This window comes from Streptomyces sp. HUAS 31 (genome assembly GCF_028198125.1).
Taxonomy (GTDB): Bacteria; Actinomycetota; Actinomycetes; order Streptomycetales; family Streptomycetaceae; genus Streptomyces; species Streptomyces chartreusis.
The window spans coordinates 5574999-5631267 of sequence record NZ_CP116353.1; the positions used below are offsets into that span (position 1 = coordinate 5574999).

General features: G+C 70.6%; 54 protein-coding genes, 3 tRNA genes and 1 riboswitch (2 of these 58 only partly in view). Of the genes, 38 read left to right on the forward strand and 19 right to left on the reverse strand.

Annotated elements, in window-relative coordinates:
- The 3 genes from PGH47_RS24955 to recQ form a co-directional block, all read left to right on the forward strand.
- Positions 1-1261: the 3' portion of an NADH-quinone oxidoreductase subunit M gene (locus PGH47_RS24955; protein ID WP_271665301.1), read on the forward strand. Its footprint begins 311 nt before the window's first position; only the last 1261 of its 1572 coding nucleotides appear in the window; its start codon lies off the left edge, out of view; the stop codon is at positions 1259-1261.
- Positions 1258-2907 carry an NADH-quinone oxidoreductase subunit NuoN gene (nuoN, locus tag PGH47_RS24960; RefSeq protein WP_271665302.1) on the forward strand — a complete coding sequence of 550 codons (1650 nt, stop codon included), beginning with the start codon at positions 1258-1260 and terminating at the stop codon, positions 2905-2907. The genes PGH47_RS24955 and nuoN overlap by 4 nt, the downstream gene beginning before the upstream one ends.
- Positions 2908-3073: 166 nt before the next feature.
- On the forward strand, positions 3074-5098 hold the full coding sequence (gene recQ, locus PGH47_RS24965) for a DNA helicase RecQ (protein ID WP_271668143.1): 2025 nt from the start codon (positions 3074-3076) through the stop codon (positions 5096-5098).
- Between the two features lie 34 nt (positions 5099-5132).
- On the opposite strand, the gene PGH47_RS24970 is transcribed toward recQ, so the two are convergent.
- Positions 5133-6071, reverse strand: a complete 939-nt coding sequence (locus PGH47_RS24970; RefSeq protein WP_271665303.1) for a M56 family metallopeptidase — start codon at positions 6069-6071, stop codon at positions 5133-5135.
- Between the two features lie 372 nt (positions 6072-6443).
- Entirely contained in the window at positions 6444-7664 is a 1221-nt protein-coding gene (gene fahA, locus PGH47_RS24975) for a fumarylacetoacetase (protein WP_271665304.1), read from the reverse strand.
- A gap of 308 nt (positions 7665-7972) precedes the next feature.
- Here fahA and PGH47_RS24980 point away from each other — a divergent pair, with 308 nt between their 5' ends.
- Positions 7973-8803: an HAD family hydrolase gene (locus tag PGH47_RS24980; protein ID WP_271665305.1), complete on the forward strand. Its 831-nt coding sequence runs from the start codon at positions 7973-7975 to the stop codon at positions 8801-8803.
- Between the two features lie 52 nt (positions 8804-8855).
- Here the strand turns inward: PGH47_RS24980 and PGH47_RS24985 are convergent, their stop codons facing one another.
- A complete protein-coding gene (locus PGH47_RS24985; protein ID WP_271665306.1) occupies positions 8856-9584 on the reverse strand; it encodes a LysM peptidoglycan-binding domain-containing protein in 729 nt (242 codons plus the stop codon).
- Between the two features lie 5 nt (positions 9585-9589).
- Positions 9590-9758, reverse strand: a riboswitch (cyclic di-AMP (ydaO/yuaA leader).
- 817 nt (positions 9759-10575) lie between these two features.
- On the opposite strand from PGH47_RS24985, the gene PGH47_RS24990 reads away from it, so the two are divergent.
- From PGH47_RS24990 to PGH47_RS25010, 5 genes are all read left to right on the forward strand, one after another.
- Entirely contained in the window at positions 10576-11586 is a 1011-nt protein-coding gene (locus PGH47_RS24990) for a polyprenyl synthetase family protein (RefSeq protein WP_271665307.1), read from the forward strand.
- Between the two features lie 140 nt (positions 11587-11726).
- Positions 11727-12743, forward strand: a complete 1017-nt coding sequence (locus tag PGH47_RS24995) for a CHRD domain-containing protein (RefSeq protein ID WP_271665308.1) — start codon at positions 11727-11729, stop codon at positions 12741-12743.
- A 307-nt stretch (positions 12744-13050) separates the two neighbouring features.
- A complete protein-coding gene (locus PGH47_RS25000; RefSeq protein WP_271665309.1) occupies positions 13051-14325 on the forward strand; it encodes a LolA family protein in 1275 nt (424 codons plus the stop codon).
- 52 nt (positions 14326-14377) lie between these two features.
- A complete protein-coding gene (locus tag PGH47_RS25005; RefSeq protein ID WP_271665310.1) occupies positions 14378-15460 on the forward strand; it encodes an ABC transporter ATP-binding protein in 1083 nt (360 codons plus the stop codon).
- Positions 15447-16349, forward strand: coding sequence for an ABC transporter permease (locus tag PGH47_RS25010; protein WP_030959134.1), 903 nt, complete (start codon positions 15447-15449; stop codon positions 16347-16349). Before PGH47_RS25005 ends, PGH47_RS25010 begins: the two co-directional genes overlap by 14 nt.
- A gap of 48 nt (positions 16350-16397) precedes the next feature.
- Here the strand turns inward: PGH47_RS25010 and PGH47_RS25015 are convergent, their stop codons facing one another.
- The 3 genes from PGH47_RS25015 to PGH47_RS25025 form a co-directional block, all read right to left on the reverse strand.
- Positions 16398-16982, reverse strand: coding sequence for a flavodoxin family protein (locus PGH47_RS25015; protein ID WP_214335292.1), 585 nt, complete (start codon positions 16980-16982; stop codon positions 16398-16400).
- 146 nt (positions 16983-17128) lie between these two features.
- Positions 17129-18400 carry an amidase gene (locus PGH47_RS25020; RefSeq protein ID WP_271665311.1) on the reverse strand — a complete coding sequence of 424 codons (1272 nt, stop codon included), beginning with the start codon at positions 18398-18400 and terminating at the stop codon, positions 17129-17131.
- Positions 18401-18552: 152 nt separating this feature from the next.
- Positions 18553-19074, reverse strand: a complete 522-nt coding sequence (locus PGH47_RS25025) for a DUF6668 family protein (RefSeq protein WP_271665312.1) — start codon at positions 19072-19074, stop codon at positions 18553-18555.
- Between the two features lie 270 nt (positions 19075-19344).
- On the opposite strand from PGH47_RS25025, the gene PGH47_RS25030 reads away from it, so the two are divergent.
- Positions 19345-20844, forward strand: coding sequence for a tetratricopeptide repeat protein (locus PGH47_RS25030; protein ID WP_271665313.1), 1500 nt, complete (start codon positions 19345-19347; stop codon positions 20842-20844).
- Positions 20845-20877: 33 nt separating this feature from the next.
- On the opposite strand, the gene PGH47_RS25035 is transcribed toward PGH47_RS25030, so the two are convergent.
- The 4 genes from PGH47_RS25035 to PGH47_RS25050 form a co-directional block, all read right to left on the reverse strand.
- Positions 20878-21825, reverse strand: coding sequence for a M28 family metallopeptidase (locus PGH47_RS25035; protein WP_107904197.1), 948 nt, complete (start codon positions 21823-21825; stop codon positions 20878-20880).
- 146 nt (positions 21826-21971) lie between these two features.
- Positions 21972-22448 carry a VOC family protein gene (locus PGH47_RS25040; RefSeq protein WP_271665314.1) on the reverse strand — a complete coding sequence of 159 codons (477 nt, stop codon included), beginning with the start codon at positions 22446-22448 and terminating at the stop codon, positions 21972-21974.
- A 158-nt stretch (positions 22449-22606) separates the two neighbouring features.
- Positions 22607-23560 (reverse strand): EamA family transporter RarD, encoded by a 954-nt coding sequence (gene rarD, locus PGH47_RS25045; protein ID WP_271665315.1) that lies wholly within the window; start codon positions 23558-23560, stop codon positions 22607-22609.
- Positions 23561-23740: 180 nt separating this feature from the next.
- Positions 23741-24595: an SDR family oxidoreductase gene (locus PGH47_RS25050; RefSeq protein WP_271665316.1), complete on the reverse strand. Its 855-nt coding sequence runs from the start codon at positions 24593-24595 to the stop codon at positions 23741-23743.
- 89 nt (positions 24596-24684) lie between these two features.
- Between PGH47_RS25050 and PGH47_RS25055 the strand changes: the two genes are divergently transcribed.
- From PGH47_RS25055 to PGH47_RS25065, 3 genes are all read left to right on the forward strand, one after another.
- Positions 24685-25092: a winged helix-turn-helix transcriptional regulator gene (locus PGH47_RS25055; protein WP_271665317.1), complete on the forward strand. Its 408-nt coding sequence runs from the start codon at positions 24685-24687 to the stop codon at positions 25090-25092.
- A gap of 229 nt (positions 25093-25321) precedes the next feature.
- Positions 25322-25888, forward strand: a complete 567-nt coding sequence (locus PGH47_RS25060) for a DUF6082 family protein (RefSeq protein ID WP_271665318.1) — start codon at positions 25322-25324, stop codon at positions 25886-25888.
- Between the two features lie 117 nt (positions 25889-26005).
- Complete coding sequence (locus PGH47_RS25065; RefSeq protein ID WP_271668144.1) at positions 26006-26206, forward strand: hypothetical protein; 201 nt, start codon at positions 26006-26008, stop codon at positions 26204-26206.
- Between the two features lie 53 nt (positions 26207-26259).
- Here the strand turns inward: PGH47_RS25065 and PGH47_RS25070 are convergent, their stop codons facing one another.
- The 5 genes from PGH47_RS25070 to PGH47_RS25090 form a co-directional block, all read right to left on the reverse strand.
- Positions 26260-27339, reverse strand: coding sequence for a 2-oxoacid:ferredoxin oxidoreductase subunit beta (locus PGH47_RS25070; RefSeq protein WP_271665319.1), 1080 nt, complete (start codon positions 27337-27339; stop codon positions 26260-26262).
- Positions 27332-29299: a 2-oxoacid:acceptor oxidoreductase subunit alpha gene (locus tag PGH47_RS25075; protein WP_271665320.1), complete on the reverse strand. Its 1968-nt coding sequence runs from the start codon at positions 29297-29299 to the stop codon at positions 27332-27334. Before PGH47_RS25075 ends, PGH47_RS25070 begins: the two co-directional genes overlap by 8 nt.
- A gap of 272 nt (positions 29300-29571) precedes the next feature.
- Positions 29572-30231, reverse strand: a complete 660-nt coding sequence (locus tag PGH47_RS25080; RefSeq protein WP_280116610.1) for a response regulator transcription factor — start codon at positions 30229-30231, stop codon at positions 29572-29574.
- Positions 30232-30667: 436 nt separating this feature from the next.
- Positions 30668-32032 carry a sensor histidine kinase gene (locus PGH47_RS25085; protein WP_271665321.1) on the reverse strand — a complete coding sequence of 455 codons (1365 nt, stop codon included), beginning with the start codon at positions 32030-32032 and terminating at the stop codon, positions 30668-30670.
- A gap of 121 nt (positions 32033-32153) precedes the next feature.
- Complete coding sequence (locus tag PGH47_RS25090) at positions 32154-33362, reverse strand: sensor histidine kinase (protein WP_271665322.1); 1209 nt, start codon at positions 33360-33362, stop codon at positions 32154-32156.
- Positions 33363-33664: 302 nt separating this feature from the next.
- On the opposite strand from PGH47_RS25090, the gene PGH47_RS25095 reads away from it, so the two are divergent.
- The 13 genes from PGH47_RS25095 to PGH47_RS25155 all read left to right on the forward strand — a co-directional run bounded on the left by PGH47_RS25095 (position 33665) and on the right by PGH47_RS25155 (position 46048).
- Positions 33665-34087: an NADH-quinone oxidoreductase subunit A gene (locus tag PGH47_RS25095; RefSeq protein WP_107904177.1), complete on the forward strand. Its 423-nt coding sequence runs from the start codon at positions 33665-33667 to the stop codon at positions 34085-34087.
- A complete protein-coding gene (locus PGH47_RS25100; protein WP_271665323.1) occupies positions 34078-34776 on the forward strand; it encodes an NADH-quinone oxidoreductase subunit B in 699 nt (232 codons plus the stop codon). The genes PGH47_RS25095 and PGH47_RS25100 overlap by 10 nt, the downstream gene beginning before the upstream one ends.
- A complete protein-coding gene (locus PGH47_RS25105; RefSeq protein WP_271665324.1) occupies positions 34773-36170 on the forward strand; it encodes an NADH-quinone oxidoreductase subunit C in 1398 nt (465 codons plus the stop codon). Before PGH47_RS25100 ends, PGH47_RS25105 begins: the two co-directional genes overlap by 4 nt.
- Positions 36167-37135: a complex I subunit 1/NuoH family protein gene (locus PGH47_RS25110; RefSeq protein ID WP_125529980.1), complete on the forward strand. Its 969-nt coding sequence runs from the start codon at positions 36167-36169 to the stop codon at positions 37133-37135. Before PGH47_RS25105 ends, PGH47_RS25110 begins: the two co-directional genes overlap by 4 nt.
- 2 nt (positions 37136-37137) lie before the next feature.
- Positions 37138-37689, forward strand: a complete 552-nt coding sequence (locus PGH47_RS25115) for a NuoI/complex I 23 kDa subunit family protein (protein WP_271665325.1) — start codon at positions 37138-37140, stop codon at positions 37687-37689.
- On the forward strand, positions 37686-38306 hold the full coding sequence (locus tag PGH47_RS25120) for an NADH-quinone oxidoreductase subunit J family protein (protein WP_107904171.1): 621 nt from the start codon (positions 37686-37688) through the stop codon (positions 38304-38306). The genes PGH47_RS25115 and PGH47_RS25120 overlap by 4 nt, the downstream gene beginning before the upstream one ends.
- Positions 38306-38695 (forward strand): NADH-quinone oxidoreductase subunit NuoK, encoded by a 390-nt coding sequence (gene nuoK, locus PGH47_RS25125; protein WP_030947598.1) that lies wholly within the window; start codon positions 38306-38308, stop codon positions 38693-38695. The genes PGH47_RS25120 and nuoK overlap by 1 nt, the downstream gene beginning before the upstream one ends.
- A complete protein-coding gene (locus PGH47_RS25130) occupies positions 38692-40686 on the forward strand; it encodes an NADH-quinone oxidoreductase subunit 5 family protein (protein WP_271665326.1) in 1995 nt (664 codons plus the stop codon). Before nuoK ends, PGH47_RS25130 begins: the two co-directional genes overlap by 4 nt.
- A gap of 6 nt (positions 40687-40692) precedes the next feature.
- Positions 40693-42267: a complex I subunit 4 family protein gene (locus PGH47_RS25135; protein ID WP_271665327.1), complete on the forward strand. Its 1575-nt coding sequence runs from the start codon at positions 40693-40695 to the stop codon at positions 42265-42267.
- On the forward strand, positions 42264-43787 hold the full coding sequence (locus PGH47_RS25140) for an NADH-quinone oxidoreductase subunit N (RefSeq protein WP_271665328.1): 1524 nt from the start codon (positions 42264-42266) through the stop codon (positions 43785-43787). Before PGH47_RS25135 ends, PGH47_RS25140 begins: the two co-directional genes overlap by 4 nt.
- 241 nt (positions 43788-44028) lie before the next feature.
- On the forward strand, positions 44029-44889 hold the full coding sequence (gene htpX / locus PGH47_RS25145; RefSeq protein ID WP_030947608.1) for a zinc metalloprotease HtpX: 861 nt from the start codon (positions 44029-44031) through the stop codon (positions 44887-44889).
- Positions 44886-45281 carry a YccF domain-containing protein gene (locus PGH47_RS25150; RefSeq protein ID WP_271665329.1) on the forward strand — a complete coding sequence of 132 codons (396 nt, stop codon included), beginning with the start codon at positions 44886-44888 and terminating at the stop codon, positions 45279-45281. Before htpX ends, PGH47_RS25150 begins: the two co-directional genes overlap by 4 nt.
- 200 nt (positions 45282-45481) lie before the next feature.
- Positions 45482-46048: an SMI1/KNR4 family protein gene (locus PGH47_RS25155; RefSeq protein WP_271665330.1), complete on the forward strand. Its 567-nt coding sequence runs from the start codon at positions 45482-45484 to the stop codon at positions 46046-46048.
- Positions 46049-46236: 188 nt separating this feature from the next.
- Here the strand turns inward: PGH47_RS25155 and PGH47_RS25160 are convergent, their stop codons facing one another.
- Entirely contained in the window at positions 46237-47508 is a 1272-nt protein-coding gene (locus PGH47_RS25160; RefSeq protein ID WP_271665331.1) for an APC family permease, read from the reverse strand.
- 136 nt (positions 47509-47644) lie between these two features.
- Between PGH47_RS25160 and PGH47_RS25165 the strand changes: the two genes are divergently transcribed.
- Positions 47645-47911 (forward strand): GlsB/YeaQ/YmgE family stress response membrane protein, encoded by a 267-nt coding sequence (locus PGH47_RS25165; RefSeq protein WP_030947618.1) that lies wholly within the window; start codon positions 47645-47647, stop codon positions 47909-47911.
- 105 nt (positions 47912-48016) lie between these two features.
- On the opposite strand, the gene PGH47_RS25170 is transcribed toward PGH47_RS25165, so the two are convergent.
- The gene (locus tag PGH47_RS25170; protein WP_030947621.1) at positions 48017-48505 is read right to left on the reverse strand and encodes a YajQ family cyclic di-GMP-binding protein; all 489 of its coding nucleotides are present in this window, start codon (positions 48503-48505) and stop codon (positions 48017-48019) included.
- Between the two features lie 227 nt (positions 48506-48732).
- Here PGH47_RS25170 and PGH47_RS25175 point away from each other — a divergent pair.
- Together PGH47_RS25175 and PGH47_RS25180 are read left to right on the forward strand one after the other, a co-directional pair.
- Positions 48733-48814: transfer RNA gene (locus tag PGH47_RS25175), tRNA-Tyr, on the forward strand.
- An 85-nt stretch (positions 48815-48899) separates the two neighbouring features.
- Positions 48900-49112, forward strand: coding sequence for a hypothetical protein (locus tag PGH47_RS25180; RefSeq protein WP_093748890.1), 213 nt, complete (start codon positions 48900-48902; stop codon positions 49110-49112).
- Between the two features lie 166 nt (positions 49113-49278).
- On the opposite strand, the gene PGH47_RS25185 is transcribed toward PGH47_RS25180, so the two are convergent.
- Together PGH47_RS25185 and PGH47_RS25190 are read right to left on the reverse strand one after the other, a co-directional pair.
- Positions 49279-49935, reverse strand: a complete 657-nt coding sequence (locus PGH47_RS25185) for an SDR family oxidoreductase (RefSeq protein ID WP_271665332.1) — start codon at positions 49933-49935, stop codon at positions 49279-49281.
- A gap of 269 nt (positions 49936-50204) precedes the next feature.
- On the reverse strand, positions 50205-51467 hold the full coding sequence (locus tag PGH47_RS25190; RefSeq protein ID WP_271665333.1) for an amidohydrolase family protein: 1263 nt from the start codon (positions 51465-51467) through the stop codon (positions 50205-50207).
- A 230-nt stretch (positions 51468-51697) separates the two neighbouring features.
- Between PGH47_RS25190 and PGH47_RS25195 the strand changes: the two genes are divergently transcribed.
- The 9 genes from PGH47_RS25195 to PGH47_RS25235 form a co-directional block, all read left to right on the forward strand.
- Positions 51698-51770 (forward strand) — tRNA-Thr (locus tag PGH47_RS25195).
- A gap of 46 nt (positions 51771-51816) precedes the next feature.
- Positions 51817-51889 (forward strand) — tRNA-Met (locus PGH47_RS25200).
- Between the two features lie 90 nt (positions 51890-51979).
- Complete coding sequence (gene rpmG, locus PGH47_RS25205; RefSeq protein ID WP_003948671.1) at positions 51980-52144, forward strand: 50S ribosomal protein L33; 165 nt, start codon at positions 51980-51982, stop codon at positions 52142-52144.
- A 175-nt stretch (positions 52145-52319) separates the two neighbouring features.
- Positions 52320-52784, forward strand: coding sequence for a MaoC family dehydratase N-terminal domain-containing protein (locus PGH47_RS25210; protein ID WP_030953168.1), 465 nt, complete (start codon positions 52320-52322; stop codon positions 52782-52784).
- Positions 52785-52789: 5 nt separating this feature from the next.
- Positions 52790-53218, forward strand: coding sequence for a MaoC family dehydratase (locus PGH47_RS25215; RefSeq protein WP_271665334.1), 429 nt, complete (start codon positions 52790-52792; stop codon positions 53216-53218).
- 113 nt (positions 53219-53331) lie between these two features.
- Positions 53332-53895, forward strand: a complete 564-nt coding sequence (locus PGH47_RS25220) for a TetR/AcrR family transcriptional regulator (protein ID WP_271665335.1) — start codon at positions 53332-53334, stop codon at positions 53893-53895.
- A 98-nt stretch (positions 53896-53993) separates the two neighbouring features.
- Entirely contained in the window at positions 53994-55454 is a 1461-nt protein-coding gene (locus PGH47_RS25225) for an MFS transporter (RefSeq protein WP_271665336.1), read from the forward strand.
- Positions 55455-55530: 76 nt separating this feature from the next.
- Entirely contained in the window at positions 55531-55911 is a 381-nt protein-coding gene (locus tag PGH47_RS25230) for a DUF3291 domain-containing protein (protein WP_271665337.1), read from the forward strand.
- Between the two features lie 86 nt (positions 55912-55997).
- Positions 55998-56269, forward strand: the start of a protein-coding gene (locus PGH47_RS25235; RefSeq protein ID WP_271665338.1) for a UDP-N-acetylmuramate dehydrogenase. The gene runs 784 nt beyond the window's last position; 272 of the gene's 1056 nt are visible here — the first part of the coding sequence; the start codon lies at positions 55998-56000; its stop codon lies off the right edge, out of view.

A 56269-nucleotide genomic window follows, 5' to 3' on the forward strand; every position in this document is an offset into this window, starting at 1 on the left:
CGACGCCGACCCGCTGGAGACCGGCAGCAAGCGGTGGCGGCCGACCCAGGGCTTCTTCGCCCTGATCCTGGCCGTCGAGGCGATGGTGATCATCTCCTTCGAGGCCACCGACGTCTTCCTCTTCTACATCTTCTTCGAAGCCATGCTGATCCCGATGTACTTCCTCATCGGCGGCTTCGGGGACCGTGCCCACGAGCACGGCGAGAAGGTGGCCTCCACCCAACGGTCGTACGCGGCCGTGAAGTTCCTGCTCTACAACCTGGTCGGCGGTCTGATCATGCTGGCCGCGGTGATCGGCCTGTACGTGGTCGCCGGGAACTTCAGCCTCCAGCAGATCGCCGAGGCCCGTGCCAACGGCACGCTCGACATGGCGACCAACACCGAACGCTGGCTGTTCCTCGGCTTCTTCTTCGCCTTCGCGGTGAAGGCGCCGCTGTGGCCGCTGCACACCTGGCTGCCGAACGCGATGGGGGAGGCCACCGCACCGGTAGCCGTCCTCATCACCGCGGTCGTCGACAAGGTCGGCACCTTCGCGATGCTCCGCTTCTGCCTCCAACTGTTCCCCGAGGCCAGCAAGTGGGCGACGCCCGCGATCCTCGTCCTGGCGCTGATCAGCATCGTCTACGGGGCGCTGCTCGCGGTCGGCCAGCGGGACATGAAGCGCCTGATCGCGTACGCGTCGATCTCGCACTTCGGCTTCATCATCATGGGCATCTTCGCGATGACCAGCCAGGGCCAGTCCGGCGCGACGCTCTACATGGTCAACCACGGGATCTCGACGGCCGCGCTGATGCTGGTGGCCGGCTTCCTGATCTCCCGGCGCGGCTCGCGGCTCATCGCCGACTACGGCGGTGTGCAGAAGGTCGCCCCGGTGCTCGCCGGCACGTTCCTGATCGGCGGCCTGGCGACACTGTCGCTGCCGGGCCTGGCACCGTTCGTGAGTGAGTTCCTGGTCCTGGTCGGCACGTTCACGCGCTACCCGGTGATCGGCATCATCGCCACCTTCGGCATCGTGCTCGCCGCGCTCTACGTCCTCGTCCTCTACCAGCGGACGATGACGGGCCCGGTGAAGCCGGAGGTCTCCGCGATGCCCGACCTCAGGGTCCGTGAACTCGTGGTCGTCGCCCCGCTGGTCGCCCTGCTGCTCTTCCTGGGCGTCTACCCGAAGCCCCTGACGGACATCGTCAACCCGGCGGTCCAGCAGACCATGTCCGACGTACACAAGAAGGATCCTCAGCCCGAGGTGGAGGCGGCCAAGTGAGCACATCTGCCGTCCACAGCCTGTGGACAACCGCGGCCGAACCGATCTCGAAGATCGACACGCCGAAGATCGAGTACGGGCAGCTGTCGCCCGTCCTGATCATTGTCGGCGCGGCGGTCGTCGGCGTGCTGATCGAGGCGGCCGTACCGCGCAAGACGCGTTACTACGCCCAGGTGTTCGTCGCCGTCGTGGCGCTCGTCGCAGCCTTTGCCGCGGTCGTGGCGCTGGCGGCCGGCGGATACGCCACGACCAAGTCGGGCATCGCCGCGATGGGCGCGATCGCCGTCGACGGACCCGCCCTGTTCCTCCAGGGCACGATCCTGCTGGCGGGCCTGGTCGGCCTGTTCACCTTCGCCGAACGGCGGCTCGATCCGGAGGCGCACGGCAACCGGGTCGACTCCTTCGCCGCGCAGGCCGCGTCCGTGCCGGGCAGCGACAGCGAGAAGGCCGCGGTCAAGGCCGGGTTCACCACCACCGAGGTGTTCCCGCTGCTGATGTTCGCCGTCGCGGGCATGCTGGTCTTCCCGGCGGCCAACGACCTGCTGACGCTGTTCATCGCCCTGGAAGTGCTCTCGCTCCCGCTGTACCTGATGTGCGCGCTGGCCCGGCGCAAGCGGCTGATGTCGCAGGAGGCCGCGGTCAAGTACTTCCTGCTGGGAGCCTTCGCCTCCGCGTTCACGCTGTTCGGCATCGCCATGCTGTACGGGTACGCGGGCTCCGTGTCGTACGCGACGATCGCGCAGGTCGTCGACGGCACTGTGCCGGACGTCAACCCGGCGCTCGCGGACACCATGGGCAACGACGCACTGCTGCTCATCGGCTCCGCGATGATCGTGATGGGCCTGCTGTTCAAGGTGGGCGCGGTCCCGTTCCACATGTGGACGCCCGACGTCTACCAGGGTGCGCCCACGCCGGTGACCGGGTTCATGGCGGCGGCCACCAAGGTGGCGGCGTTCGGCGCGCTGCTGAGGCTCCTGTACGTCGTCCTGCCCGGCCTGCGCTGGGACTGGCGGCCGGTCATGTGGGCCGTGGCGATCGTCACGATGCTGGGCGGCGCGATCATCGCGATCACGCAGACCGACATCAAGCGACTGCTGGCGTACTCGTCGATCGCGCACGCGGGGTTCATCCTCGCGGGTGTCATCGCGACCACGCCGGACGGGGTGTCGTCCGTCCTCTTCTACCTGGCCGCGTACTCGTTCGTGACGATCGGCGCGTTCGCGGTGGTCACGCTGGTGCGCGACGCCGGCGGTGAGGCCACGCACCTGTCCAACTGGGCCGGTCTGGGCCGACGTTCACCGCTGGTCGCGGCCGTGTTCGCGGTGTTCCTGCTGGCCTTCGCCGGTATCCCGCTGACCTCCGGGTTCGCCGGGAAGTTCGCCGTGTTCAAGGCGGCGGCGGAAGGCGGGGCGGCTCCGCTGGTCGTGGTCGGTGTGATCTCGTCCGCGATCGCGGCGTTCTTCTACATCCGCGTGATCGTCCTGATGTTCTTCAGCGAGCCGCGGCCCGAGGGCCCGACGGTCGCCGTTCCGTCGCCGCTGACGATGACGGCGATCGGCGTCGGTGTCGCGGTCACGCTGGTCCTGGGTGTGGCGCCGCAGTACTTCCTGGACCTGGCGAACCAGGCGAGCGTGTTCGTGCGCTGACGCGACGGCCTCGTGCATCACGGCGGCGGCCCGGCATCCCTTGCGAGGGGTGCTGGGCCGCATTCGTGTCGAGGTGGGTGCGAGCCTGTGGATAACTCCGGCGCTGTCGGTCCTGGCCCCTATCGTGGAGGCAGTGGTCGAGGGACGACGTACGGGGGACATGGCGATGGGCGCGACGGGTGGGATCAGGGAGATGCCAGGGGTGACCGAGACGGCGCAGACCGGCGGCAGTGAGGCGCTGGCCACGCTGCACCGGGTCTTCGGATACGAAGCCTTCCGCGGCGAGCAGGAAGCCGTCATCGAACATGTGGTGGCGGGCGGCGACGCGGTCGTGCTCATGCCGACCGGTGGCGGAAAATCCCTCTGCTACCAGATCCCGTCCCTGGTCAGACCCGGTACGGGCGTGGTCGTCTCCCCGCTCATCGCACTCATGCAGGACCAGGTGGACGCGCTGCGGGCGCTGGGCGTGCGCGCCGGGTTCATCAACTCCACGCTGGACTTCGACGAGCGCCGGGTGGTCGAGGCGGAGTTCCTGGCGGGCGAGCTCGACCTGCTCTACCTCGCACCGGAGCGGCTGCGCCTCGACGCGACGCTGGAGCTGCTCTCCCGCGGCAAGATCTCGGTGTTCGCCATCGACGAGGCGCACTGCGTCTCCCAGTGGGGCCACGACTTCCGGCCCGACTATCTGTCCCTGTCGCTGCTCGGCGAGCGCTGGCCGGACGTCCCGAGGGTCGCGCTCACGGCGACGGCCACCCGGGCCACCCACCAGGAGATCACCCAGCGCCTGAACATGCCGACCGCCCGGCACTTCGTGGCGAGCTTCGACCGGCCGAACATCCAGTACCGGATCGTGCCGAAGGCCGACCCGAAGAAGCAGCTGCTGAGCTTCCTCAAGGACGAGCACGCGGGCGACGCGGGCATCGTGTACTGCCTGTCCCGCAAGTCGGTGGAGGCCACGGCCGAATTCCTGGCCCGCAACGGCATCGAGGCGGTGCCGTACCACGCGGGCCTCGACGGCGGCACGCGCGCGGCGCACCAGTCCCGGTTCCTACGGGAGGACGGCCTGGTCGTGGTCGCGACCATCGCCTTCGGAATGGGCATCGACAAGCCGGACGTCCGCTTCGTCGCCCACCTCGACCTGCCCAAGTCGGTCGAGGGCTACTACCAGGAGACCGGCCGCGCCGGCCGTGACGGCCTCCCCTCCACGGCCTGGATGGCCTACGGCCTCAACGACGTCATCCAGCAGCGCAAGCTGATCAACTCGGGTGAGGGCGACGAGGCCTTCCGGCGCCGGGCCGCCTCCCACCTCGACGCGATGCTGGCGCTGTGCGAGACGGCCCAGTGCAGGCGCGGCCAGCTGCTCGCCTACTTCGGCCAGGACGCCGAGCCGGTGGGCTGCGGCAACTGCGACACCTGTGTCACCCCGCCGGAGACCTGGGACGGCACGGTCGCGGCGCAGAAGGTGCTGTCGACGGTGGTGCGGCTGCAGCGCGAGCGCGGCCAGAAGTTCGGGGCGGTGCAGATCGTCGACATCCTGCTGGGACGGCGCACCGCCAAGGTGATCCAGTTCGATCACGACCAGCTGTCCGTGTTCGGCATCGGCGAGGACCTCGGCGAGGGCGAATGGCGCGGCGTCGTACGGCAGTTGCTGGCGCAGGGGCTGCTCGCCGTCGAGGGGGAGTACGGGACGCTCGTGCTGACCGAGGCCAGCGGGTCGGTGCTGCGGCGCGAGCGGGAGGTGCCGCTGCGGAAGGAACCGAAGAAGCCGGCGACCTCGCGGTCGGGGTCGGGTTCCGGCGCGCGCGGGGAGAAGAAGGCGAAGGCCGCGGCGGCCGAACTGCCTCAGGAGCTGGTGCCGGCCTTCGAGGCGCTGCGTGCCTGGCGTGCCGAGCAGGCCCGGGAGCAGGGGGTCCCGGCGTACGTCATCTTCCATGACGCCACACTGCGGGAGATCGTGACCGTGTGGCCCGCCTCCGTGCGGGAGCTGGGGAGCATCAGCGGGGTCGGCGAGAAGAAGCTGGCCACGTACGGCGAGGGCGTGCTCGAGGTGCTGGTCTCGGAGCGGGGTGAGCCCGGGGCCGGGGCTGGGGCCGGTTCAGGGGCGGCGTCCAGCGCGGCTCCTGCGGCGGGGCACGGGATGGACGACTGGCCCGAGATGGAGATGGAGCCGGAGCCGGAGGACTGGGCCTAGGGAGGGTCGGGGACTCGATGGTCCGGCACCCCGGTCACGTCAGTGCCGTCAGCCCGGGTGCGAACGTGATCAACAGTGGGAGCAGGGGGATCAGCGCCGCCAGCGTCGTCGTGAGCGCGCGGTCGCGGCGGCCCAGACGGGGCGGGGGCTGGAGGAGGCGGTCGACGCGTTCGCCCAGGAGGCGGTGGGTGGACGCGCAGGACAGGACGCCCCGGTGCTGGTTGAGCTCGATCAGGGCCAGGGCCGTCGTCAGGTGACCGCAGCGGCGGGACGCCGTGTCGTCGGCGGCCAGTTCGACCAGGCGGTGGGTCTGGTCGCAGAAGTGGGCGAACAACGGGATGCGGGGGAATCCGGTGGCGAGCGCGGTGGAGAGGTGCAGCAGCCAGTCGTGGCGGGCGCGGGCATGGCCCCGTTCGTGGGTGAGGACGGCGTCGAGCTGGTGGTCGGTCAGGCGGTGCAGGGCACCGGTGGTGACGATGAGCTGGGCCGGGCTGCCCGGCATCCACCAGGCGTCCGGGTACTCGTCCTCCAGCACCAGCAGCGGACCGCGCGCCGAGCCCAGGCCCGCGGGCAGGTCGGGGGCGCGTTCGCGCAGGTGGGCCCTGGCCACGCCACGCCTGCGGCGGGCCTCGACGGTCTCGCGGGCCAGCATCGCGGTCGTCCAGGCGGCACCGCAGGCCAGCAGCAGGGTCAGGGCGGCGGCCCAGGCGGGCGCGGCCGAGAGGTCGTACGCCTCCGTCACCGACGGCGGAGCCGGAGCGAAGAGCTGGGCGCGCACGGTGCCGAAGACGGCGGCCGTGCCCAGGGACAGCGCCGTCAGACAGCACAGCAGGACCGTGGCGACCAGGCACTGCCACACCCAGAGCGCGACCACGGGTTCCCGTTCGGGCCAGTTGGCCCGGGTCAGTGCTCGGGGGACGGGTACGGCGGCCGTCAGGGCGACGATGCTCAACAGGAGCATGCAGACGGTCATGCCTTGGTCTCCGGATCCTGGACAGGAAGATGAGCGGGCGGCCGTGCGTGGCGGTGGGCCGCGAACGCCGGACACGGCTCGCATCCCACCGCCAGTCAGTATGCCGGTGACGGTCGACGGAGTCAGGGGGAAGGACGCGCCGAATGCGCGGCCCGGACGACCGTCCGGCCGGGGCGCCGGTGCCGTCGCCGCGGACGCGAAACGCCTTGCGGAATCAGCGAGTTGGCCCCGACCTCGACAGGCGAGTGGACCCCGACGTCGGCTTCGGCCCCGACACCGGCCGCCGTCCCGGTGCCGGCCCCGCTCCCGGTCCGGGCTGCCCTTCCGGTGCCGGCCTCGCTCCCGGTCCGGGCCGCCCTCCCCGCCTCGCCGTCACCCCGCCGCGATGCGCCCCGTGACCTCGCCCAGTCCCACCCGGACCCCGCCGGGCCCCGGTGCCCAGGCGGACAGTGTCACCACGTCGCCGTCCTCCAGGAACGTCCGCTTGCCGTCGGGAAGTTCGAGCGGGTCGCGGCCGTTCCAGGTCAGCTCCAGCAGTGAGCCGCGCTCGCCTTCAGTCGGGCCGCTGACCGTGCCGGAGCCGTACAGGTCGCCGGTGCGCAGCGAGGCGCCGTTCACCGTCATATGGGCGAGCTGCTGGGCGGCGGTCCAGTACATGCTGGAGAAGGGCGGCTCGGAGATCACGTGGCCGTTGACGGCCACCGAGATACGCAGGTCGTAGCCGCCGGGTTCGGTCTCGGAGCCGGAGTCGTCCAGGTACGGCAGCAGGGGGTGGGTGCGCCGTGGCGGTGCCACCCGCGCGTCGTCCAGGGCGTCCAGCGGGGTGATCCACGCCGACACCGACGTGGTGAAGGACTTGCCGAGGAAGGGGCCGAGGGGGACGTATTCCCAGGCCTGGATGTCGCGTGCCGACCAGTCGTTGAGCAGGCACAGGCCGAAGACGTGCTCCCGGTAGTCGCCCAGCGCCACCGGCTCGCCCATCCGCGACGGCTTGCCGACCACGAAGCCGACCTCGGCCTCGATGTCGAGCCGGATCGACGGGCCGAAGACCGGCGCCGGATCGGTGGGGGCCTTGCGCTGGCCCGACGGGCGTACGACATCCGTGCCGGACACGACCACGGTGCCGGAGCGGCCGTGGTAACCGATCGGCAGGTGCTTCCAGTTGGGGGTGAGGGAGTCCTCGGCGTCGGGGCGGAAGATCTGGCCGACGTTCCGGGCGTGGTTCTCGGAGGCGTAGAAGTCGACGTAGTCGGCGACCTCGAAGGGGAGGTGCAGGGTCACCGAGGACAGAGGGTGGAAGAGGTCGCGGACGACCTCCTGGTGCGCGGGCACGGTCACCCATGCCGTCAGTGCGCGCCGTACGTCCGACCAGGTGGTGCGGCCGGCGGCGAGCAGCGGGTTCAGGGAGTCCTGGGCGAGCAGCGGGGCGTAGGGCGAGCCGAGGGCCTGGGCGGCCCTGCCCGCGTCGAGGACGTGATCGCCGAGCCGGACGCCGACCCGTCGTGCGGAGTCCGAGCCGGGGAGGGAGAAGACACCGTACGGAAGGTTGTGCGTGCCGAAGGGGTCGCCCTCGGGGAGATCGAAGGGGGGCATGGGGTGCTGCCTCACTCTCATACGCTCCGTATGCCATGTGGTCGGTCGGGCCACACGTTACGTGTGAGCCGCCTGCCTTGGGCAGTGCGAAAACCCGCGTCGCGGGGACCGGTGGCACGGCGGCTCGTCGCCCCCGGCGGCGCCCCGGGCCTACGGCGCGGCCACGTCGGAGTGAAATCACAGAGGCAGGAAGGCAGTTGTGCGCGCAATAGCACAAATGGAACCGGAACAGGTGTCAACACATGTGAACCCAGCAGCCGTCCGGTTCAGGTCGAGTCGATGGGGCTTCCTGTCCGTATTCTCTGATCATGGCCCCACCCATCGCATATTCACTCATCGCCACTGACCTGGACGGGACGCTGCTCCGCGGTGACGACACGCTGTCCGACCGGACCCTCGACGCGCTCGGGCGGGTGGTGGCGGCCGGTGCTCAACACCTCGTCGTCACGGGGCGGCCGGCGCCCAGAGTGCGGCCGCTGCTCGACATCCTGGGCAGTACGGGGCTCGCGGTGTGCGGGCAGGGCGCGCAGCTGTACGACGCCGGCGCGGATCGTCTGCTGTGGTCCGTGACGCTGGACCGGGAGCTGGCGGAGACCGCGCTCGGCAAGATCGAGGCCGAGGTGGGGCAGGTGTACGCGGCCGTCGACCAGGACGGCGTCGACGGGCTCACGCTCATCGAGCCGGGGTATCTGATGCCGCACCCCACGCTGCCCGCCGTACGCGTCAGGCGCCGCGAGGACCTGTGGTGCGAGCCGATCAGCAAGGTGCTGCTGCGCCACCCGACTCTGTCGGACGACGAGTTGGCGGCGACGGCGCGTGCGGTGGTCGGTTCGCTGGCGACGGTCACCATGTCGGGGCCCGGCACCGTCGAACTCCAGCCATGCGGCATCACCAAGGCGACCGGACTCGCGCTCGCCGCCGAGCATCTGGGCCTCGGTCCGCGCGAGACGATCGCCTTCGGGGACATGCCCAACGACATCCCCATGTTCGACTGGGCCGCCCGTGGGGTCGCGATGGCCAATGCGCACCCCGAACTCAAGGCGGTCGCCGACGAGATCACGGCCTCGAACGAGGACGACGGCATCGCCGTCGTCCTGGAGAGACTGTTCGCGGACACCCTGGCGCATATCGCCCGGTAAGGGGCGATATGCGCCGATGGGTGGCCAGCCGCTCCTAGTGGGGCCGCTGCTCCTAGTAGGGCCCGTTCACGTTGTCGATCGAGCCGTAGCGGTCGGCCGCGTAGTTGCACGCGGCCACGATGTTCGCGACCGGGTCGTAGGGGTCGTACACGGTCCCCGGCACGTGGTAGGCCGCGAAGGTCGGGTCGATGACCTGGAGGAGGCCCTTGGACGGGGTGCCGGCCACGGCGTTGGAGTCCCAGTTGTTGATGGCCAGCGGGTTGCCGGACGACTCACGCATGATGTTGCGGTGAATGCCCTCGTACGAACCGGGGATTCCGTTCTGTCCCATGATGTCCAGGGCGTTGCGGATCCAGCCGTCGAGGTTGTCCGGGAACGTCTTCACGGAGGACTGGGTGGCCTGGGCGACGGAGGACTTCTTGGCGGGCGCGGCGGCCTTGGAGGCCGTCCTGCTCGGCGTGCTGACCTTCTTGGTCGCCCGGACCTTCAGGTCGGTGCCGGGGTGGATCAGCCGGGGGTTGTCGCCGATGGCCTTGCGGTTGTCCTTGTAGAGCTGCTTCCAGCCGCCCTGGGCGTCGTAGCGGTCGGCGATGCCGTAGAGCGTGTCGCCCTTCTTGGTGGTGTACGCGACGGAGCCGACCTTCGCCGTGGCGGGCTCGGCGGCGGTTGCGGTGGTCGCGCCCAGGAGGGGGAGGGCGAGAGCGGCGGTGCCGGTTCCGGCGATGACGGCACGGCGGGTGAGCGGGGTGGTGCGGGGGCGGCGGTGCTTGCCTCGGGGCATGGCGCTGTTCCTCTCCGACGCCTGCGAGGTGAGCTGTCGGGTTCGGGCGGGAGATGCCCGGCCGGGCCACCGTGCGGCAGCGCGACTTCACCCCTAGCCGGGCCGGCGCGCCATGAAGGCGTCCGATCCGGCGGCTTACCTGGGTCCCCCGCTCCTGCCGTGCGTTTGTGAGTTGCGTGGGTGGATGACTCGGGCGGCGGCAGGATTAGGCGTCCGCCCGACGAGCGGGAACGTATGCGAGAGCACATGCCCGGAACAAGTGTCGTCGTCACCTGTAGTGCAGTTTGACCTTGGTCTGAGGTGAATGGGGCACTTGATCCTTTGCGGTTGTTAACCCTCAACTTGCTTTCGGTGCAAGGCGGGAAGAGGCGTCGCAGGAGGGGCGTGTCGACGGGCGTGAGTGACCCAACTCACTGGCAGGCGCAAGAGCGGCAAATCGGGCAATGGCTCCAACTCGCCTTTATCCGGCTGTCCGTGGAGTCCGTTTTTCCCGTGTCAGACGGAAAAGCACTCCTTCGCCCTGCGTGGGGACCGCCTCGCGATGATCTTTGTTCCGTCCAACGTGCTTGCGCACAAGGGGAGTTCTGTCGCGCCATGGCCAACGCTTCCGGGTGCGCATGTCGACCCTGAGGGTGGAACCTCGCGTGCGGTGCGAGTCGTTGTCATGGCAGTCCCCCGTCGGGCCGACGGGGGTGTGATCGGTGAGCCGGCCGTCGACGAGGGAGGTCAGGTGGGTGAGGGCGGCCGGGACGGCCGAGGCGGCGGCGGGGCCGGTTCGGGACACGGGTCGCTACTTCCGTATAAGTCGATCGATATCCGGCCTTATCAGGTGATCAAAAACATACCGGCCGTGATCCGATACCGCCCGTGGTGGACGGGTGGGCGGCAGCGGTGATCGAAACCTGACCGGATACGCTGACTTGAGTGATGGCAGCGACCTATCGACAAACCGTGTAACAGCCAGTGGACACCAGCAGACAGGAGACCCCTCGTGACCGTCGTCGGGCCGTTCGGGCTGAGCGTGCGGGACCAGGCTCTGGAAGCCGATGTCCAGGCCGGATTGGCGGCTGTCGAGGAGGGATTGCTCGAAGCCACCAAGAGTGAGGTCCCCTTCATCACCGAGGCCGCCCAGCATCTGGTGCGGGCGGGTGGGAAGCGGTTCCGGCCGCTGCTCGTGATGCTCGCGGCCCAGTTCGGGGACCCGTACGCGCCGGGGGTCGTCCCCTCGGCCGTCGTCGTCGAGCTCACCCATCTGGCGACGCTGTACCACGACGACGTGATGGACGAGGCGGCCGTGCGGCGCGGGGTCGACAGCGCGAACGCCCGCTGGGGGAACTCCGTCGCCGTACTGACCGGCGACTTCCTCTTCGCGCGGGCCTCGCACATCCTCGCCGACCTCGGGCCCGAGGCGGTCCGGGTGCAGGCCGAGGCGTTCGAGCGGCTGGTCACCGGGCAGATCCTGGAGACGGCGGGGCCGCAGGACGGGCGTGACCCCGTGGAGCACTATCTGGACGTGCTCAGCGGGAAGACCGGGTCGCTGGTGGCGGTCTCGTGCCGGTTCGGGGCGATGATGTCGGGCGCCGACGAGACGGTTGTCGACGTGCTGACCCAGTACGGGGAGCGGCTGGGCGTCGCCTTCCAGCTGGCGGACGACGTGCTGGACATCGCGAGCGACTCGCACGAGTCCGGCAAGACGCCGGGCACGGATCTGCGCGAGGGCATTGCGACCATGCCGGTGCTGCGGCTCCAGGAGCGCGCCGCGCGGCTGGGGCTGGCCGAGGACATCGCCCTGTGTGAGCTGCTGGAGTCCGACCTGAGCGACGACGCGCGGCTGGCGGAGGCGCTTGCCGGGCTCCGCGAGCACCCGGCGCTGGAGCAGGCGCGACGGGACACCGTCAGGTACGCGGAGGAGGCGCGGGCCGCGCTGGCGCCGCTGCCGGACATGGACGCGAAGGCCGCGCTGATGGAGCTGTGCGACGCGGTGGTGCACCGGGCGGGCTGAGGATCGGCCACCCCGACTCAGTGCGTGACGCACGTCACATGTCTGGACTGAGTCCAAACTAAGATCCGCTCCGTATGAATGCCCAGAAGCTGACGCAGGGGGCGTCAGCTGCATTACGGGGAGAAAACAGAATCATGGGCATGAAGACGACGTTCTCGAAGCGCCGTAACAGCCTGATCGTCACCGCCGTCGCGGTGGCCGCCGCCGGTGGTGTCGCCGCCGCGGTGATTCCCGCCTTCGCCGCCGGAGGTGACCGCGCCGACCACGCGGGCCACGCCGGAAGCGACACGCAGGGGATCGTGAACCAGAGCGGGACCGCCGGGGGCATCGGCGGCAGCGGGGGCACGGTCCTCGCGGCCTCCCTCCGCGGGGCCAACGAGGTGCCCGTCGAGGGCGGGCCCGCCGTCGGGGACAAGGACGGCGCCGCTCTGGAGTTCGTGAAGGTCAAGGGCGACAAGGTGTCCGTCGCCGTCACCTGGCGCGGCACCGGCCGGCCGACCGCCCTCCACATCCACCAGGGTGCCAGGGGCACCAACGGCGGCATCAAGGTCGACTTCGGCGGCCTGCTCGGCAAGAGCAAGGGGCACAGCGTCACCGGCACCGTCGAGGTGAAGGACCCCGCCCTGCTCAACGCCCTCAAGAACGACCCGAGTTCCTTCTACGCCAACCTCCACACGGCCGAGTTCCCGGGCGGCGCGGTACGGGGGCAGCTCCACAAGGTCACCGTCGCCGGGTTCGACTTCCGCGACGCGCTCGACAACTTCCAGGCGTCCGTCGTCAAGGGCAAGCAGATCTACGAGTGCAAGCCGGCCGAGGGCGGCGGGTACGCGTTCGCCCAGCGGGACGTCGGCGCCGTGCTCGGCGGCCGTATCGCGCACTCCTTCGTGGCACCCAACTCCGGTACGCCGCAGTGGATCGCACGGGACGGCAGCGCGGTGACGGGGGCCGTCATCTCCCGGACCCCGAACGGCGAGAAGAACATCCCCGAGCTCGACCTGAAGGCCACTCAGTCCGGCAGGCACCACGGCCTGCTGGCCGACACCGCCGAGATCCTGCGGCTGAACACCGTCGGCGGCGTGGCACCGGCCGGCTCCTGCACGCCCGGCACGATCGTCGGTGTGCCGTACAAGGCGGACTACGTGTTCATCAACGGCTGATCGGCGGCCGCGGCGGCCTGAACGACCGTCCGGCGCGGCGCGCACCCGGCGGCGTTCTCCCCGTCGACCCCTACGGGTCGGGGGAGGCGCCGCCTCCGTGTGTCATACCGCAGGTGTACACGGAGTTGGCTCCGGAGGCTGACGAATCTCCCTGGCCGATTTGGTCAGATGGAGACCACGGAAAACACCACTCCTCACCGATTCGGGTGAGAATGGCGGCTACGGGGTGGGCGAGTGCGGGGTCACAGGACTCGCGAGCGAGGGAACGAGACGGACAGCCGCCGCCGACGACGGAGGTAAGGCACACATGGCACCGTACGAATCCGAGGACAGCACGACCGCAGGGGAGGCCGACGACCTGCGCGCGGGGCGTCGCAAGGCCGCGCGGTACGTCGTTCCGGTCGCGGTCGTGGGAATCGCGGCGGCGACCATCGGGCTCGTCCCGGCGATCGCCGACTCCGGCGACCCCGATCTGCCGGACGTCACCGCGCAGCAACTCATCGAGAAGATCGCGAAGTCGGACGTGGAGCAGCTGTCCGGCACCTTCAAGATCACCACCGACCTGGGTCTGCCCGACCTCGGCGGACTGGGGGCCGGCTTCGCCTCCGGCGCCATGGCCTCCGGCTCGGGTGACGGATCGTCCGCCGACCCCTCGGCCAAGCTGACCGAGCTGGCGTCCGGCACGCACACCCTGCGCCTCGCCGTGGACGGCGACGACAAGCAGAAGCTCTCCCTGCTGGAGAACGCCTCCGAGTACAGCCTCATCCACAACGGCAAGGACATCTGGGGCTACGACAGCAAGTCCAACGAGGTCTTCCACGGCACCGCCGACGAGGCGCAGGCGGACAAGGGCAAGGGCAAGTCCGAAGAGGTCCCCGCCACGCCGAAGGAGTTCACCGAGGAGGCCCTGAAGGCGGTCGACGACACCACGTCCGTCACCGTCGACGGCACCGCGCAGGTCGCGGGCCGGGACGCCTACCGACTGGTCATCAAGCCGAAGCAGTCCGGGAGCACGGTCGGCGCGATCAGCGTGGCCGTGGACGCCGAGACCGGCATGCCGCTGAAGTTCACGCTGACCCCGTCGAGCGGCGGCGCGGCCGTGATCGACGCCGGCTTCACCCAGGTCAGCTTCGCCAAGCCCGCCGCCTCCACCTTCGACTTCACCCCGCCCAAGGGTGCGACGGTCACCGAGGAGGGCGAGCTGGACAAGGCGGCCCGCGAGCACGGCGGCGCCAAGTCCGAGGACGAGCTGGGCAAGGGCCTCGAGAAGGAGTTCGGCGGTCCGCTCACCGGAGGCGCGCTGGGCAAGGGCGCCGAGGGCGGCCCCGAGGTCATCGGCGAGGGCTGGAACTCCGTGGCCGTCTTCGACACCGGCGGCGAGGGCGTGCCGTCCGGCAGCGACATCGGCGGCGACATGGGTGGCTTCCTGGACTCCCTGGGCGACAAGGTCACCGGTAAGTTCGGCTCGGGCACCGTCTTCAAGACGCGCCTGATCAACGCCCTTGTCACGGACGACGGCAAGGTCTACGTCGGCGCCGTCACCAAGGACGCGCTCGTGAAGGCGGCCGACTCGGGCAAGTAGCCCACCGCCGACCGCCCCACCCGCACCACGAACCGAGGAGCCCGAGGCGCCGATGGAGGAACCGCCCGCCGGGAAGACGGCCGAGGCCGACCGGAGCCGGCAGGCCGCCGAGGCCGACCGGAGTCGGCAGGCCGACGAGGCCGCGCGCGCCGGTCGGCCCGCGGCGCCCGGTGACGGCGGTCGGTCCGAGGCGCCCGGCGATGGCAGTGCCGTGATTGCCACCCACGGCCTCACCAAGCGCTACCGCGGTGGACAGCTCGCCGTGGACGGTCTCGATCTATCCGTCCCGGCGGGCAGTGTCTTCGGCTTCCTCGGTCCGAACGGCTCGGGCAAGACCACCACCATCCGCATGCTGATGGGCCTGATCGAGCCCACCTCCGGTACCGCGCGCGTGCTCGGGCAGCCCATGCCCCGGGCCGCGCGCGCCGTGCTGCCGCACGTCGGCGCGCTCATCGAGGGACCCGCTCTGTACGGCTTCCTCTCCGGCCGCGACAACCTTCTGCGCTACGACGCCGCCGACCCCACCGCCGATCCCCGCACCCGGCGCGCCCGCGTCACGGCCGCGCTGGACCGGGTGGGCCTGACGGCCGCCGCCGGCAAGAAGGCCAAGGCGTACTCGCTCGGCATGAAGCAGCGGCTCGGGCTCGCGGCCGCGCTGCTCCAGCCGCGCAGGCTCCTCGTCCTCGACGAGCCGACCAACGGCCTCGACCCGCAGGGCATGCGCGAAATCCGTTCGCTGATCCGGGAGCTGGCCTCCGACGGCACGACCGTCTTCCTCTCCTCCCACCTCCTCGACGAGATCGAGCAGGTCTGCACCCACGCCGCCGTGATGGCCCAGGGAAGGCTGATCACCCAGGGCGCGGTGGCGGAGCTGGCGGCGGGGACACGCGGCCGGCTCGTCGTGACCACCCCCGACACCGGGGACGCGGCCCGGGTGCTCAAGGAGCAGGGTGCCGGCGATGTCGTCATCACCGACGACCGGGTGACCGCCGAGCCCCCGGACCGTGATCTCGCGGACGTCAACGCGGCGCTGGTGAGGGCCGGGGTCCGCGTCCGCGGCTTCGGCGTCGAACGGGCCTCCCTGGAGGACGCGTTCGTGGCACTGACGGGGGAGGGGTTCGATGTCGCGGGCTGACGTCGTCGAGCAGGGCGGCGCGATCGGAGCGGACCGGAAGCCCAGCCCCCTGTGGACCTTCGGTCTCTTCCGCAGCGAACTCGTCACGACCTTCCGGCGCTGGCGCACCCTCGCGCTGCTCGCCGTCCTGGCGGCCGTGCCGATCCTGGTCGGTATCGCCGTGAAGATCGAGACCGGCGACGGCTCGTCCGCGGGCGGTGGACCCGAGGGCGGTGGCGGTCCGGCGTTCATCTCCCAGATCACCAACAACGGCCTGTTCCTGGTCTTCACGGCACTCGCCGCGACGCTCCCCTTCTTCCTGCCGATGGCGATCGGCGTCATCGCGGGCGACGCGATCGCGGGCGAGGCGAACGCCGGCACCCTCCGCTATCTCCTCGTCGCCCCCGCCGGCCGCACCCGCCTGCTGCTCACCAAGTACGCGACCACGATGACGTTCTGCCTGGTGGCCACCCTGGTGGTCGCGGTCTCGGCGCTCACGGTCGGCGCGTTGCTTTTCCCGCTCGGCGATCTGACGACCATCTCCGGCACCCGGATCAGCTTCGGCGAGGGCCTGGCCAGAGCCCTGCTGATCGCCCTGGTCGTCGCCGCGTCACTGATCGGCGTGGCGGCGCTCGGTCTGTTCGTCTCGACGCTGACCAACAGCGGCATCGCGGCGATGGCGACGACGGTGGGCCTGCTGATCACCGTGCAGATCCTCGACCAGATCCCCCAGCTCCACGCGCTCCAGCCGTACTTCTTCTCGCACTACTGGCTGTCCTTCGCCGACCTCATGCGCGAGCCCGTCTACTGGGACGACCTGGTGAAGAACCTCGGTCTCCAGGGCCTCTACGCGGCGGTGTTCGGCTCGGCGGCGTGGGCGAGATTCACAGCGAAGGACATCACGGCGTAGGGCATTACGGCGTAGGAGATCATGGCGTAGGACATCACGGCGTAGCGCTCAGTCGGTCTCGTACGGGAACCGCGCGAGCGGCGCGTCCTGCGCGAAGAACGTCTTCGCGCGGGCCAGGGCCTCGGCGTCGCCGAGCACGTCACCGGGCTTGCTGCCGTTGCCGAGCAGCACTCCGCCGAAGCGCATCCTCAGGTACGCGGCGGAGTTGCTGAGCGTCCCGACCAGCGGGTCGGCGACCTCCTGCTCCTCGTGCGCGAGCGCCGTGACCCCCCACAGGGTGCGTCCGGCCATGGTCGCCTTGAAGTCCACGCCGGGGGTGCGCAGCCAGCCCGACCAGTAGTCGAGGTAGCGCTTGACGTGGGCGGACACCGAGTACCAGTACAGCGGCGAGACGATCACGACGTCCGTCGCCGCGAGCGTGGCGTCGAGCAGCAGCGCCACGTTGCCCCGGGTCGGGCGCACATGGTCGCTGTCGTGCCGCAGGTCCTCGAAGTCGGGCAACGGATGCGCGGCCAGGTCGATCCACTGCTGCTCGACACCCTCGGGCAGCTGCTCGGCGGCCCTGCGGGCCAGGAGCTCGGTGTTGCCGTCGGAACGGCTGCTGCCGAGGACGAACAGGAAGCGGCGGGTCATGGTTCCCCCAAACAGTCGGCCTTCACAGGGGGCCGGATGGTCGGCGTACGACAACTAATCGCATGTGCATTATATGCGTACGCATTTAGATGTCCAGGGGGATCCTGAGGGATCCAGGGGCATGGGGATCCAGGAGGGCGCTGTGCTCACCAGGGCCCGAGGTGGCCCTCGGCTACGCCGGCGACTTCGAGCAGCAGTTCCTCTTCGCCGTGCGCCGCCACCAGTTGGAGTCCGACGGGGCAGCCGTCCGGCCCGAACCCCGCAGGGATGCTGATCGCCGGATGCCCGCTCAGGTTGAACGCCCAGGTGAGCGCGGTGGAGTAGCGCTCGCCTGGACCCTCGTGACCGTGCGGCGGGGTGGGCGCGGTGGGCGTCAGCAGCAGCCGGGTGCCGGCGAAGAGGTCGGCCAGCCGACTGTCGTTCGCGGCCCGGATGCGATGGACCTCGGCGGTGGGCCCCGCGCCGGGCGTCCGCAGGGCCAGCCATGCCGGAGCCGGGTCGTGGAGGCGGAGGGGGGTGCGCGGGCGCGTCAGCCGTAGCGCCCCGGCCTCGGCGAGCCGGAGGGCGGCGGTGTGGGCGACGACGACGACGTCCGGGTCGGGAGAGTCGAAGCCGAGGTCGGGGGACCATACGGCGGTCGGCCGATCGCCGGAGGCAGAGGCAGAGGCAGAGGCAGAGGCGGATACGGACACGGATACGGATACGGACATGGACCCGGATGCAGCGCTGGCCCCGGCCCCCGCTGTCGTGGCGTTGCCTGACATCACCCGCCAGTACGCCGCCGCATCCCCCACCCGTCGTGTCAGCACCCCCGGCACCATGAGCCCGGTGCGGTCGCTCGACGGCAGTCGCCCGTTACCGACCTTGAGTCCGACGACGCCGCACCACGCCGCCGGGATCCGTACCGAGCCGGCACCGTCGTTCCCGGTCGCGAGCGGCACAAGGCCCGCCGCCACCGCCACCGCGGAACCGGCCGAGGAGCCGCCGGGTGTGCGGTCGTGGCGCCAGGGGTTGACCGTGGGGCCGTGCCGGCCGAGTCCCCAGGTCTGCCAGACGGTTCCCGGCCCCGGAACCGACGTCGCCCCCACCGCGACACATCCCGCTTCGAGCAACGGGCCCGCCGTCCCGAGCCCCCGCCGCCCCTTGACCCCGATCGGTACGCCGGCCAGCGGCAACCGCTCACCCGCCTCGACCCGCGCGTCCACCTCACCGGCCCGCCGAAGGGCGTCGTCGGCCCACACCTCGATGAAGGCGGACAGGACCGGGTCGGCCCGCTCGACGCGGTCGAGGGCCTCCGCGACGACGTCGACCGCGCGCAGGGTCCGCGAACGCACGGCGGAGGCGATCTCCTCGGCCGAGAGGGAGGCGGGCGTGGCGGGAGAGGGGTCCGCGTCGCGGTGGTCAGGTGTACGCGTCATGCAGTGATTGTCCGGGCGACGGAGTGGGCCTCCGCGCTATGACAGGTGTTCACCAGTACTCACGGACGGCCGACGCTCCCCCGACCCGACCCGACCCGACCCGACCCGACCCGACCCGACCCGACGACCCGACCCGACGACCCGACCCGACCTCACCGAGCCCGCCCGGTGAGCCGCGCCAGCGCGTCCGCCTCCCGCGGCGGCTGCCCGCTCAGATCGCCGAGCCGCCAGGCCGGCACCCACGGCACCCGGTAGACGTCGATCACCGACTCGATCACCTTGACCCGCTCGGCGAGCGGTCGCGGCAGACGCCCCGGCGCGTCCGCGACCAGGACGACCGCGTCGAGGTCGAGCCCGTGCGGCGCCTCCCCGCGCCGGAAGACCTCCAAGGCGTTCAGCACGGCGGTCAGCCCGGCCGCGTGGGTGCGGGCCACGAGCAGTATCGACGGCGGATCGGCGGGGCCGGGCCAGCCGCGTCCGCAGTCGTGGCCGCCGTAGACCGAGGCGAGCGTCGACACACCGGCCCCGCCGCACACACCGACCCAGGAGAAACGCCGGGGTCGGAAGGCGCCGGGGGAGGGCGGAGGTTCCTCCGGGAGGGCCACCGGCCCGCGGATCCAGATCTCCGGCCCCGGCTGCGGCCGGCCCTGCTGCACGCGCATGTCAGTCCGCATGCCCGTACTCCTCCCTCGTCACGCCATCGATCTTCGAGCCGGGCATGAGAACGCTGTGACGTGGCACAAGCTCCTGGAACGAGTCTGTGACGTCACGGTGACGTCCGTACCGTGCGCGGCCGGAGAGACTCGAGATTACGTGTACGACGTGTCCGACCTGTACAACCGGACCTGGACGCCGGGGAAGCGGAACCCGACGGCGAGAGGGAGCACCATGGAACCCGAACGCGCCGTCCGCGCACTCCCCGACGCATGCGAGTGAGGGAAGCGATGCCTCGACTGAGCCGCGCGAAGAAGCGGGAACAGAAACACGCCGCCGCGGCCCAGGTGGCCGCGCCGATCGATGTGCACGTCCCCGTCGCCGGTCCGGGCGCGGGCGGCGCGTCCATCGGCGGCGTCCCCGTCATGGCGGCCCCGGGCGAGGAGATCCAGCACGTAGTCCTGGCCCACCTCCAGCGCATCGCCCGCGCCGGCGGCCACCCCGTGCACGCCACCGTCCACGACGAGCGCATCGGCTACGTCGTCCCGCTGCTGGTCGAGGAGGACGGCTCCAGCCGCTTCACCGCCGAGCCCGTACGCACCGGTCCGCCCGCCGCACAGGCCATCGCCGTGGCGCCTGCGACGGAGCGGCCCGCGCTGCCCGCCCCTCCGCCGAGCGCCGACCCAACGCCGACGCCGGGCGGGGCCGGGGCACCGGCGCCAAGCGCCGAACCGCACCACGACAAGCCCACCCATGTCCTACGACCGCTGCCGGGCCCGTCGCAGGACGCCTCGCCCTCGCCCACCTACCGGCTGCGCGCCCTGCCCGAGCCGGCGCGGGACGCCGCACCGGGCACGGTCGCCCCGCCGCTCGGGGAGTTCGGGCCGCCGCCGGTCATGGGCGCACCCGTGGAGGCACCCCTGGGCGCACCCGTACACGCGCCGCTGGACACACCCGTAGACGCACCTGTGGATGCGCCCGGCAAGGCACCGTCGGACGCATCCGCGAGCGGCCCCATGGACGCACCCCTGAACCCGACGCAGACGCCGACGCCGACGCCGGGGCCAAGGCCGGAACCGGTCGGCGCGCCGCCGCAGCCCTCCACCCGCATCCCCGTCTCGGATCCGACCCCCTTGCCGGTCCCGACCCCGGCCGCCAAGCCGGCCCCCGGTCCCGACCCGCACCCTCGCCCCCACCCTCACTCCCACGTTGTTCCCGACCCCGCCTCGGACCCCGACCCCAAGCCGGCTCCGCCCCGCGGCTTCGACGCGGTCGCCGAGGCCGTTCTCGGGGATCCGCCGGCCGATGCCACGGCCGACGCCTCCCCTTTCGCCGTACCGATGGCGCGGATCAACGACGCCGTGGCGGCGGGACGCACGGCGGAGGCGGCGGAGCTCGCGGAGCGGACCGTGGCGGAGGCGTCGGCGGTGCTCGGACCGCAGCACGCCGAGGTGCTGCGGATCCGCGAACTCGGCGCCTACATCGCCTACTTGGCGGGCGAACCGGAGCGCGCCTTCGCGCTCGCCCTCGACGTGGCGCGCAGGCGTCACAGCGCGCGTGACGCGGAGGCGGCGTACGGCAGTCTGCACGGCGCGGCCACGGCCTGGCGCGCCGTGCGGGACCCGGCCCAGGGACTGCACATGGGCCGGGACCTGCTCGGGCTGTGGGACGAGCTCACGGCCGAGGGCGGTCCGGCCGCCGACGACGTCGAGGAGTTGGAGGCGGCCCGTGCCCGCATGGACCGCCTCGCTGCCCGAGCCGCCAAGTCGGCCGAACCGCCCACCGGCTGACCGTTCGCTGTCCGATGCCGGTGACCCGGCGTACTACTCCGACAGCTCCCACACCGCGTACGCGACGGCGTCGCTGTTGCGGTCGAGGGCGGTGTCGTTGATGTTGGACGTCGTGTCGCAGGACGAGTGGTAGCAGCGGTCGAAGGACTGCCCGGCCGTACCGCCCCACTTGGTCACCTGTGCCGCGGTCTTCGTGCGGCTCGCGCCCGTGAACAGGCCGCCCACCGGCACGCCGGCGCTCTTGAACGGCGCGTGGTCGGAGCGGCCGTCGCCCTCGGTCTCGATCTCGGTCGCGACGCCGAGGCCGGCGTAGTAGTCCTTGAAGGTCTTCTCGATCGCGGGGTCGTCGTCGTAGACGAAGTAGCCCGGGTTGGGTGAGCCGATCATGTCGAAGTTCAGATAGCCGCTGATCTTCGCCCGGTTCGCGGAGGAGAGGTTGTTGACGTAGTAGCGGGAGCCGACGAGCCCCAGCTCCTCCGCGCCCCACCAGGCGAACCGCAGATGCTTGGTGGGGTGGTAGCCGGCCCGTGACACGGCGAGCGCGGTCTCCAGGACCGCCGCCGAGCCGGAGCCGTTGTCGTTGATGCCGGGGCCGGAGGTGACGCTGTCGAGGTGGGAGCCGGCCATGACGACCTGGTTGGCGTCGCCGCCGGGCCAGTCGGCGATCAGGTTGTAGCCGGTGCGGCCGGAGGACGTGAACTGCTGGATGGCCGTGGTGTACCCGGCGGCGTCCAGCTTGGCCTTCACGTAGTCGAGGGATGCCTTGTAGCCGGGGCGGCCGTGGGCGCGGTTGCCGCCGTTGGCGGTGGCGATGGACTGGAACTGGGTGAGATGGGCCTTGACGCCGGCCACGGGGATGTCGGGGGCGGCGGCCAGGGCCTCGGCTCTGGGCGCCGCGCCGGCTATGGATCCGCTGGTCAGGAGGGTGGCGGCGGCGACGGCGACAGCCGCCGACGTGCGCCAGGAGACGGAGAGTTTCATGGTGGGGGGCTCCGAATTCCTTGGGGAATCGCAGGGATTCCTCAGTGAATGGGGTGCCTGGATGGTGAGGGTGAGCCTGACTCTCCGTCAAGAGCGCTATTCGGACGGGATGTTCGTATAGGGAAAACCCTGAGTCCGACGCGGGCTCAGTGCACGCAGAACTCGTTGCCCTCCGGGTCCGCCATCACCACCCACGCCCCGGACGGTTCCCGCACCTGCCGCAGCACGCTCGCTCCCAGCCCTTCCAGCCGCTCGACCTCGCCCTCACGCTCCCCGGCCGCCGTGTGCACATCGAGATGCAGCCGGTTCTTGACGGTCTTCTCCTCGGGAACGCGCTGGAACAGCAGCCGCCGTCCCAGCCCGGTGCCGCTGTCCTTGTCGTAGGGGTCGTCGGGATGCCGTACGGCCACCAGGTCCCGGAATGCGAGCCGGGCGTGGAACTCGACGACGGCCTCGCGCGGCAGCGCGCCGAGCTCCAGCAGCCGGTCGATCAGGGCGTTGTTGTCCTCGACCTCGTAGTGCAGCACGGCGGCCCAGAAGTCGGCCTGGGACTGGGGGTTGGCGCAGTCGATGACGAGCTTCCAGTGCAGGGGCGCCGGCGCGGTCGCGGGTTCCTTTGTCATGCGACCACTCAATGGGGGCGGGGGAGCGGGGCGCAACAGGAATCGCCGGTCGGTGCCCGGCATGCTCGCGTGGCCGGGCTCTCTTTCAGCCCGTCCGGCGTTTGAGGACGAGGCCCGTTCAGGGCCGAAGCGGGGGTCTGGGGGCGGCAGCCCCCAGATCAGGCGTCCACCACGGCCGACTTCGGCTTCTCGACCCGCGGCACCCTGAACCCGGCGCTCCTCAAGCGCCGCGCCGCGCGCCACGCGTCCGCCGTGAGCAGCGTCAACGCCAGCCACACCAGCGCGAACCCGGCCCACCGCTCGGCGGGCATGGCCTCGTGGAAGTAGACGACGCCGATCAGGAACTGGAAGACCGGCGCCAGGTACTGAAGCAGCCCCAGCGTCGACAGCGGCACCCGGATCGCCGCCGCGCCGAAGCAGACCAGCGGCAGCGCGGTCACAGCACCGGCGGCCGCGAGCAGCGACGCGTGCCCGAAGCCCTCCGTGGTGAACGTCGACTTCCCCTGCGCCGTCAGCCAGATCAGGTACCCGAGCGCGGGCAGGAACTGGATCGCGGTCTCGGCGGCCAGCGACTCCACGCCACCGAGATTGACCTTCTTCTTCACGAGCCCGTAGGTGGCGAAGGAGAAGGCGAGGACGAGGGAGATCCACGGCGGCCGTCCGTACCCGACGGTCAGCACGATCACCGCGCTGAGGCCGACGCCGACCGCCGCCCACTGCACGGGCCGCAGCCGTTCCTTCAGCAGCAGCACACCCATGGCGATGGTGACGAGCGGATTGATGAAGTACCCGAGCGAGGCCTCGACGACATGGCCCGAGTTCACGGACCAGATGTAGACGCCCCAGTTGACGGTGATCACGGCCGCGGCCACGGCGACCAGCGCGAGCCGCCGCGGCTGGCGGATCAGCTCACCGGCCCAGGCCCAGCGCCGTACGACGAGGAGTACGGCCGTCACGAAGACGAGGGACCAGGCCATCCGATGGGCGAGGATCTCGACCGACCCGGCGGGTTCCAGCAGCGGCCAGAACAGCGGGAACAGCCCCCAGATCCCGTAGGCCGCGAAGCCGTTCAGCAGACCTATGTGCCGCTCGCCCTTGGACTTCCCGGTCACGGCCCCTCCTTCGTGCCCTCACGTGGCCGCGTCCCTACGTCGGCCCGCACGAAGGTAACGCCGAAAGCCCCCGCGTGTCATGCCCGTATCGCCATACGGTCATGACACGCGGGGGTCAGGGCGCCCGGGTGCGCTGCGGGGCGTTGCTTCCGCCTGCGAGGGCGCCCGGAAGGGGCCGGGTCAGCCCTTCAGGCCGGCGGCGATCGCCTCGGAGATCGGCGTGGTCGGGCGGCCGGCGAGACGGGACAGGTCGCCGCTGTCGACGACCAGTTCGCCCTTCTGTGCGGAGGCGTCCACGCCGGCGATGATCGCGGCCACGGGCTCCGGCAGCCCGGCGCCGGCCAGGATGCCGGTGAAGACCTCGACGGAGACGGGGTTCTCGGCGATCTCCTTGCCGGTCTGACGGCTCAGTTCGGCGGCGTACTCGGCGAAGCTCCAGGCGACGTCGCCGCCCAGCTCGTACGTCTGGTTCTCGTGCCCCTCGCCGGTCAGTACGGCGACGGCGGCGGCCGCGTAGTCGGCGCGGGAGGCGGAGGAGACGCGGCCGGTGCCGGCGGCGTGGGTGACGGCGCTGTGCTCCAGGACCGGGGCGAGGTTCTCGGTGTAGTTCTCGTGGTACCAGCCGTTGCGCAGCAGCGTGTACGGCAGGCCGGACGCCAGGAGCGCCTTCTCGGTGCCGCGGTGGTCGTCGGCGAGGGCGGCGGTGAGGCTGCCGGGGGCGCTGGTGTAGGCGAGCAGGGCGACGCCGGCGGCCTTGGCGGCGTCGATGACGGCCTTGTGCTGGCCGACGCGGTCGTTGCCGACCTCGCTGCCCGATATGAGCAGCACCTTGTCGCCTGCGGCGAACAGTCCGTCGAAGGTCTCGGGGGCGCTGTAGTCGGCGACGGCGAGCTTCACGCCGCGTTCGGCGAGGTCGGCGGCCTTCTCGGGGGTGCGCACTACGGCGGTCACCTGGTCGGCCGGGACCTTCTCCAGCAGCTGCTCCACGACGTGGCGGCCCAGGTGTCCGGTGGCTCCGGTGACGACGATGCTCATGATCAGAACTCCTTGTGGGGTGCGATGGCACTAACCCTAGGAGGTGCGCTAACTCTGCGAAAGTACCCACTTTGAAGTAAGGTACTGGCATGGCAGTAAGTGACGTGGTGGGCGTGACGGCGAGCAAGTACGACACGGGCGAGCAGATGTGCCCGCACCGGCTGGTGCTGGAGCATGTGACCAGCCGCTGGGGTGTCCTGGTCCTGATCGAGCTGCTCGACCGGCCGTACCGCTTCAGCGAACTGCGCCGGGCGATCGGCCGGGTCAGCGAGAAGATGCTGACCCAGACCCTCCAGACCCTGGAACGCGACGGCCTCGTCCACCGCGACGCCAAGCCGGTGATCCCTCCGCGGGTCGATTACTCCCTCACCGACCTGGGCCGCGAGGCGGCGGAACAGGTGCGGGGGCTTGCGCTGTGGACCGAGGAGCGGATGGGGGAGGTGCAGAAGGCGCGCGAGGTGTACGACGCGCGAAAAGGCGGCTCTGATCAGGGGTGATGTGAATCGCCTGGCCCCGCCGACAGGAATGCGTACGGCGCCTGGGGGCACACATATGTCAGGGCGTTGGTCGACATGCGAGACACATCCTTCCATGCGCCCCCTCTCCGCCTCCCGCGCCGCCGTTGACTGACGGGCAGGCTGGACGCGGAGTGTCACGCCCACCGCGCATACGCCCATGCGTCCGCCCTTCGGTGCGCGGTTACCGGATCCAGGGGGATTGCTTGACATGGCCACACAGACTCCGACCGCGGGAGCCAGCAGGATCGGTTCTGCGGTCGTGGCGGGACGCGGCGTGATGCGAGCGCTTCGCGCACGCGGCCGTCGCCGTCAACGCCAGGAGGAGATTCTTCTGGAGTTGCTCAGGCAGCTCACGTTGATGACCGAAGAGATACACCGGGCAAACCTGATTCAGCAGTACCGGCTCACGGTGGAGCAGATGGATCAGGCGATCGGCGATTCTTCCCTTGCCAGTGCGGGCAGCACGCTGACAGGACTTCCTGAGGGGAAGCGCCGACAGATGATCTTTGCTCACCGGCAGTACGGAAACCTGCTCCTGGCCTACCGCGTCCGTGCGTGCGACTGGGACGAACTCATCGGGCACGTACGAGTTCTCTGCCGTAACGCGGTGTTCGCCGAGTACTGGGATCGCACGGTGGAGCATCGCCGCAGTCTGCCGGCGGATTCCGAGGAGGCGAGGGTCGGTGCGGCAGTCGACATCATCCTGGAAGAACTCGCCGATGACCCGGACGAGTGGTGGATCGTGGGGCCGTCCTCGGGGGAGCCGCAGCCCTGAATCGATCTTGGAGTACCTTGACCGGACCCTGTCCGGTCATGGCTAGAAGAGGCTCCATTGCTGCCCCGCGAATTCTCTGAGCTCACCGTCGTCCGCCGCATCGGAGATCCACCCAAAATGCGGGGCAGTCAAACGATGGAAACCTGTCCGGACATCTTCGAACTGAGTGACGGCAACTTCGCCGTCATGGGTACCGACGCCACCCAAGACCTGGACGCCCTCCTCCCGCCGGGCGTAACCCGTGCCGACGGCGAGCGCATCGTCGTCATCACGCGCGAGACGCTTCTGCGCGCCAAGCGGGACATCCCCGACGCCTGACGCGAAAGGCCTGGGCTTCGTAGTGCGCCCAGGCCTTCACATGCCTGTCGGCCTCAGCCGACGACCGTCCAGGTGTCCCCACCCGCCAGCAACTGCCCCAGATCCCCCTTGCCGTTCTGCTCGATCGCCGAGTCCAGTTGGTCGGCCATCTGGGTGTCGTAGACCGGCCGTTCCACCGAGCGGAACACGCCGATCGGGGTGTGGTGGAGGGTGTCCGGGTCGGCCAGACGGGACAGGGCGAAGGCTGTGGTCGGGGACGCGGCGTGGGCGTCGTGGATCACGATCTGCGACTCGTTCTCCGGGGTGACGTTGACGACCCTCAGGTCGCCGGTCTGCGCGTCGCGGACCACACCGCGAGCGAGGTCCGTGCCGAAGCGGATCGGCTGCCCGTGTTCGAGGCGGATCACCGCTTCCTCGGCCTGCTGATTGTCCTTCAGGACCTCGAACGCACCGTCGTTGAAGATGTTGCAGTTCTGGTAGATCTCGATCAGCGCCGTGCCCTTGTGGGCAGCGGCCTCCCGCAGTACCTGGGTGAGGTGCTTGCGGTCGGAGTCGACCGTGCGGGCCACGAAGGACGCCTCCGCGCCGATCGCGAGGGACACCGGGTTGAAGGGCGCGTCCAGCGAACCCATCGGCGTCGACTTGGTGATCTTGCCGACCTCGGAGGTCGGGGAGTACTGGCCCTTCGTCAGACCGTAGATCCGGTTGTTGAACAGCAGGATCTTGAGGTTGACGTTGCGGCGCAGGGCGTGGATCAGGTGGTTGCCGCCGATCGACAGCGCGTCGCCGTCACCCGTGACCACCCACACCGACAGATCCCGGCGCGATGTGGCAAGGCCCGTCGCGATGGCGGGAGCGCGCCCGTGGATGGAGTGCATCCCGTACGTGTTCATGTAGTAGGGGAAGCGCGACGAACAGCCGATACCCGAGACGAAGACGATGTTTTCCTTGGCCAGACCCAGCTCCGGCATGAAGCCCTGGACCGCCGCGAGGATCGCGTAGTCACCGCAGCCGGGGCACCAGCGCACTTCCTGGTCGGACTTGAAGTCCTTCATGGACTGGCGTGCCTCGGCCTTGGGAATGAGCGAGAGTGCCTCGATCGTGCCCGTGCCTTCCGTGGACGTCTCAGGCATCGATGGCCTCCTTGAGAGCCTTGGCGAGCTGTTCCGCCTTGAACGGCATGCCGTTGACCTGGTTGTACGAGTGGGCGTCCACCAGGTACTTCGCCCGGATCAGGGTGGCGAGCTGACCGAGGTTCATCTCGGGGATCACCACCTTCTCGTAACGTCCGAGTACCGCGCCCAGGTTGCGCGGGAACGGGTTCAGATGGCGTAGATGCGCCTGTGCGATCGACTCACCCGCGGTGCGCAGACGGCGTACGGCTGCGGTGATCGGGCCGTACGTCGACCCCCAGCCCAGCACCAGCGTCTTCGCCTCGTTGGGGCCTCCCCTGCTCGAACGAAGCTGAGAGCTTGGGGAAGGGTCGTCGACCTCCAGGTCCGGCACCTCGATGCCGTCGATCTTGGCCTGGCGGGTGCGGACCATGAAGTCGTGGTTGGCCGGCGCGTAGGAGATGTTGCCCGTGCCGTCTTCCTTCTCGATGCCGCCGATGCGGTGCTCCAAGCCCGGCGTGCCCGGGATGGCCCACGGCCGGGCGAGGGTCTGCGGATCGCGCTTGTACGGCCAGAAGACCTCGCTGCCGTCGTCCAGCGTGTGGTTGGGACCCTGTGCGAACTGCACGGTCAGATCCGGCAGTTCGTCCGTCTCCGGGATCCGCCACGGCTCGGAGCCGTTGGCCAGATAGCCGTCCGAAAGGAGCATCACCGGCGTGCGGTACGTCAGCGCGATCCGCGCCGCCTCCAGCGCCGCGTCGAAGCAGTCGGCCGGGGTGCACGGGGCGATCACCGGGACCGGCGCCTCGCCGTTGCGCCCGAACATCGCCTGCAGCAGGTCCGCCTGCTCGGTCTTGGTCGGCAGGCCGGTCGACGGCCCGCCCCGCTGGATGTCGATCACCAGCAGCGGCAACTCCAGGGACACCGCGAGGCCGATGGTCTCCGACTTCAGCGCCACACCCGGGCCGGACGTCGTCGTCACCGCCAGCGAGCCGCCGAAGGCCGCTCCCAGCGCCGCGCCGATTCCCGCGATCTCGTCCTCGGCCTGGAAGGTCCGTACGCCGAAGTTCTTGTGCCGGCTCAGCTCGTGCAGGATGTCCGAGGCCGGCGTGATCGGGTACGAGCCCAGGTACAGCGGCAGATCCGCCTGCCGGGACGCGGCGATCAGCCCGTAGGACAGGGCCAGGTTCCCGGAGATGTTCCGATAGGTGCCGACCGGGAAGGCAGTCGTCGCCGGGGCGATCTCGTAGGAGACGGCGAAGTCCTCGGTCGTCTCGCCGAAGTTCCAGCCCGCGCGGAAAGCGGTGATGTTGGCCGCCGCGATGTCGGGCTTCTTGGCGAACTTCGACTTCAGGAACTTCTCGGTGCCCTCGGTCGGACGGTGGTACATCCAGCTCAGCAGGCCCAGCGCGAACATGTTCTTGCTGCGCTCGGCCTCCTTGCGCGTGAGGTCGAACTCCTTCAGCGCCTCGACCGTCAGGGTCGTCAGCGGCACCGGGTGGAGGCTGTACCCGTCGAGGGAACCGTCCTCCAGCGGCGAGGTGGCGTAGCCCACCTTCTGCATCGCCCGTTTGGTGAACTCGTCGGTGTTGACGATGATCTCCGCGCCGCGCGGCACATCGCCGATGTTGGCCTTCAGGGCCGCCGGGTTCATCGCCACCAGCACGTTCGGCGCGTCGCCCGGAGTCAGGATGTCGTGGTCGGCGAAATGCAGCTGGAAGGAGGACACACCCGGCAGGGTTCCGGCGGGGGCACGGATCTCGGCGGGGAAGTTCGGCAGCGTCGACAGGTCGTTCCCGAAGGACGCCGTTTCCGAGGTGAAGCGGTCGCCGGTGAGCTGCATACCGTCGCCCGAGTCCCCCGCGAATCGAATGATGACTCGGTCCAGCCGGCGGACGTCCTTCGTCCCTGCCGGTTTGCGCTGCTCTCCCACGACGGCTTCGTCGGCCTGCTCCGATGGGCTACTGACCTGGCTGGTCACTGAACTGGACCTCCTTCGAGGCGGCTGTCTGGGCTGGCCTTCCCGCAAGCCTTCCCAGGATCAACCCTACGTCCGCAAAGGTCGCCCTCCCTGGGCCATTCGCATGACGGACAAGGAATTGAGCCGGTTTGCCACCCTGACTTGTCATGATTTCCGCGCCCCCGGCGCTGCTTTTGAAGACGCTCCCTGTTGTTTGTTCGGTTGCCGCGCTCGCGTCCGTCCGGTGGACGCCGCGGAGCGGTCACCCACTTGACTGACACGGGGTCGGTCCATCAGGAGTTCAGGTAGGTGAGGACCGCGAGCACGCGCCGGTGGTCCCCGTCGCTCTGGGACAGCCCGAGCTTGAGGAAGATGTTGCTGACGTGCTTCTCGACGGCGCCGTCACTCACCACCAGCTGCCGGGCGATGGCCGAGTTCGTCCGCCCCTCGGCCATCAGCCCCAGGACCTCCCGCTCCCGTGGGGTGAGTCCCGCGAGCACGTCCTGCTTGCGGCTGCGGCCCAGCAGCTGGGCGACGACCTCCGGGTCGAGCGCCGTACCGCCCTGGGCGACCCGCACCACCGCGTCCACGAACTCCCTGACCTCGGCCACGCGGTCCTTCAGCAGATAGCCGACCCCGCGGCTGGAACCGGCCAGCAGCTCCGTGGCGTACCGCTCCTCCACGTACTGCGACAGGACGAGTACCCCGAGACCGGGGTGTGCCTTGCGCAGCAGCACGGCCGCCCGCACTCCCTCGTCGGTGTGCGTCGGCGGCATCCGTACGTCCGCGACCACCACGTCCGGCAGCTCGCCCTGGCCGTCCAGCTCGGTGATGGTCTTGACCAGGGCTTCGCCGTCTCCGACCCCCGCCACGACCTCGTGCCCACGGTCGGTCAACAGCCGGGTCAGCCCCTCCCTGAGCAGCACCGAATCCTCGGCGATGACCACCCGCACCCTGTCCTCCACGATCCTCGGCCCCCCGAGCCTTGGCGTTCGGCCGAGCGTGCCCCGGCCCTGTCGTCCTTCGCGACCTCAGTATCCCGCGATCGGCTCTTCCGTACCGGGCCTGTGGATAACCTTCCCGACGCAGTTCGGATCGCGTGGGCACAAAGGGGGCGACTTCGGGGCGCGTGCTCAGGGAGTGCTTGCAAACAAACGAAAAGCCGGCAAAAGGAAAGCCGGTAAACGGAGGCCCGTCGACCGGAAAGCCGGACCCCGGAACTCCGCAGACTGGAACTCCGCCGACCGGAACCCCGGGAAACGGAAATCCGGCACACGGAAATCCGGCCCCGAACCAACCGGAGCCGGATCCCGCCTCACCGGGCGCGCGGTCGAATGACACGCGCCGAACGACACAGGCACGCCGCGAACGACAGCGGCACGCCCCGACCTACACGGTCCGCCACGGCAGCTCCGCCGTGACCCGGGTCGGCCCCCCGACCGGCGAGTCCACGACCAGGATCCCGTCCACCGCGTCCAGCCGTTCGGCCAGTCCCGACAGGCCCGAGCCGCCGGACGTCGCCGCGCCGCCTATCCCGTTGTCCACGACCTGCAGCATCAGCCGGTTCTCCACCCGCCACACATCCACGGCCGCCCATGTGGCCCGCGAGTGCTTGCTGATGTTCTGGAGCAGCTCCGACACCGTGAAGTACGCGATCCCCTCGATCGCCGGAACCGGCCGCTCCGTCAGGTCGACCTGGACCTCCACCGGCACCGTGCACCGCGAGGCCACCGCCGACAGGGCCGCGTCCAGACCGCGGTCGGTCAGGACCGCCGGATGGATGCCGCGGGCCAGATCGCGCAGCTCCTGGAGCGCCGTCTTCACCTCGCCGTGCGCCTCGTCGACCATCCGAGCTGCGGCCTGCGGGTCCTCCGACAGCTTCTCCTTCGCCAGGCCCAGATCCATGGCCAGGGCCACCAGCCGGGCCTGCGCTCCGTCGTGCAGGTCGCGCTCGATGCGCCGCAGGTCGGCAGCGGCCGTATCGACGACGACCCCGCGGTCGGACTCCAGCTCCACCACGCGCGTGGCCAGCTTCGACGGCCCGAGCAGACCGTGCACCATCAGCCGGTCCACCGTCGTCAGGGCCCGCACGATCCAGGGCGTGGCCAGCGTGAACAGCAGGCCCACCAGCGCGGTGACGGTGATCTCGAAGGGGTTGTCGAGGTAGAAGCTGTGCGTCTCGTCGCCGTAGATCTGAAGCCCGTCCTGGCCGGCCCACATCGGGAAGACCCAGAACCACAGCGGGTACGTCAGCAGCGCCCAGCCGTACACCCACACGTTCAGGGCGACGACGAACGAGAACACCGCCCACGGGAAGTGCAGCACCGCGTACAGCAGGGCCCGCCACGACGTCCCGCTCTTCAGTACGGCGCCCATCCACGCCATGAAGCCGCGCCGGCGCATCCGCAGCGGCTCCGGGTCGGCCACCTCCAGGTCGAGCAGGGCACGCGCGCGTACCCGCTCCAGCGCCCCGAAGCCGCGGCAGCCCGCCAGGCCCGCCGCCAGCACCGGGATGCCGAGGAACGTCACCAGCAGGCCCGCGCCCAGCGACACCATCGTGATGGCGTACACGAACAGCAGGATGCTGATCGGCAGGCTCAGCAGCACGTACCCGAACTCGCGCCAGCTGCGTGGCTCGAACGGCGCCCGCAGCCCGGCCGGCAGCCGGTGCCGTCGCCCGCCGTCGTGCTCGGGAAGGCCGTGCTCGTGGAGAGCGAGCCCGTGCCCGTAACCCTGTCCGTACTCCGTGGCCATCGGCTCGTCCGTTCTCCTCGTCCCGTAGCCCCCGCGGGGCTGTGCCGTCGTACCTCCACCCTCCTGGGCCGCAGGTCCTCGCGACATGGAGGCCGTCGGCGTCTTGAACGGGGGGTTTTCCCTACCTCTGCCCGGGGGTGCGGTCCCGCCAGGGCAGCTCCGCCGTCACGGTCGTGGGGCCGCCGCGCGGCGAGTCGATCACGAACAGTCCGTCCACCGCGTCCAGCCGGTCGGCGAGCCCGCGCATACCGGTGCCGCCGTCCAGGCTCGCGCCGCCGCGACCGTCGTCCCGCACCTGGATGAGCAGCCGGTCGTCCGACCGCCACACATCGACCGACGCCGACTTCGCCGCACTGTGCTTGCTGACGTTCTGAAGCAGCTCGGAGACCGTGAAATAGGCGATGCCCTCGATCGCCGCGACCGGTCTGGCGAGCAGGTCGACGGTCACCTTCACCGGCACCGTGCAGCGCGAGGACACAGCCGACAGGGCGGCGTCCAGACCGCGGTCGGTCAGGACGGCCGGATGGATGCCGCGGGCCAGATCGCGCAGTTCCTGGAGCGCGAGCTTCACCTCGCCGTGCGCCTCCTCGACCATCGAGGCCGCGGTGTCCGGGTCCTCCAGAAGCTTCTCCTTGGCCAGGCCCAGCCCCATGGCGAGGTTGACCAGCCGGGCCTGCGCGCCGTCGTGCAGATCGCGCTCGATGCGCCGCAGATCGGCGGCCGCCGTGTCCACGACGACCCCCCGGTCCGACTCCAGCTCGGCGATACGGCGTTCCAGCTCGTCGGAGGGCGACAGCAGGCCGCGGACCATCGCGCGGTCCGCGTTCGTCAGGCCCCGCGCGATGAACGGCAGCACCGGCCACAGCACGAACAGCGAGGTCAGCGCGATGACGAAGGTGAGGATGCCCCAGGGCAGGCGGATGAAGTCGTACAGGATCGTGCGCCAGCCGACCGGGTCCTTCAGCGCCTGCCACAACTGCGGGAAGAAGCCGTCCCGGCCACCGCGCAACGGCAGCGGGCTCGGCTCGGCCACGTCGACGTTCAGCAGCGCACGCGCGCGTGCCCGCTCCATCTTGCCCAGCTGCCGGGCGCCCACCAGGCCCGCCGCGAGCAGCGGGAAGCCGATCACCGTCAGCGTCAGCATGGCGCCGGTGAACAGCACCACCGCGACATAGGTGAAGCCGAGCAGGGCCAGCGGAAGGTTCGCCAGGAGGTGCGCGATCTCCTTCCAGGTCTGCCGGTCGTAGGCGAAACGGGCCGGCGGCAGCGGCTGCTGCTCGCGTTCGGGCCGCCCGGAGGCGTCCCTGACAGGGCTGGGGCGTTCGGTCATATGGGCTAGCGTGCCGCGCGCCGGGCCGCCGCGCCATGGAGCGGGCCGCCGCGATCCCGGGGGGAAAACCCCACCCCGGGCCCGACCGCGCGCAGCGGTCGCGAACCGCGCGGTGTCGCGTCGCGCGTCTCGACGAGATCTCAACGCGTGACGGGCTGCTTACGGTCTCTTTAGCAGGGCCTAGACTCCCGTGCGTACAGATCGTCGAACAGTGGTGTTCACGAGATCACATATCGCAGGACACTGGTCCCAGGGCCCGTTCCTGGGGCATCGGTCACGAGGTCAGGGAGCGAGGGGCGGACGTGTCGGATCAGACCGTCGTCGTCGCGGCGGATGCGCACAACGTCGTCGTCTCGGCGGACTACTTCCAGTCCTACTCGGTGGTCGGGCTGCTCGCCGTCATCGGCGTGCTGTTCGTCGCCGTCGCGTTCGGGGCCGGCCGCCTGCTGCGCCCCGTGGTCCCCACACCCGAGAAGCTCATGACGTACGAGTGCGGCGTCGACCCCGTCGGCGAGGGCTGGGCACACACCCAGGTCCGCTACTACGTCTACGCCTTCCTGTACGTGATCTTCGCCATCGACTCGATCTTCCTGTTCCCCTGGGCGACGGTCTTCGCCGACCCGGGCTACGGCGCGACCACCCTCGTCGAGATGTTCGTCTTCCTCGGCTTCCTCGCCGTGGGCCTGCTCTACGCATACAAGAAGGGCGTCCTGGCATGGACGTGACGCCAGAAGTGAATTCGCCGGAGCGCGCGGAAACGAACTCGCCCGAGCCCGTACTGCTCCCGGAGCCGAAGCGGCTGGGCGCGCTGGCCCGCCTCGCACCCGAGCCGATGAAGGTGATCCTCAACTGGGGACGCCGCTACTCCCTCTGGGTCTTCAACTTCGGCCTCGCCTGCTGCGCGATCGAGTTCATCGCCGCTTCGATGGCCCGCCACGACTTCATCCGCCTCGGCGTGATCCCGTTCGCGCCGGGCCCGCGCCAGGCCGACCTGATGGTCGTCTCCGGCACGGTGACGGACAAGATGGCCCCGGCCGTCAAGCGTCTGTACGAGCAGATGCCCGAGCCGAAGTACGTCATCTCCTTCGGAGCCTGCTCGAACTGCGGCGGCCCGTACTGGGACTCCTACTCCGTCACCAAGGGCGTCGACCAGATCATCCCCGTCGACGTCTACGTCCCCGGCTGCCCGCCGCGTCCCGAGGCGCTGCTCCAGGGGATCCTCAAGCTCCAGGAGAAGATCGCGCGCGAGTCGCTGGGGGAGCGCTACGGCCACGGCTCGGCGCGACCGTCGGCGGCGGCGCTGCAGAGCGGGTTGGTGCGCGGGCCGCAGGCGCTGGGTGCCGACGGGGCGGGTGCCTCCGGTACTGATGCCTCCGGTACCGGCGCCTCCGACGCGGGGGAGGCCGCCCGATGACGACGACCGGCTGGCTGCCCGCCCCTGTCGAGGACCTGTTCGGCCCCGAGGCCACGGCCGAGGAGTCGTACGAGGTCCTGACGGTCGACGTACCCCCGGCCTCCTGGCTCGCCGCACTGGAGGCGGCCCGCGACCGGCTGGGCTGCACCTATTTCGACTGGCTGAGCGCCGTCGACGAACCCGGCACCGGGTTCCGCGTCGCCGCCCATGTCGCGGCCCTGTCCCCGGTACGGCGCCTGCTGGTCCGTACGACCGTCCCGCACGAGGCGCCGACACTGCCCACGGCGGTGGGCGTGTACGCGGGCGCGGCCTGGCACGAGCGCGAGACGCACGAGATGTTCGGCGTGGACTTCACCGACCACCCCGCCCTGGACCACCTGCTCCTCCCCGAGAACTTCGAGGGCCACCCCCTCCGCAAGGACTTCGTCCTCGCCGCCCGCGTCGCCAAGGCCTGGCCCGGCGCCAAGGAACCCGGCGAGTCCGAACACGGTGGCCCCAAGCGACGCCAGATGCTCCCACCGGGCGTCCCCGACCCGAACGAATGGGGCCCCCTGAAGGGCCAACTCCCCCCTGCCCCGGCCCGCCCGGCCCGAGGCGCCGCCCGCGCCGCGGGGGAGCGGCCGGCCCGCGCGCCCGGGGAGCGCCCGGCGCGGGCAGCGGGCGAACGACCGGTGCGTCGTGCTCGTACGGCGGCCGAGGGTTCGGCGAGTCAGGCGGTGCCGGAGGCCGGGGCCGTGCCGGAGGCCGGGGCGGCGGAGGGTGCCGCGCAGACGGAGGGTGTCGCGCCGGCGTCTGCGCCCGCGCGTCGTGCTCGTACGGCGGCCGAGGGATCGGCGAGCCAGGCGGTGCCGGAGGCCGGGGCGGCGGAGGGTGCCGCGTCGGCGTCTGCGCCTGCGCCCGCGCGTCGTGCTCGTACGGCGGCCGAGGGATCGGCGAGCCAGGCGGCATCGGCCGCCGGAGCGCCCGAGGGCACCGCCGCCCCGTCCGGCCCTCGCCGCTCGCGCAGCGCCTCGCAGGGGTCGGCGAGCCAGAGGACCACGCCGGAGGCCGCGGCACCTGAAACGACGACCGCTCCCGACCAGCCGGCGCCCGAACCTGCCGAATCCGGTGCCCCTGCAGCAGCTGACTCGGCGCCCGATACGGCCGCCTCCGAGGCGGCGACCCCCAAGGCGCCCCGCAGCTCGGACGCCCCGTGGCACCACGCGCGGCCGGCCTTCGACGAGCCGGAGCCCGAGCGCCCGTCCGAGCCTGAGCCGCAAGCGCAGTCCAAGCCTGATCCGCAAGCGCAGCCGGAGTCCGAGCCTGATCCGCAATCGGACCCGGCAGACAGCAAGGACTCCGCAGACCGCACGGACTCCGCTGACCGCAACGACTCCGCAGGAGGCCCGCAGTGAACGACGCGCTCGACGTCACCCTGCGACTCCTGATCGTGTTCGTCGTCTTCCTCACGTTCCCGCTGATCATCGGTCAGACCGAGCACAAGGTGATGGCCCACATGCAGGGCCGCCTCGGCCCGATGTACGCCGGTGGCTTCCACGGCTGGGCCCAGCTCGTCGCCGACGGCGTGAAGTTCGCGCAGAAGGAGGACGTCGTCCCGGCCGGCGCGGACCGCCGTATCTTCCAGCTCGCGCCCGCCGTGGCGCTGCTCCCTTATCTACTCGTCCTCCTCGCCATCCCCATCGGCCCGAGCGAGGGCGCGGTCGGCGAGGTCATCGACGCGGGCATCTTCTTCGTCCTCGCAGTGATGGGCGTCGGCGTCCTCGGCTCGCTGATGGCCGGCTGGGCCTCCGCCAACAAGTTCTCCCTCCTCGGCGGCCTGCGCACCGCGGCCCAGCTCCTCGCCTACGAACTCCCGATGCTGCTCACCGCCGCCTCCGTGGCGATGGCCGCCGGCACCGTCTCCCTCCCCGGCATCCTCGACGCCTTCGAGTGGTGGTGGCTGCCCTGGCAGATCGTCGGCGCGATCGTCTTCTTCGTCGCCGGCCTCGCCGAACTCCAGCGCCCGCCCTTCGACATGCCGGTCGCCGACTCGGAGATCATCTTCGGCGCATACACCGAGTACACCGGCCTGCGCTTCGCCCTCTTCCTCCTCGCCGAGTACGCCGGAATCGTCGTCCTGTGCGGCCTGACCACCGTCCTCTTCCTGGGCGGCTGGCACGGCCCCTGGGGCGCCGACGGGCTCGGCTGGGTCTGGACCCTGCTCAAGACGGCCGTCCTCGCCTTCATCGTGATCTGGCTCCGCGTCACCTACCCCCGACTGCGCGAGGACCAGCTCCAGAAGCTCTCCTGGACCCTCCTGGTCCCCCTCTCCCTCGCCCAGATCGCCCTCACCGGCGTCGTCAAGGTGGTGATCCGGTAACCATGGCCCCCATTCCCGGCTCTGGGCTCGCCAAAGGCCTGGCCGTCACCCTGCGCACGATGACGAAGAAGTCCGTCACCGCGCAGTACCCGGACACCCAGCCCGACCTCCCGCCCCGCACGCGCGGCGTGATCGGCCTGTTCGAGGAGAACTGCACGGTCTGCATGCTGTGCGCCCGAGAGTGCCCGGACTGGTGCATCTACATCGACTCCCACAAGGAGACCGTCCCGGCCGCTGCTCCGGGTGGCCGCGAGCGCAGCCGCAACGTCCTGGACCGCTTCGCCATCGACTTCTCCCTGTGCATGTACTGCGGTATCTGCATCGAGGTCTGTCCTTTCGACGCCCTGTTCTGGTCCCCGGAGTTCGAGTACGCCGAGACCGACATCCGCGAACTCACCCACGAGCGAGACAAGCTCCGCGAGTGGATGTGGACCGTCCCGGCCCCGCCCGCCCTGGACCCCGCGGCCGAGGAGCCCAAGGAGATCGCCGCCGCCCGCAAGACCGCCGAGAAGCTGGCGGCCGCCCAGGCACAGCCGCAGGAGGGAGAGTCGTGAGCCTTGCCGCAGCCGCCGCGACGGCACACGCCTCGACCACCACCGCCGCCGAAGCACACGGCTTCCTCTCGCCGACCGGCGTCGAGATCACCTTCCTCCTCGTCGGCCTGGTCACCTTCGGCGCCGCCCTGGTCACCGTCACCACCCGGCAGCTGGTGCACGCCGCCCTGTGGCTGGTCGTCGCCCTCGGCGGCCTCGCCGTCGAGTACCTCCTGCTCACCGCCGAGTTCATCGCCTGGGTGCAGGTACTCATCTACGTCGGCTCGGTCGTCGTCCTCCTTCTGTTCGGTCTGATGCTCACCAGGGCCCCCATCGGCCGCTCCCCGGACGCCGACTCCGGCAACCGCTGGGCCGCCCTCACCGTGGCCGTCGTCGCCGCGGCCACCCTGATCTGGGTGGTCGTCGACGCCTTCCGCACGACCTGGATCGACCTCGACGGCCCCGCCGCCGGCTCCACCCGGACCACCGGCGAGAGCCTCTTCCAGAACTGGGTCCTCCCCTTCGAGGCCCTCTCCGTCCTCCTCCTCGCCGCCCTGGTCGGCGCGATCGTCCTGTCCCGCAAGGCGAAGGAGACCGCCCCCGAGCCCGGTGCCCCGAGCGAGAAGGAGCCGCGCTGATGCATCTCGCCTATCCCGCCGTACTCTCCGCCCTCCTCTTCTGCACCGGCCTGTACGGCGTCCTCGCCCGCCGCAACGCGATCCTGGTGCTGATGTCGGTCGAGCTGATGCTCAACGCCGTCAACCTCAACCTGGTCGCCTTCGACGTCTGGCTCAGCCGAGCCGCCGAGGAGACACTGCACTCCGGACAGGCCCTGACCCTGTTCACCATCACCATCGCCGCCGCCGAGATCGGCATCGGCCTGGCGATCGTGCTCGCCGTCCACCGCAACCGCGGCACCTCGGACATCGACAAGCTCCGCGACACCGCCGAAGGCCACGAGCCCGACGGCCCCGACCACGACGCCCTCACCGCCGGGCAGGCCGAGAAGGCTGAGGCCACCGCGTGACCACGACCACCCTCGCCGTACTCGTCCCCCTCCTTCCCTTCCTCGGCGCCGCGGCCGGCCTGCTCCTCGGCCGCACGGCCCCCGGCTTCGTCCGCCCCCTCGCCGTCCTGCCGCCGCTCGCGTCGCTCGTGCTCGCCATCGTCGTCGCCGTGCGCCAGGGCGGCGGCCAGGCGATCAACTCCGCCACCGAACTCACGCCCACCGGCTCGGTGCCGATCGAACTCGCCCTGCACATCGACGGCTTCGCCGCCCTGGTCGCCGTGCTCGTCGGCGTCGTCGCCACCTGCGTGCAGATCTACTCGACCGGCTACCTGCGCGACGACCCGCGCTATCCCTCCTACGCCGCGCTCGTCTCCCTGTTCACCTCCGCGATGCTGCTCGTCGTCTACTCCGGCGACCTGATGGTGCTGCTGGTCGGCTGGGAGATCATGGGCATCTGCTCGTACTTCCTGGTCGGCCACTACTGGGAGACCCCGGAGGCTCGCGCCGCCTCCATCAAGGCCTTCCTGGTGACCAAGCTCGGCGACGTCCCCTTCCTCATCGGCCTGTTCGCGCTGGCCACCGACGCCGGGTCCTTCCGCATCACCACGATCCTCGACACCGTCGCGGACGGCGGACTCGACAACCCGACCCTGGTCGCCCTGCTGCTGCTCGCGGGCGTGGCCGGCAAGTCGGCGCAGTTCCCGCTGCACACCTGGCTCCCCGACGCGATGGCGGGCCCGACGCCCGTCTCCGCGCTGATCCACGCCGCGACGATGGTCGCCGCCGGTGTCTACTTCGTCGCCCGTCTCCTCCCGGTGTTCGAGGCCTCCCAGGCCGCGATGATCGTCCTCGCCGCGATGGCCGCGATCACGATGATCGGCTCCGGTCTCGCCGCGCTCGCCCAGGACGACATCAAGCGCGTCCTCGCCTACTCGACGATCGGTCAGCTCGGCTACATGACCGGCGCCCTGGCCGTCGCCGACCGCGGTGCCGCCGTCTTCCACCTCCTGTCGCACGGCGCCTTCAAGGCGCTGCTGTTCCTCGCCGCCGGCGTGATCATCCACGCCTCCGGCACCAACTCGCTGGCCGCCATGTCCCGCATGAGCCACCTGCGCGACCGCGTCCCGGACGCCTTCTGGACGATGACCGTGGCGCTCCTCGCGCTCGCCGCGATCCCGCCGTTCAGCGGCTTCTTCTCCAAGGAGTCCGTCCTCGGCGCCGCCGAGCACGTCGTCACCGGCCACACCGAGCACGCGCCCGCCGCCACGGGCTGGCTCGTCCTCGTCTCCGGCCTGGTCACGGCCCTGCTCACCGCCGCGTACGCGATGCGCCTGTGGCTGCTGGCGTTCAACGGCCGCGGTGCCGAGGCCCCCGACCACGGCAGGCAGCCGCTGACGATGACCGTCGTGCTGTGGGTGCTCGCCGTGCCGTCCCTCGCCGTCGGCGCGTTCGCCTACCGCGTGCTGCCCGACTGGTTCGACGGCCGCGACCTCACCCCGACCCTCACCACCTCCGTCCTCGGCACGGGTGTGGCTCTCGTCGGCGGCATCGTCACGTACGCGGCCTGGCGGCACACCACCTCGGTCGCGGCCCGCTTCCCGCTGGGCGCGGTCGCCGCCCACCCGGAGGGCGACGCCGGACTCGTCGAGGCCGAGGCCATCGCCAGCCACGCGCCCGTGTACGGGGGAGTGGCCTACGCACCGGACCCGGCGGACCCCGGGCGGCTGCTGCTCGGCCCCCTGCACCGGCACGCGGCCGTCGGCTTCCACCTCGACGTCGTCTACCAGGCGCTGTTCGTCCGCCCGGTCCAGGCCGGCGCGAGTCTCGTCAGGTTCCTGGACCGCGAGGTCGTCGACACCTACGTACGCGGCGCGGGCGCCCTACCCCGCTGGCTCGGCATCGCCGTACGGCGCGCCCAGACCGGCAATGTGCAGACCTATGTGAGCGCGCTGCTCGCCGGCACCGTCGTCCTCGCGGTCGCCGCCGTCCTCGTCGCCACGGGAGCGTGAGCAGGCGTGATCGATATCAACGAGTCCGTGATGCAGTTCCTTCTGGCGTTCGTCGTCGTCGGCCCGCTTCTGGGCGCGGCCGCCGCTCTCCTGCCCGCCCCGCCCGGGCTGAAGGGGAAGTCGCCCGAGCAGGCCGTGCTCCGGCACGGGGTCACCGTCACCGGCGCGGTCCTCATCGCGGCGATCGTCCTGGCGCTCGGCTTCGACCACGACCAGCCGTCGAAGATGCAGGCCAGCACGGACATCGGCTGGATCCCCGCACTCGACGTACGTATCCACCTCGGCGTCGACGGCATTTCCCTCCCCCTCGTGGTCCTGACCGCGCTGCTGACCTTCCTCTGCGCGCTCTACTCCTACTTCAAGATGCCCGCGGGCCCGACCCCGAAGGCATTCGTCGCACTCGTGCTCGTCCTGGAGTCCGGCACCCTCGCCACCTTCGCCGTCCTCGACCTGCTCCTGTTCTTCCTCGCCTTCGAGATGGTCCTCGTCCCGATGTACTTCCTCATCGCCCGCTGGGGCGGCGAGGGCAGGACCGCGGCCGCCTGGAAGTTCATCCTCTACACGCTGCTCGGCTCCGTGGTCATGCTGCTCGGCCTGCTCCTGATCGGAATCAAGGCGGGCACATTCGACATGGTGGCACTCGCCACTGACAACGGCCGGTCGCTGACCACATCCGTGCAGGTCATCGCCGTTCTGTCGATCGGGATCGGGCTCGCCGTCAAGACCCCGATGTGGCCGCTGCACAGCTGGCTGCCCGACGCCCACACCGCCGCCCCGACCGTCGGCTCGGTCCTGCTGGCCGGCGTACTGCTGAAGATGGGTACGTACGGGTTCGTCCGCATTCTGCTGCCGATCACCCCGGACGGCTTCGCCGACTTCGCGCCCTATCTCGCCGCCTTCGCGGTCGTCGGGATCATCTACGGATCGCTGGCCTGCCTCGCCCTCGCCAAGCAGGGCGCGAAGGGCGATCTGAAGCGCCTCATCGCCTACTCCTCCGTCGGCCACATGGGCTTCGTCCTGCTCGGCATCGCCACGATGACCCCGACCGGCGTGAACGGCGCCCTGTTCGCCAACATCGCCCACGGCCTCATCACCGGCCTGCTGTTCTTCCTGGTCGGAGCCCTCAAGGACCGTACGGGCACCACCGACCTCGACGCCCTTGCCGAGCAGACCGGCGCCGCGCTGTACGGCAAGGCCCCGCGCCTCGGCGGCCTGCTCGCCTTCGCCGCGGTCGCCTCGCTCGGGCTGCCCGGACTCGCCGGGTTCTGGGGCGAGATGCTCGCGCTGTTCGGCGCGTTCGAGCCCGCCCCCGAACTCAGCCGCCCGGCCTTCCTCACCTTCATGGCGATCGGCGCCTTCGGCACCCTGCTCACCGCCGCGTACCTGCTCGTCGTGGTCCGCCGCGTCTGCATGGGCGCCGCGCCGCAGGACGCCCCGAAGCTCGCCGACGTCCAGAGCTACGAGTTCGCGGCCTGGACCCCGCTCGTCGCCCTCACCGTCGTCGCCGGACTGTGGCCGAAGACCCTTCTCGGCCTGACCGACCCGGCCGTGCAGCAGCTCCTCTCAGGAGGCACCCGATGAGCTCCCTGGCCCAGCCACTGGCCGCGAACCTCGTCCAGTCCGTCGACTGGCTCGCGATCGCGCCGCCCACCCTCGCGGCGGTCGTCGCACTCGTGGTGCTCGTCGCCGACCTGTTCATGGCGGAGAACAAGAAGGCGCTGCTCGGCTGGACGTCCGTGGCGGGCCTCGCCGCCTCCGCGCTTCTGCTGCTGCCCCTCCTGGAGGGCGACCGCTCCACCTTCTGCCTGGCCGGCGACGCCGAACTGTGCAGCTACACCGCCGACCGCTTCACCGTCGTCATCCAGTTCCTGGTCCTCGGCGGCGCTCTTCTCGCGGCCCTGCTGTCGGTCACGGCACTGAAGGACGCCAACAAGGGCCTCCCCGAAGGGGAGTTCTGGTTCCTGCTGCTCTCCTCCGCCGCCGGAGCCGCCCTGCTGCCCGCCTCCCGGGACCTCGCGACCCTCATCGTCGCCCTGGAAGTCGCCTCACTGCCCGCCTTCGCCCTTGTCGGCCTGCGCCACGGCGACCGCAAGTCCTCCGAAGCGGCACTGAAGTTCTTCCTGTCCTCGGTCACCGCGACCGCGGTCAGCCTCATGGGCATCAGCTTCGTGTACGCCTCCACGGGCACCCTCTACCTGACGCAGATCGCCGACCGCGTCCAGAACGTCGACGGCCAACTGGAGACCCTCACGCAGACCGGAGTCGTCCTCACCCTGGTCGGCTTCGCCTTCAAGACGGCGGCCGTGCCCTTCCACTTCTGGGTGCCGGACACCTACGTAGGGGCGCCGCTGCCGATCGCCGCCTACCTGTCGGTCGTCGGCAAGGCGGTCGGCTTCACCGGCCTGATCCTCATCACCGTCATCGCCCTGCCGTCGTACGCCGACGTATGGGGCCCAGCCCTCGCGGCGCTCGCCGCGCTCACCATGACCGTCGGCAACGTCGGCGCCCTGCGACAGCAGGCCACGCGCGCGTACAGCGCGGTACGCCTGCTCGCCTGGTCCTCCGTCGGACAGGCCGGCTACCTCCTGGTGCCGATCGCCGCCGCCGCGTACTCCGACGACGCAGAGCGCTCCATCGGCTCCACCGTCGCCTACGCCCTCATGTACGCCGCCGTGAACCTCGGCGCCTTCGCGGTGGCCGCACTCGTCGGCCGCACGAAGACCCTCAACCGCATCAGCGACTACCGCGGCCTGTACGCGCGCAACCCGATCTCCGCCCTGATCCTGGCGTTCTTCCTGCTGTGCCTCGCCGGACTGCCGCCGGGCATCATCGGCCTCTTCGCCAAGGTCACCGTCTTCTCGGCCGCCGTCGACGCGGGGCTCGGCTGGCTCGCCGTGGTCATGGCCTTCAACGTCGTCATCGCGCTGTTCTACTACCTCCAGTGGACGGCACTGCTGTTCCGCGCCCCCGAGGGCGAGCCCGTCCGGTACCTCGCCCCCGCGCCGGTCACGGCCGCGATGGCGCTCACCGGGGTCGTCGGCATCGCCCTTTCCGGAGCGCCCCAGCTGATCCTGCGGTTCACCGACACCGGGCTCTTCTGAACCCTGGGGCGGAGCCCCGGGGAGCGTTCCGTACGCGCGCGTGGAACAACCCGCCCTCCACGCGCGCGGGCGCGTTCACCCGTCCGGCCCACGCCCGCCGCCGCACGGGCAAGGGAACCCGGGGCCTTCGCCTGGCGTTGACCAGTACAGAAGGGTCCACTGGACGTGACATCACGGCACCAGTGGCATCGGAGATCGACCAGCAAAGGGTTCCCCTGCCGCACCACTTGGAGGGCGTACCGTGCACCGCCGGCACAACGGGCTCAGGACCGCAGTCCTCCTCGGGGGACTGTCCGCAATCATCATCGTCATCGGCAGCTTCTTCGGCCGCATGGGGCTCGTCATCGCGGTGGTCATCGCGCTGGGCACGAACGCCTACGCGTACTGGAACAGCGACAAACTGGCGCTACGCGCGATGCGCGCCCGCCCGGTCAGCGAGTTCGAGGCTCCCGGGCTGTACCGCATGGTCCGCGACCTCTCCACCCAGGCCCGCCAGCCGATGCCGCGCCTGTACATCTCACCGACGGAGGCCCCGAACGCGTTCGCGACGGGCCGCAACCCGCGCAACGCCGCCGTGTGCTGCACCGAGGGAATCCTGCGCATCCTCGACGAGCGGGAACTGCGCGGTGTCATCGGCCACGAGTTGAGCCACGTCTACAACCGCGACATCCTGATCTCATCGGTCGCCGGGGCACTCGCGTCGGTGATCATGTTCCTGGTCAATTTCGCGTGGCTGATCCCGATCGGCCGCTCCGATGACGACGACGGCCCCGGCATCCTCGGCCTGCTGCTGATCATGATCCTCGGGCCGCTCGCCGCCTCGCTCATCCAGCTGGCGATCAGCCGCTCCCGGGAGTACGAGGCCGACGCGTCCGGCGCCCAGCTCACCGGCGACCCCCTCGCCCTCGCCAGCGCGCTGCGCAAGCTCGACGCCGGCACGAAGCAGCTTCCGCTGCCGCCCGAGCCGCGTATCGAGACCGCCAGTCACATGATGATCGCCAACCCGTTCCGCCCAGGTCAGGGGTTCTCCAAGATGTTCTCCACCCACCCGCCCATGGCGGACCGTATCGCCCGTCTCGAGAGGATGGCTGGTCCTCGGTGAATACCATCCTGAACGTCATCTGGCTCGTCCTGAGCGGCTTCTGGCTGTTCCTCGGCTACCTGGCCGCCGGCCTGCTGCTGTGCATCACCATCATCGGCATCCCCTTCGGCATCGCCGCCTTCCGCATCGGCGTCTACGCCCTGTGGCCCTTCGGGTACACGACGATCGAGCGTCACGACGCCGGAGCCCCCTCCTGCGTCGGCAACGTCCTGTGGCTGGTCCTTGCGGGCTGGTGGCTCGCCCTGGGCCACATCGTCACCGGCCTGCTGCTGTGCGTCACGATCATCGGCATCCCGTTCGGCATCGCCAACTTCAAGCTGATCCCGGTGTCGCTGTTCCCGCTGGGCCGCGAAATCGTCCCGACCGACAGGCCGTTCGCTTCGGGTTGGTAGGACGAGCGGCCGAGCCAGTCGACGGGGCCGTGCAGGCCGAGCGCGACGACCGTGCAGCCCGAGCGGGACGACCGGGCGGGACGACCGCGACGACGGGCGAGGAGCCGCGCCGGACGTACGTGACAGCCGAGGGTTTTCCACAACCCGTCGGTTGTCCACAGGCCGGCTCCGATGTCAGTGGCGGCTTGCATCATGAACGCATGACCGAGAACGAGCAGTTGCTGACGAGGGTGGCGGACAAGGCCCGCAACACCCGACCGTGGGGCTGGACTTCGCTGCCCGAGCCCGTGGACGCGGCCACCATGGCCCGTGCCGAGGCCGCCCTCGGCTTCCGCCTGCCGCCGCTGCTCGCCGACCTCTACCTTCGGATAGGAGACGGCGGATTCGGCCCGGAGTACGGCCTGTTGCCCCTGCTCGACAGCCCTCCGGCCGGCGAGCCCGCCGCCGTCACGCAGTACCTCGCCAACCGCGAGCACGCCCGCAAGGACCCGGACTGGCCCTGGCCCGAGGGCGTCCTGCCGATATCCCACTGGGGCTGCGCGATGTACGCCTGCGTCGACTGCCGCGGCCCCGAGCCCACCGTCCTGCTCTTCGAACCGAATGCCGACGACGCGGACCACGCCTGGTACGTGGACGCCCCGAGCCTCGCCCACTGGCTGCGCGCCTGGATCGACGGCACGGGCTGGTACGAGGAGATGAACGAGGAGCTTGAGATGACCCCTTGGGCCGACTTCCGCATACGCACGACGGCGACACCGGAGCCCTGACCGGCCCCGCTCCGCGATTTGCTCCCACCTGCAACTCGGTGCGCTCCCGGCCATCCTTTCGCCGCGACGCCCCGTCGGCCGTCGGCCAGCGCCCGCGCGCGCCCGCATACGCACGGCGGCGACACCCACGCCCTGACCGCCACGCCCCGCGACTCGCTCTCGGCGCGACCGCATCGCCATGCCGCCGGCTAGCGCCCCCGCGCCCCCGCCCGACCCGCCACCCACCGCCGTACGCCATACGCGGCCACGCCCACGGCCAGCACCCCTGCACCGACGGCCACGGAGACCCCCGGAAGGGAGAAGGCCAGCACCACACAGCCGAGGAGCCCCACCGCGGGGACGACGTGTGCGGCCGGCGCGGAGCCGAGAGTCCAGGCCGACGCGTTGGCCACCGCGTAGTACGCCAGCACTCCGAAGGAGGAGAACCCGATCGCGCCCCGCACGTCCACCGTGGCGGCCAGGACCGCAACCACCGCGCCCACGGCCAGTTCGGCCCGGTGGGGGACCTGGAACCGCGGATGCACGACCGCCAGGACGCCCGGCAGATGCCGGTCACGGGCCATCGCCAGCGTCGTCCGTGAGACGCCCAGGATCAGGGCGAGCAGCGAGCCGAGCGCGGCGACGGCGGCACCCACCCGTACCACCGGCGCAAGCCCCGGCACCCCGGCCGCCCGAACCGCGTCGGCCAGCGGCGCGCTCGCCTGTCCGAGGCCCTCCGACCCCAGCACAGAGAGGACAGCCACCGACACACACGCGTACACCACCAGCGCGATGCCCAGGGCCAGCGGAATCGCCCGGGGGATGGTCCGCGCGGGGTCCCGTACCTCCTCGCCCAGGGTCGCGATCCGCGCGTACCCGGCGAAGGCGAAGAACAGCAGTCCCGCTGCCTGAAGCACCCCGCCGACGCCCTCCGAGGTCCCGATGTCCAGGCGCCCGGCATCGGACTGCCCGGACCCCAGACACACGACCACCACACAGGCGAGGACAGCGAGGACCACCGCCACGATCGCCCTGGTCAGCCAGGCGGACTTCTGGACGCCGCCGTAGTTCACCGCGGTCAGCGCCACCACGGCCGCGACCGCCGCCGCGTGCGCCTGCTCCGGCCAGACGTAGGCGCCCACGGTGAGTGCCATCGCCGCACAGGAGGCCGTCTTGCCGACCACGAACGACCAGCCCGCGAGATACCCCCAGAACGGCCCGAGCCGCTCCCGCCCGTACACGTACGTTCCGCCCGAGGCGGGATACAGGGCGGCCAGCCGCGCCGACGACGTGGCGTTGCAGTAGGCGACCACGGCCGCGACCGCCAGTCCGAGCAGCAGTCCGGTACCGGCCGCGCGTGCTGCGGGCGCCAGCGCGGCGAAGATCCCTGCCCCGATCATCGAGCCGAGCCCGATCATCACGGCGTCCCCGACGCCCAGGGTGCGCCGCAGCTCGGGGGAGGCGGAGCCGGACTGTGTCATGGCCGGAACCCTACTGATCGCTGCAACCGAGGGGTGCTCCCGTGACGTCCTGCTCATCAACAGAGCACGAACAAGCGCGCCCGAGATCACAGTGCCGGAAAAGTGCAGGCACAGCGCGGAGGGGCAGGTTCAAGGCATGACGATCATCAGCTGGATCATTCTGGGGCTGTTGGCCGGGGCCATCGCCAAGTTCCTGCTGCCGGGCCGCGACCCGGGCGGCTTCATCGGCACGACGCTCATCGGCGTCGCGGGCGCGTTCATCGGCGGCTGGATCTCGTCCCGCTGGCTGGACCACCCGATCACCAAGGACTTCTACGACGGCGCGACATGGGCCTCGGCGATCGGCGGTTCCCTCGTGCTCCTGATCGCCTACCGCATCCTGTTCGGCCATTCCCGCAGCTGACCGGGGTCAGCCGCAGAGCGACACCTCCGCACCGCAGCCAGCAGGCGAGAAAGGGTGGGCACCCACAGCGGAGTGCCCACCCTTTCTCGTAACCCTGGGGGTCGCTTACCGGTAGTTCACGAACTGGAGCGCGAAGTCGAAGTCCTTGCCCTTCAGCAGGGCGATGATGGCCTGGAGGTCGTCCCGGCTCTTGGAGCTGACGCGCAGTTCGTCGCCCTGGACCTGGGCCTTCACGCCCTTGGGGCCCTCGTCACGGATGATCTTCGCCACCTTCTTCGCGTTCTCCTGGGAGATGCCCTCCTCGATCGACGCGAAGATCTTGTACTCCTTGCCCGAGAGCTGGGGCTCGCCCGCGTCCAGGGCCTTCAGGGAGATGCCTCGCTTGATCAGCTTGGACTGGAAGACGTCGAGGACGGCGTTCACCCGGTCCTCGGAGTTCGCCTCCATCAGGATCTTCTCCCCGGACCACGAGATCGAGGCACCCACGCCCTTGAAGTCGTAGCGCTGGGAGATCTCCTTGGCGGCCTGGTTGAGGGCGTTGTCGACCTCCTGCCGCTCGACCTTCGAGACGATGTCGAAACTGGAGTCGGCCATGTCCTGTGGCTCCTTGTATCGGGGTGCGTGTGGGGTGCGATTCGGCGGGCGTGGGGGTGGCCGCCGAGCCCGGGGCAGGCCCCGGACCGCATCCGGACAAGCCTAGCCACCCCACGTCCCCCGGGAGGCGATCAATCGGGTGGCGAAGCACCCCTCCGCATCGGGTATTGTTTACGTCGTTGCCAGGGAGAACCGCCGACAGAGCGGCTCGAGCGGCAGCAAACCCCGGCGGTGTGCCCGAGCGGCCAAAGGGAGCAGACTGTAAATCTGCCGGCTCAGCCTTCCCAGGTTCGAATCCTGGCGCCGCCACACTGGGGAAACCCCTCCGATCTACGGAAGCGTAGAGCGGAGGGGTTTTCGCGTTCCCGGGATGCGCCCGGGGCACACTGATCCCATGAGCACGCGTCGCAGAAGTTGCCCCGAGTGCCGGCGGGACATCGCCGTCGTCGCCGGCCGGTTCGCACGGCACGACCCGCCGGGCGCGCGGGAGCACGGCGAGCTCGTGTCGTGCCCCGGATCACGGCGACAGGCGGAACTCGGTGCGGCGCAGCCCGCGTTGGACGGGTACGCCGTGCCCGACTTCCCCGGCCAGCTTCCGCTCTTCTGAACCCCGGGTTCGCCCGGCCGTGAACTCCCGCGCCGAGCAGCCCAGTAGCCCACCAGCCGAGTAGCCCAGCAGCCAAGCAGGCCGTTCCGCTTAGCCTCACGGCCCAGCCGCCGGACCCTGTTTCAGATGCCGCCGGAGCCGCCTCGGGCCCCGGCGGCGTCCATCCTCAGTTCCCCGCCACCGACTTCACCGCCACCGACACCGGGGCCGAGCCGCTGATGAGTTCGAGTGTCAGGCCGTGCGTGGCCGGGGTGTCGAGCAACTCCGCGAGTACGGCGGCCACGTCGTCGCGCGGGATCGGGCCGCGACCGGTGTGGGCCTCAAGGCGCACCTGGCCGTTCCCGGCGTCGTTCGTCAGCATTCCGGGGCGCAGGATCGTCCAGTCCAGTCCGTCCAGGCCGCGGACGTACTCGTCGGCGGCGCCTTTGGCGCGCAGATAAACGTCGAAGATCTCGTCGCCCTTGTGCTGCGGGTCCGCGCCCATCGACGACACGACCAGGAAGCGCCGTACGCCCGCCCGGACCGCCGCGTCCGCGAACAGGACGGCCGCGCCCTTGTCCACCGTGTCCTTGCGGTCCGTTCCGCTGCCCGGGCCCGCGCCGGCCGCGAAGACCGCCGCGTCCGCGCCCTGGAGATGGGAGGTCACCTCCTCGACCGAGGCCGACTCCAGGTCCAGCACGACGGGTTCGGCACCGGCCTCCCGCAGATCGGCGCTCTGTTCGGCCTTGCGGATGATTCCCGCGACCTCGTCTCCGCGCGCGGCGAGCAGCTTCTCCAGCCGCAGCGCGATCTGACCATGACCACCAGCGATGACAATGCGCATGATTCCGACCGTACGCCCGGACAGCCGCATCCGCCGCACGACTTCAGCCACGCCCCAGTGCCTTGGGAGCGTGCGCCTCCCATACGGGCGTCAGGGGCGCGGATCATCGGCGCATGCGCGCGGTCGCGCACCCGTCCGTGCGCCTCTCAAGTCCGGCCTGCATCGCCTTACGCCAAGTCCGGCCCGCACGGCCTCACGCCAAGCTCGCCCGCATCGCCTCACGCCAAGCCCGCCCGCACCGCCCAACGCCAAGTCCCGCCCGCACCGCCTCACGACAGCTCCCCCCGGCCCTGCCGCGGCAGCCCCAACTCCGCGGCCACCGCCGAGTTGCAGTACTCCCGCACCGCGCTCGTCCGCGCCACCACCCGCCCGCGGTGCACCACGATGCGGCTGTACGCCAGCGACAGCGCGCCCGACAGCCGGTCCCCGCGGACCGCCAGCAGTTCGGCCGGGAAGCCCGCCTCCACCCGCACCTCGGGCAGACCCAGCGCCGCCCGCGCCGAGGCGCTGACACACTCGTAAGCGTCCTCGGGGCGCAGTCCGTGGCGGGAGGCCAGCAGGTAAGCGGCCTCCAGCGGGTCCCCGCGGCCGACCGGGTTCGACACGTCCCGCAGGGCACCGCTCCCGGCGGCGACGCGCACGCCGGCGGAGCGCAGCAGTCGTACGGGCGCCGTCGCCCGTCGCTCCACGCCCCCGCAGCCGCCCTGCGGCAGGCACACGACCGTCACACCTGCCGCGGCGAGCTGGTCCGCGGCGCGGGAGGCCACCTGGGCCGGCAGTCGCCCCAGGCCGCCGCACGGGCCGAGCGTCACACCGGGGCGCAGACCGCCGGCCATCGCGGCGACGCGGGACAGCCGCGCCGGGTCGGTGGCGTCGGTGTGCAGGTCGACGGGGCAGCCGTGCTCGGAGGCGATCTCCAGGACGGCCTCCACATAGCCCATCGGATCCGGGTCCAGGTCGGGACAGCCGCCGACCACCGACGCGCCCATCTTCACGGCGTCCCGCAGCATCGCGAGCCCGTCGGCGCCGGCGACGCCGGTCAGCAGCCGGGGCATCGCCACGGTCGTCAGCTCGGTGAGTCCGCGCAGCGAACGCCGTGCCTGGAGTACGGCGGCAAGCGCGTTCAGTTCCTGGATCTCGTCCACGCGCACATGTGCCCGCAGCACGGTCGCCCCGTGCCCGAGCTGGAGCAGGGCGGCCTCGGTGGCCCGTCGCTGCACGTCATGGGGGTCGTAGGAGACCGGTCCGCCCTCGTCGGCGGAGAGCGCGGTGTCGCCGTGGGCGTGCGGTTCGGCCGGGGCCGGCAGGAGCAGATAGCCGCCGAGGTCCACGCGCGTCCCGCACGCGCGTGTGCCGCCCGCCAGGCTGCCGGCCGTGCCGACCGCCTCGATGCGTCCGCCGTCCAGCCGTACGTCCACGGTCCGGCCGTCGGTGAGCCGCGCCCCGCACAGCAGCAGGGCACCCGGGTCGGCCGGTCCGGACGAGCCCGACGAGGAGGACGAATGGGGCGGCTGGGGGTGGCTGTCGGGCATCGCACTCCAGAGGCAAGATCACGCAGAGTGAGTCGAGCCTAGGGTGACGAGGAGACGGCGGAGCGCAGGAGCGCAATAGTCGTACCGGTGTGGTCCGCCGAACGGGAGCGTGTCCGCGGTACCGCGGTGGCCTGCGAGGTGTCCGCGCGGGTCCGCCGATCGGCCGCAGAGCCGGGCCGCGAAACGGATTTGGGTGAACGGCGGCTGAGCGTGTAATGTCTTCATCGCTCGCCCCAATAGCTCAGTCGGTAGAGCGTCTCCATGGTAAGGAGAAGGTCTACGGTTCGATTCCGTATTGGGGCTCTGGTGTGAGAGGTTCCCGTCGCGAGGCGGGAACGGATCACATCAAAGCGGTGTAGCTCAGTCGGTAGAGCAAGCGGCTCATAATCGCTGTGTCACCGGTTCAAGTCCGGTCACCGCTACTGACAGTAGCCGATTGCGGGGTCGGTCCTTCGATCGGCTACTCTTTCTTGCGTTAAATCAATCCCATCCGTTCGTCAAGGAGCACTCACGTGGCTGCCACCGACGTCCGCCCGAAGATCACGCTGGCCTGCGTGGAGTGCAAGGAGCGGAACTACATCACCAAGAAGAACCGGCGTAACAACCCGGACCGTCTTGAGATGAAGAAGCACTGCCCGCGTTGCAACGCGCACACCGCGCACCGCGAAACGCGATAAATCAGGCTCGTACGCGAGGCCGCCCCCCGACAGTGGGGGCGGCCTCGCGTCGTTTCTGGCCCGGTTACCGGTCGGTTCCGGCCGGTCCAGACGCATCAGCCCGGCGTATTAGCCCGGCGCATCAGTCAGGCGAACCAGCAGGTCAACCGCAGCAGACAGCAGGAGGTACCGGGCCATGGCGCTCGACCAGTCCTTCGTGGGGCGGAGCTACCCGCCCACCGAGCCCTATGAGGTGGGCCGGGAGAAGATCCGCGAGTTCGCGGAGGCCGTGGGGGACGCCAACCCGGCGTACACCGACCCGGAGGCCGCCAAGGCGCTCGGTCACCCGGATGTGATCGCCCCGCCGACCTTTGTCTTCTCGATCACCTTCAAGGCGGCCGGACAGGTCGTCGAGGACCCTCAGCTGGGCCTGGACTACAGCCGGGTCGTGCACGGTGACCAGAAGTTCGCGTACACCCGGCCGGTGCGCGCCGGAGACCGGCTGTCCGTCACCTCGACCATCGAGGCTGTGAAGTCCATGGCGGGCAACGAGATCGTGGACATCCGCGGCGAGGTCCACGATGAGGCCGGCGAGCACGTCGTGACCGCCTGGACGAAGCTCGTGGCCCGTGGGGCGGACGCCGAAGAAGGGCAGGGCTGAGCGTCATGACCGCGAAGATTGCGTACGGTGACGTCGAGGTCGGCACCGAGCTGCCCGCCCAGAACTTCCCCGTGACCCGTGCCACGCTCGTCCAGTACGCGGGCGCCTCCGGGGACTTCAACCCGATCCACTGGAACGAGAAGTTCGCCAAGGAGGTCGGGCTGCCGGACGTCATCGCGCACGGCATGTTCACCATGGCCGAGGCGATCCGTGTGGTCACCGACTGGACCGGCGACCCGGCGGCGGTCGTCGAGTACGGCGTCCGCTTCACCAAGCCGGTCGTCGTGCCGAACGACGACCAGGGCGCCACGATCGAGGTCAGCGGCAAGGTCGCTGCCCTGCTCGACGACAACAAGGTCCGCGTGGACCTGACCGTCGTCTTCGAGGGGCGCAAGGTGCTCGGCATGTCCCGGGCGGTCGTACAGCTCGCGTGAACGGCACGCGCGTGCCGTGAGGTAAGGGGCGTTCTCCATGGTGGGGCGCCCCTTACACATTCCTGGAGGCCCGCCCTTTGCCTAGTTAGTGATTGAGTACTAACTTAGTCTCCATGGTCAGGATGAGTGCAGAGGAGAGGCGCGAGAGTGTCGTCCGTGCGGCGATGACCGAGTTCGCCCGCGGCGGCTACCACGGCACGTCCACGGAGGCGATCGCCAAGCGGGTCGGTGTATCGCAGCCGTATCTCTTCCGGCTCTTCCCGGGCAAGAAGGCGATCTTCCTCGCGGCGGCCGAACGCTGCGTGGAGGACACCATCCGGATGTTCGAGGACGCCGCCGAAGGGGTGGAGGGCGAAGAGGCCCTGCACGCCATGGGTGACGCCTACCGGAGGGTCGTCTCGGAAGAGCCCGAGCGGCTGATGATGCAGATGCAGATGTACCTCGCCGTCGCGGCCGCCGAGCAGGAGGGCGACCACGAGTTCGGCGAGGCGGTGCGGGCCGGCTGGACCCGGCTGTGGGACACCGTCCATCTGCCGCTGGGGGCCGACGTCGGCGAGACGACGACCTTCATGGCGTACGGGATGCTCATCAACTGCCTGGTGGCCATGGGTTTTCCGCCGGATCACCGGGTCTGGGCGGGGATGGACCCGGCGGGGCGGGACGAGGAGCGGGAGTAGGAGCGGGGTGGCGAGGGTCACCCTGTCTTTTTATCGCCGCCAAAGTTAGTGATCGATAACTATCCATGTAAGCGGAACGCATCACCCCAGGGGGAGCGATGTCACACCACACCGATCAGAACGCGCGGGCAGCCCGCCCGGGCGGGGCCGTATGGGCCCTCGTCATCACCAGCGTCGCCGGGTTCATGGCCGCGCTCGACAACCTCGTCGTCACCACCGCACTGCCCTCCATCCGTGAGGACCTGGGCGGAGGGCTGCACGACCTGGAGTGGACGGTGAGTGCGTACACACTCACCTTCGCCGTCCTGCTGATGTTCGGCGCGGCCCTCGGTGACCGCTTCGGCCGCCGCAGGCTCTTCCTCGTCGGTATCTCGATCTTCACCGTCGCGTCCGCCGCCGCGGCCCTCGCGCCCGGCATCGACTCCCTGATCGCCGCCCGCGCGGTGCAGGGCGCAGGTGCGGCGATCATGATGCCGCTGACGCTGACCCTGCTGACGGCAGCCGTGCCGGCGGCCAAGCGCGGGATGGCGTACGGCATCTGGGGTGCCGTCAACGGGCTCGCGATCGCGTCCGGGCCGCTCATCGGCGGCAGCCTCACCGAGCACATCTCCTGGCAGTGGATCTTCTGGCTGAACGTTCCGCTGGGCATCGCCCTGCTGCCGCTCGCCCGCCTGCGCCTCGCCGAGTCGCACGGCACCGGCGCCCGGCTCGACATCCCCGGCACCCTGCTCGCCAGCGGCGGCCTCTTCGGGATCGTGTACGGCCTGGTACGCGGCCCCGCCGACGGCTGGACCGGACGTCTGGTGCTGACCGGCCTGTTCGCCGGGGGCGCGCTGCTCGTCGGATTCGTCATCTACAGCACCCGCGCCAAGAACCCGATGCTGCCGATGCGGCTGTTCCGCTCCCGGGCGTTCTCCGGGATCAACGCCGCGAGCATGCTGATGTTCCTCGGCATGTTCGGGTCGATCTTCCTGCTCAGCCAGTACATGCAGGGCGTGCTCGGCTACTCGCCGACCGAGGCGGGCCTGCGAATGCTGCCGTGGACCGGCATGCCGATGCTGGTCGCGCCGATCGCCGGCATCCTCGCCGACCGCATCGGCGGCCGACCCGTCGTCGCCACCGGCCTCTTCCTCCAGGCCGCGGGGCTCGCGTACATGGCCTCCGTGGTCACCGTCGACGTCTCCTACGCCGCCCAGCTGCCCGGCCTGATCATCAGCGGCGTCGGCATGGCCCTGTTCTTCGCCCCGGCCTCCCACCTGGTCATGTCCAGCGTCCGCGCCTCCGAACAGGGCATCGCGTCCGGCGCCAACAACGCACTGCGCGAGGTCGGCGGCGCGCTCGGCATCGCCGTCATGGCGTCGATCTTCTCCGCGCAGGGCGGCTACGAGACCGGCCAGAGCTTCGTCGACGGTCTGCGGCCCGCCCTGGTCACCGGCGCCGGCGTCGTCGCCCTCGCCGGCGTCGCGGCCCTGATCATCCCGTCGCGACGGCGGGCCGAGGTGGCAGGGAACCCGGCCGAGCAGGCCCCGGAGCGGGTGCTGGAGACGGCCGCCGGCTGATCCAGCCCGCCCTGGCTCCACTTCATCGACGGCACCGAATACGGACCACGAGGACACGAGGACACGAGGAGCAGTCATGCCCACCCTTCCCTGGACCGTTCCGAACCCCGCACCGCCCGGCAGCGAGGCGCACGTCTTCGCCTCCCGCTTCGAGACCCGCACCCTCTGGGGAGCGTTCCGCTTCCTCGCCCGCACGCCGGGCGTGTGGTGGCAGGTGAGCCGGGCGCCCGGCGCGTACGGCGCCTCCCTGAAGGCCGAGCCCTTCAAGCGGACCTTCTGGACGCTGTCCGCCTGGGAATCGCCCGCGGCGCTGAAGAACTTCGCCCGCTCCGGCACGCACGCCCCCACCTCACGCGGGCTGGCGGCGCAGATGCGGGACGCGAAGTTCGCCACCTGGCAGGTGCCCGGGGACGATCTCCCGCTCGACTGGACGGAGGCGTTCCGGCGGCTGACGTGAACGGCACGCGCGCGTGGAGCGCGCATCGGCCCCGGCACTCCACAGGGGTGCCGGGGCTGTCGGTGCCGTCTCGTAGTCTTGAGCGCGTGCAGGAACTCCACGACGCCCCCCTCGCCCCCTTCACCACCTTCCGGCTGGGCGGCCCCGCCACCCGTCTGGTCACCGCCACCTCCGACGCCGAGGTGATCGACGTCGTGCGCGAGGCCGACGCCGCCGGGACCCCGCTGCTGCTCATCGGCGGCGGATCGAACCTGGTCATCGGCGACAAGGGCTTCGCGGGCACCGCACTCGTCATCGCCACCAAGGGCTTCGAGCTGGACGGCACCACGCTCGAACTGGCCGCCGGCGAGGTGTGGAC

Coding starts and splice junctions, on each gene's coding strand:
- fahA (WP_271665304.1), bottom strand. CDS start 7,664: ATGCCCCCCTTCGATCTCCCCGAGGGCGACCCCTTCGGCACGCACAAC.
- PGH47_RS25230 (WP_271665337.1), top strand. CDS start 55,531: ATGCCCACCCTTCCCTGGACCGTTCCGAACCCCGCACCGCCCGGCAGC.
- PGH47_RS25165 (WP_030947618.1), top strand. CDS start 47,645: ATGACGATCATCAGCTGGATCATTCTGGGGCTGTTGGCCGGGGCCATC.
- PGH47_RS24980 (WP_271665305.1), top strand. CDS start 7,973: ATGGCCCCACCCATCGCATATTCACTCATCGCCACTGACCTGGACGGG.
- PGH47_RS25050 (WP_271665316.1), bottom strand. CDS start 24,595: ATGAGCATCGTCGTCACCGGAGCCACCGGACACCTGGGCCGCCACGTC.
- PGH47_RS25215 (WP_271665334.1), top strand. CDS start 52,790: ATGACCGCGAAGATTGCGTACGGTGACGTCGAGGTCGGCACCGAGCTG.
- PGH47_RS25000 (WP_271665309.1), top strand. CDS start 13,051: ATGGCACCGTACGAATCCGAGGACAGCACGACCGCAGGGGAGGCCGAC.
- recQ (WP_271668143.1), top strand. CDS start 3,074: ATGGGCGCGACGGGTGGGATCAGGGAGATGCCAGGGGTGACCGAGACG.
- PGH47_RS25090 (WP_271665322.1), bottom strand. CDS start 33,362: ATGACCGAACGCCCCAGCCCTGTCAGGGACGCCTCCGGGCGGCCCGAA.
- PGH47_RS25070 (WP_271665319.1), bottom strand. CDS start 27,339: ATGCCTGAGACGTCCACGGAAGGCACGGGCACGATCGAGGCACTCTCG.
- PGH47_RS25180 (WP_093748890.1), top strand. CDS start 48,900: ATGAGCACGCGTCGCAGAAGTTGCCCCGAGTGCCGGCGGGACATCGCC.
- PGH47_RS25025 (WP_271665312.1), bottom strand. CDS start 19,074: ATGCGGACTGACATGCGCGTGCAGCAGGGCCGGCCGCAGCCGGGGCCG.
- PGH47_RS25060 (WP_271665318.1), top strand. CDS start 25,322: ATGGCCACACAGACTCCGACCGCGGGAGCCAGCAGGATCGGTTCTGCG.
- PGH47_RS25055 (WP_271665317.1), top strand. CDS start 24,685: ATGGCAGTAAGTGACGTGGTGGGCGTGACGGCGAGCAAGTACGACACG.
- PGH47_RS25040 (WP_271665314.1), bottom strand. CDS start 22,448: ATGACAAAGGAACCCGCGACCGCGCCGGCGCCCCTGCACTGGAAGCTC.
- PGH47_RS25005 (WP_271665310.1), top strand. CDS start 14,378: ATGGAGGAACCGCCCGCCGGGAAGACGGCCGAGGCCGACCGGAGCCGG.
- PGH47_RS25085 (WP_271665321.1), bottom strand. CDS start 32,032: ATGGCCACGGAGTACGGACAGGGTTACGGGCACGGGCTCGCTCTCCAC.
- PGH47_RS25170 (WP_030947621.1), bottom strand. CDS start 48,505: ATGGCCGACTCCAGTTTCGACATCGTCTCGAAGGTCGAGCGGCAGGAG.
- PGH47_RS25015 (WP_214335292.1), bottom strand. CDS start 16,982: ATGACCCGCCGCTTCCTGTTCGTCCTCGGCAGCAGCCGTTCCGACGGC.
- PGH47_RS25105 (WP_271665324.1), top strand. CDS start 34,773: ATGACGACGACCGGCTGGCTGCCCGCCCCTGTCGAGGACCTGTTCGGC.
- PGH47_RS25210 (WP_030953168.1), top strand. CDS start 52,320: ATGGCGCTCGACCAGTCCTTCGTGGGGCGGAGCTACCCGCCCACCGAG.
- PGH47_RS25225 (WP_271665336.1), top strand. CDS start 53,994: ATGTCACACCACACCGATCAGAACGCGCGGGCAGCCCGCCCGGGCGGG.
- PGH47_RS25190 (WP_271665333.1), bottom strand. CDS start 51,467: ATGCCCGACAGCCACCCCCAGCCGCCCCATTCGTCCTCCTCGTCGGGC.
- PGH47_RS25020 (WP_271665311.1), bottom strand. CDS start 18,400: ATGACGCGTACACCTGACCACCGCGACGCGGACCCCTCTCCCGCCACG.
- PGH47_RS25100 (WP_271665323.1), top strand. CDS start 34,078: ATGGACGTGACGCCAGAAGTGAATTCGCCGGAGCGCGCGGAAACGAAC.
- PGH47_RS25010 (WP_030959134.1), top strand. CDS start 15,447: ATGTCGCGGGCTGACGTCGTCGAGCAGGGCGGCGCGATCGGAGCGGAC.
- PGH47_RS25160 (WP_271665331.1), bottom strand. CDS start 47,508: ATGACACAGTCCGGCTCCGCCTCCCCCGAGCTGCGGCGCACCCTGGGC.
- PGH47_RS24985 (WP_271665306.1), bottom strand. CDS start 9,584: ATGCCCCGAGGCAAGCACCGCCGCCCCCGCACCACCCCGCTCACCCGC.
- nuoK (WP_030947598.1), top strand. CDS start 38,306: ATGCATCTCGCCTATCCCGCCGTACTCTCCGCCCTCCTCTTCTGCACC.
- PGH47_RS24995 (WP_271665308.1), top strand. CDS start 11,727: ATGAAGACGACGTTCTCGAAGCGCCGTAACAGCCTGATCGTCACCGCC.
- PGH47_RS25035 (WP_107904197.1), bottom strand. CDS start 21,825: ATGAAACTCTCCGTCTCCTGGCGCACGTCGGCGGCTGTCGCCGTCGCC.
- PGH47_RS25220 (WP_271665335.1), top strand. CDS start 53,332: ATGGTCAGGATGAGTGCAGAGGAGAGGCGCGAGAGTGTCGTCCGTGCG.
- PGH47_RS25065 (WP_271668144.1), top strand. CDS start 26,006: ATGCGGGGCAGTCAAACGATGGAAACCTGTCCGGACATCTTCGAACTG.
- PGH47_RS25155 (WP_271665330.1), top strand. CDS start 45,482: ATGACCGAGAACGAGCAGTTGCTGACGAGGGTGGCGGACAAGGCCCGC.
- PGH47_RS25030 (WP_271665313.1), top strand. CDS start 19,345: ATGCCTCGACTGAGCCGCGCGAAGAAGCGGGAACAGAAACACGCCGCC.
- PGH47_RS25115 (WP_271665325.1), top strand. CDS start 37,138: ATGGCCCCCATTCCCGGCTCTGGGCTCGCCAAAGGCCTGGCCGTCACC.
- PGH47_RS25140 (WP_271665328.1), top strand. CDS start 42,264: ATGAGCTCCCTGGCCCAGCCACTGGCCGCGAACCTCGTCCAGTCCGTC.
- PGH47_RS25185 (WP_271665332.1), bottom strand. CDS start 49,935: ATGCGCATTGTCATCGCTGGTGGTCATGGTCAGATCGCGCTGCGGCTG.
- PGH47_RS24970 (WP_271665303.1), bottom strand. CDS start 6,071: ATGACCGTCTGCATGCTCCTGTTGAGCATCGTCGCCCTGACGGCCGCC.